This window comes from Vicinamibacteria bacterium (assembly GCA_035570235.1).
Classification (GTDB): Bacteria; Acidobacteriota; Vicinamibacteria; order Fen-336; family Fen-336; genus DATMML01.
In genome coordinates this window covers 1-57,540 of sequence record DATMML010000036.1, presented here as the reverse complement: position 1 = coordinate 57,540, position 57,540 = coordinate 1, and the positions used below count along the sequence as shown (strand labels likewise).

49 protein-coding genes (1 of these 49 only partly in view) are annotated in these 57,540 nt (G+C 68.0%); 24 read left to right on the top strand and 25 right to left on the bottom strand.

The genetic code is table 11. The features are described from left to right. Both VN461_05520 and VN461_05515 read left to right on the top strand, forming a co-directional pair. Positions 1–1,177: the 3' portion of a multidrug efflux RND transporter permease subunit gene (locus tag VN461_05520; protein ID HXB54221.1), read on the top strand. The gene continues 1,934 nt to the left of window position 1, outside the view; 1,177 of the gene's 3,111 nt are visible here — the last part of the coding sequence; the start codon falls outside the window, past its left edge; its stop codon occupies positions 1,175–1,177. Positions 1,178–1,188: 11 nt separating this feature from the next. Further along, a complete protein-coding gene (locus VN461_05515; GenBank protein ID HXB54220.1) occupies positions 1,189–2,358 on the top strand; it encodes a lactonase family protein in 1,170 nt (389 codons plus the stop codon). 19 nt (positions 2,359–2,377) lie between these two features. On the opposite strand, the gene VN461_05510 is transcribed toward VN461_05515, so the two are convergent. The 3 genes from VN461_05510 to VN461_05500 all read right to left on the bottom strand — a co-directional run bounded on the left by VN461_05510 (position 2,378) and on the right by VN461_05500 (position 6,457). Further along, a complete protein-coding gene (locus VN461_05510) occupies positions 2,378–4,240 on the bottom strand; it encodes a glycoside hydrolase family 3 N-terminal domain-containing protein (GenBank protein ID HXB54219.1) in 1,863 nt (620 codons plus the stop codon). Between the two features lie 88 nt (positions 4,241–4,328). Next, on the bottom strand, positions 4,329–5,324 hold the full coding sequence (locus VN461_05505; GenBank protein ID HXB54218.1) for an ATP-grasp domain-containing protein: 996 nt from the start codon (positions 5,322–5,324) through the stop codon (positions 4,329–4,331). Positions 5,325–5,368: 44 nt separating this feature from the next. Then, positions 5,369–6,457, bottom strand: coding sequence for a putative zinc-binding metallopeptidase (locus tag VN461_05500; GenBank protein ID HXB54217.1), 1,089 nt, complete (start codon positions 6,455–6,457; stop codon positions 5,369–5,371). Positions 6,458–6,643: 186 nt separating this feature from the next. On the opposite strand from VN461_05500, the gene VN461_05495 reads away from it, so the two are divergent. The 3 genes from VN461_05495 to VN461_05485 all read left to right on the top strand — a co-directional run bounded on the left by VN461_05495 (position 6,644) and on the right by VN461_05485 (position 10,108). Next, entirely contained in the window at positions 6,644–7,297 is a 654-nt protein-coding gene (locus VN461_05495; protein ID HXB54216.1) for a DUF1080 domain-containing protein, read from the top strand. Positions 7,298–7,345: 48 nt separating this feature from the next. Next, positions 7,346–8,695 carry a Gfo/Idh/MocA family oxidoreductase gene (locus VN461_05490; GenBank protein ID HXB54215.1) on the top strand — a complete coding sequence of 450 codons (1,350 nt, stop codon included), beginning with the start codon at positions 7,346–7,348 and terminating at the stop codon, positions 8,693–8,695. A gap of 162 nt (positions 8,696–8,857) precedes the next feature. Then, complete coding sequence (locus VN461_05485) at positions 8,858–10,108, top strand: SGNH/GDSL hydrolase family protein (protein HXB54214.1); 1,251 nt, start codon at positions 8,858–8,860, stop codon at positions 10,106–10,108. Between the two features lie 38 nt (positions 10,109–10,146). Here VN461_05485 and VN461_05480 read toward each other — a convergent pair whose 3' ends face one another. From VN461_05480 to VN461_05470, 3 genes are all read right to left on the bottom strand, one after another. Next, positions 10,147–10,650: a BON domain-containing protein gene (locus tag VN461_05480; GenBank protein ID HXB54213.1), complete on the bottom strand. Its 504-nt coding sequence runs from the start codon at positions 10,648–10,650 to the stop codon at positions 10,147–10,149. A 170-nt stretch (positions 10,651–10,820) separates the two neighbouring features. After that, on the bottom strand, positions 10,821–12,041 hold the full coding sequence (locus VN461_05475; protein HXB54212.1) for a hypothetical protein: 1,221 nt from the start codon (positions 12,039–12,041) through the stop codon (positions 10,821–10,823). A gap of 66 nt (positions 12,042–12,107) precedes the next feature. Beyond that, complete coding sequence (locus tag VN461_05470; GenBank protein HXB54211.1) at positions 12,108–14,453, bottom strand: tetratricopeptide repeat protein; 2,346 nt, start codon at positions 14,451–14,453, stop codon at positions 12,108–12,110. 113 nt (positions 14,454–14,566) lie between these two features. Between VN461_05470 and VN461_05465 the strand changes: the two genes are divergently transcribed. Beyond that, the gene (locus tag VN461_05465) at positions 14,567–16,648 is read left to right on the top strand and encodes a prolyl oligopeptidase family serine peptidase (GenBank protein ID HXB54210.1); all 2,082 of its coding nucleotides are present in this window, start codon (positions 14,567–14,569) and stop codon (positions 16,646–16,648) included. A gap of 133 nt (positions 16,649–16,781) precedes the next feature. Here VN461_05465 and VN461_05460 read toward each other — a convergent pair whose 3' ends face one another. From VN461_05460 to VN461_05440, 5 genes are all read right to left on the bottom strand, one after another. After that, positions 16,782–17,060 (bottom strand): SEC-C metal-binding domain-containing protein, encoded by a 279-nt coding sequence (locus tag VN461_05460; protein ID HXB54209.1) that lies wholly within the window; start codon positions 17,058–17,060, stop codon positions 16,782–16,784. A 193-nt stretch (positions 17,061–17,253) separates the two neighbouring features. Continuing rightward, positions 17,254–18,381: an NAD(P)/FAD-dependent oxidoreductase gene (locus VN461_05455; protein ID HXB54208.1), complete on the bottom strand. Its 1,128-nt coding sequence runs from the start codon at positions 18,379–18,381 to the stop codon at positions 17,254–17,256. 7 nt (positions 18,382–18,388) lie between these two features. After that, positions 18,389–19,651: a cyclopropane-fatty-acyl-phospholipid synthase family protein gene (locus VN461_05450; GenBank protein ID HXB54207.1), complete on the bottom strand. Its 1,263-nt coding sequence runs from the start codon at positions 19,649–19,651 to the stop codon at positions 18,389–18,391. Positions 19,652–19,669: 18 nt separating this feature from the next. Further along, on the bottom strand, positions 19,670–19,885 hold the full coding sequence (locus tag VN461_05445) for a DUF2934 domain-containing protein (GenBank protein ID HXB54206.1): 216 nt from the start codon (positions 19,883–19,885) through the stop codon (positions 19,670–19,672). 405 nt (positions 19,886–20,290) lie between these two features. Further along, positions 20,291–21,688, bottom strand: a complete 1,398-nt coding sequence (locus VN461_05440) for a PLP-dependent aminotransferase family protein (GenBank protein ID HXB54205.1) — start codon at positions 21,686–21,688, stop codon at positions 20,291–20,293. 106 nt (positions 21,689–21,794) lie between these two features. Between VN461_05440 and pdxS the strand changes: the two genes are divergently transcribed. The 3 genes from pdxS to VN461_05425 are packed head-to-tail and all read left to right on the top strand — an operon-like array spanning position 21,795 to position 24,413. After that, complete coding sequence (gene pdxS, locus VN461_05435; GenBank protein ID HXB54204.1) at positions 21,795–22,685, top strand: pyridoxal 5'-phosphate synthase lyase subunit PdxS; 891 nt, start codon at positions 21,795–21,797, stop codon at positions 22,683–22,685. A gap of 1 nt (position 22,686) precedes the next feature. After that, positions 22,687–23,292, top strand: a complete 606-nt coding sequence (gene pdxT / locus VN461_05430; GenBank protein ID HXB54203.1) for a pyridoxal 5'-phosphate synthase glutaminase subunit PdxT — start codon at positions 22,687–22,689, stop codon at positions 23,290–23,292. Continuing rightward, a complete protein-coding gene (locus tag VN461_05425) occupies positions 23,289–24,413 on the top strand; it encodes an aminotransferase class I/II-fold pyridoxal phosphate-dependent enzyme (GenBank protein ID HXB54202.1) in 1,125 nt (374 codons plus the stop codon). Before pdxT ends, VN461_05425 begins: the two co-directional genes overlap by 4 nt. 133 nt (positions 24,414–24,546) lie before the next feature. Here VN461_05425 and VN461_05420 read toward each other — a convergent pair whose 3' ends face one another. Beyond that, entirely contained in the window at positions 24,547–25,872 is a 1,326-nt protein-coding gene (locus VN461_05420) for an aminotransferase class I/II-fold pyridoxal phosphate-dependent enzyme (protein ID HXB54201.1), read from the bottom strand. Between the two features lie 122 nt (positions 25,873–25,994). Between VN461_05420 and VN461_05415 the strand changes: the two genes are divergently transcribed. Together VN461_05415 and VN461_05410 are read left to right on the top strand one after the other, a co-directional pair. Beyond that, positions 25,995–26,918, top strand: a complete 924-nt coding sequence (locus VN461_05415; protein ID HXB54200.1) for an MBL fold metallo-hydrolase — start codon at positions 25,995–25,997, stop codon at positions 26,916–26,918. 5 nt (positions 26,919–26,923) lie between these two features. Further along, the gene (locus tag VN461_05410; GenBank protein ID HXB54199.1) at positions 26,924–28,093 is read left to right on the top strand and encodes a methionine aminotransferase; all 1,170 of its coding nucleotides are present in this window, start codon (positions 26,924–26,926) and stop codon (positions 28,091–28,093) included. Here the strand turns inward: VN461_05410 and truA are convergent. Further along, positions 28,068–28,856: a tRNA pseudouridine(38-40) synthase TruA gene (gene truA, locus VN461_05405; protein HXB54198.1), complete on the bottom strand. Its 789-nt coding sequence runs from the start codon at positions 28,854–28,856 to the stop codon at positions 28,068–28,070. The genes VN461_05410 and truA overlap by 26 nt on opposite strands. 102 nt (positions 28,857–28,958) lie before the next feature. Here truA and VN461_05400 point away from each other — a divergent pair, with 102 nt between their 5' ends. Then, entirely contained in the window at positions 28,959–29,705 is a 747-nt protein-coding gene (locus VN461_05400) for an endonuclease/exonuclease/phosphatase family protein (protein ID HXB54197.1), read from the top strand. Positions 29,706–29,832: 127 nt separating this feature from the next. On the opposite strand, the gene VN461_05395 is transcribed toward VN461_05400, so the two are convergent. Beyond that, entirely contained in the window at positions 29,833–30,423 is a 591-nt protein-coding gene (locus tag VN461_05395) for a DUF1579 domain-containing protein (protein ID HXB54196.1), read from the bottom strand. A gap of 125 nt (positions 30,424–30,548) precedes the next feature. On the opposite strand from VN461_05395, the gene VN461_05390 reads away from it, so the two are divergent. The 7 genes from VN461_05390 to VN461_05360 all read left to right on the top strand — a co-directional run bounded on the left by VN461_05390 (position 30,549) and on the right by VN461_05360 (position 39,613). After that, entirely contained in the window at positions 30,549–32,222 is a 1,674-nt protein-coding gene (locus VN461_05390) for a trypsin-like peptidase domain-containing protein (GenBank protein ID HXB54195.1), read from the top strand. A gap of 4 nt (positions 32,223–32,226) precedes the next feature. Further along, a complete protein-coding gene (locus VN461_05385; GenBank protein HXB54194.1) occupies positions 32,227–32,961 on the top strand; it encodes an ATP-binding cassette domain-containing protein in 735 nt (244 codons plus the stop codon). Then, positions 32,958–34,487, top strand: a complete 1,530-nt coding sequence (locus tag VN461_05380) for an ABC transporter permease/substrate-binding protein (GenBank protein ID HXB54193.1) — start codon at positions 32,958–32,960, stop codon at positions 34,485–34,487. Before VN461_05385 ends, VN461_05380 begins: the two co-directional genes overlap by 4 nt. A 371-nt stretch (positions 34,488–34,858) precedes the next feature. Next, positions 34,859–35,644: a methyltransferase domain-containing protein gene (locus tag VN461_05375; protein HXB54192.1), complete on the top strand. Its 786-nt coding sequence runs from the start codon at positions 34,859–34,861 to the stop codon at positions 35,642–35,644. Positions 35,645–35,795: 151 nt separating this feature from the next. Beyond that, positions 35,796–36,713: a TRAP transporter TatT component family protein gene (locus VN461_05370; GenBank protein ID HXB54191.1), complete on the top strand. Its 918-nt coding sequence runs from the start codon at positions 35,796–35,798 to the stop codon at positions 36,711–36,713. Positions 36,714–36,722: 9 nt separating this feature from the next. Beyond that, entirely contained in the window at positions 36,723–37,787 is a 1,065-nt protein-coding gene (gene dctP / locus VN461_05365) for a TRAP transporter substrate-binding protein DctP (GenBank protein ID HXB54190.1), read from the top strand. Then, on the top strand, positions 37,784–39,613 hold the full coding sequence (locus tag VN461_05360; GenBank protein HXB54189.1) for a TRAP transporter large permease subunit: 1,830 nt from the start codon (positions 37,784–37,786) through the stop codon (positions 39,611–39,613). The genes dctP and VN461_05360 overlap by 4 nt, the downstream gene beginning before the upstream one ends. A 12-nt stretch (positions 39,614–39,625) precedes the next feature. Here VN461_05360 and VN461_05355 read toward each other — a convergent pair whose 3' ends face one another. Further along, complete coding sequence (locus VN461_05355) at positions 39,626–40,306, bottom strand: lipid-binding SYLF domain-containing protein (GenBank protein ID HXB54188.1); 681 nt, start codon at positions 40,304–40,306, stop codon at positions 39,626–39,628. Positions 40,307–40,401: 95 nt separating this feature from the next. Between VN461_05355 and VN461_05350 the strand changes: the two genes are divergently transcribed. From VN461_05350 to VN461_05340, 3 genes are all read left to right on the top strand, one after another. Continuing rightward, entirely contained in the window at positions 40,402–41,271 is an 870-nt protein-coding gene (locus VN461_05350) for a nitrilase-related carbon-nitrogen hydrolase (protein HXB54187.1), read from the top strand. Next, a complete protein-coding gene (locus VN461_05345; GenBank protein ID HXB54186.1) occupies positions 41,268–42,773 on the top strand; it encodes an aldehyde dehydrogenase family protein in 1,506 nt (501 codons plus the stop codon). Before VN461_05350 ends, VN461_05345 begins: the two co-directional genes overlap by 4 nt. A 117-nt stretch (positions 42,774–42,890) precedes the next feature. Then, positions 42,891–44,183, top strand: a complete 1,293-nt coding sequence (locus VN461_05340; GenBank protein ID HXB54185.1) for an aspartate aminotransferase family protein — start codon at positions 42,891–42,893, stop codon at positions 44,181–44,183. A 213-nt stretch (positions 44,184–44,396) separates the two neighbouring features. Here VN461_05340 and VN461_05335 read toward each other — a convergent pair whose 3' ends face one another. The 7 genes from VN461_05335 to VN461_05305 all read right to left on the bottom strand — a co-directional run bounded on the left by VN461_05335 (position 44,397) and on the right by VN461_05305 (position 52,876). Then, positions 44,397–44,780: a hypothetical protein gene (locus VN461_05335; protein ID HXB54184.1), complete on the bottom strand. Its 384-nt coding sequence runs from the start codon at positions 44,778–44,780 to the stop codon at positions 44,397–44,399. A 112-nt stretch (positions 44,781–44,892) separates the two neighbouring features. Beyond that, the gene (locus VN461_05330) at positions 44,893–46,578 is read right to left on the bottom strand and encodes a hypothetical protein (protein ID HXB54183.1); all 1,686 of its coding nucleotides are present in this window, start codon (positions 46,576–46,578) and stop codon (positions 44,893–44,895) included. Positions 46,579–46,658: 80 nt separating this feature from the next. Next, the gene (locus VN461_05325; GenBank protein ID HXB54182.1) at positions 46,659–47,522 is read right to left on the bottom strand and encodes a xanthine dehydrogenase family protein subunit M; all 864 of its coding nucleotides are present in this window, start codon (positions 47,520–47,522) and stop codon (positions 46,659–46,661) included. Continuing rightward, complete coding sequence (locus VN461_05320) at positions 47,519–47,995, bottom strand: (2Fe-2S)-binding protein (GenBank protein HXB54181.1); 477 nt, start codon at positions 47,993–47,995, stop codon at positions 47,519–47,521. Before VN461_05320 ends, VN461_05325 begins: the two co-directional genes overlap by 4 nt. Further along, entirely contained in the window at positions 47,970–50,213 is a 2,244-nt protein-coding gene (locus VN461_05315) for a xanthine dehydrogenase family protein molybdopterin-binding subunit (protein HXB54180.1), read from the bottom strand. Before VN461_05315 ends, VN461_05320 begins: the two co-directional genes overlap by 26 nt. 20 nt (positions 50,214–50,233) lie before the next feature. Beyond that, entirely contained in the window at positions 50,234–51,520 is a 1,287-nt protein-coding gene (preA, locus tag VN461_05310) for an NAD-dependent dihydropyrimidine dehydrogenase subunit PreA (protein ID HXB54179.1), read from the bottom strand. 9 nt (positions 51,521–51,529) lie between these two features. Next, positions 51,530–52,876 (bottom strand): NAD(P)-dependent oxidoreductase, encoded by a 1,347-nt coding sequence (locus VN461_05305; protein ID HXB54178.1) that lies wholly within the window; start codon positions 52,874–52,876, stop codon positions 51,530–51,532. A 177-nt stretch (positions 52,877–53,053) separates the two neighbouring features. On the opposite strand from VN461_05305, the gene hydA reads away from it, so the two are divergent. Continuing rightward, a complete protein-coding gene (gene hydA, locus VN461_05300) occupies positions 53,054–54,454 on the top strand; it encodes a dihydropyrimidinase (protein ID HXB54177.1) in 1,401 nt (466 codons plus the stop codon). 8 nt (positions 54,455–54,462) lie between these two features. Here the strand turns inward: hydA and VN461_05295 are convergent, their stop codons facing one another. Beyond that, positions 54,463–54,951 (bottom strand): hypothetical protein, encoded by a 489-nt coding sequence (locus tag VN461_05295; GenBank protein ID HXB54176.1) that lies wholly within the window; start codon positions 54,949–54,951, stop codon positions 54,463–54,465. Beyond that, a complete protein-coding gene (locus VN461_05290; GenBank protein HXB54175.1) occupies positions 54,938–55,126 on the bottom strand; it encodes a hypothetical protein in 189 nt (62 codons plus the stop codon). The genes VN461_05295 and VN461_05290 overlap by 14 nt, the downstream gene beginning before the upstream one ends. A 214-nt stretch (positions 55,127–55,340) precedes the next feature. Here VN461_05290 and VN461_05285 point away from each other — a divergent pair, with 214 nt between their 5' ends. Beyond that, positions 55,341–56,846: an NCS1 family nucleobase:cation symporter-1 gene (locus tag VN461_05285; protein ID HXB54174.1), complete on the top strand. Its 1,506-nt coding sequence runs from the start codon at positions 55,341–55,343 to the stop codon at positions 56,844–56,846. Between the two features lie 41 nt (positions 56,847–56,887). Here the strand turns inward: VN461_05285 and VN461_05280 are convergent, their stop codons facing one another. Further along, positions 56,888–57,145 carry a hypothetical protein gene (locus tag VN461_05280; GenBank protein HXB54173.1) on the bottom strand — a complete coding sequence of 86 codons (258 nt, stop codon included), beginning with the start codon at positions 57,143–57,145 and terminating at the stop codon, positions 56,888–56,890. Between the last annotated feature and the right edge of the window lie 395 nt (positions 57,146–57,540).

The window sequence follows — 57,540 nt, the reverse complement described above, 5'->3', positions numbered from 1 at the left end:
GCTGCGGGGACCCTTCGGCGCGATCTCGGGGGCGATCGTCATTCCGTTCCTACCCCCGGCCGTGCAAGGCCTCGGGAACTTCGGGGGCTTTCAGTACGTGGTGCAAGACCAGGGCGGGCACCCCCTCGGCGAGCTGGCCAAGGTCACCCAGGACGTGGTGCGGCAAGGCAATGTGACCAAGGAGCTGGGTGGACTCTTCACGAGCTACACCGCCTCAGATCCGCAGTTCGTCCTGACCATCGACCGGGAGAAGGCCAAGGCGGTCCACGTTCCCCTGCAGCAGATCACAGACGCCTTGCAGGTCTACATGGGCTCGGCCTATGTGAACGACTTCGACTTCAACAACCGCTCCTACCGAGTCTTCGTGCAGGCGGACCGGCAGTTCCGCTCCGAGCCGCGGGACATGCGGCAGTTCTACGTGCGCTCCGACAAGGACATGATGATTCCGCTCGACAATCTGGTGCGGCTCACGGAGGACTCGACGCCGCAGGTGATCACCCACTACAACCTCTTTCGCTCGGCGGAGATCGACGGCTCGGCGGCGGCGGGCCACAGCTCCGGAGAGGCCATCGCGGCCATGGAGGCGCTGAGCGGTAAGGTGCTTCCCCAGGGCTTCAGCTATGAGTGGACGGGCCTGTCCCTGGAGGAGCTTGAAGCCTCGGGCACGGCCGCCGTCTTGTTCGGCCTGGGCACGCTGGTTGTCTATCTGACTCTCTCCGCTCAGTACGAGAGCTTCGTCCTCCCGTTCATTGTGCTGCTGGCCGTGCCCATGGCCCTGCTAGGTGCGGTGGGAGGGCAATGGATCCGGGGCCTCCAGAACGACGTCTATTGCCAGATTGGTCTGGTCATGCTGGTGGGCCTGGCCAGCAAGAACGCGATCTTGATCGTGGAGTTCGCGGAGCAACTGCGGGCGCGAGGACTCTCCATCATGGAGGCAGCGGTCGAGGCGGCCCGGATCCGGCTGCGTCCCATCCTCATGACTTCGCTTGCCTTCATCCTGGGCGTGCTGCCCCTGGTGGCGGCGCGCGGAGCCGGCCAAGCGGGCCGGCGCTCGGTGGGCACAACCGTGTTCGGGGGAATGATCGCCTCAACCCTCCTCAACCTGTTCTTCATTCCCGTGCTCTACCTGGTGATCGAAGGAGCCCGGGAGAGACGGCGAGCGCGGGTGGACCAGTGAGCATTCGGGGCGTGATCCGAACCCGGGCCGCCCTTGTCGCGGTCTCGATCGCCCCCTTCCCCCCCGCCGCGGTCGTGGCCGCCCCCAGCCCGAAGGCGGGCGCGGTCAGGGTCTACGTGGGCACCTACACGTCGGGGGAGAGCAAGGGGATCTACCGCCTCCGACTGGACCTGGCCACGGGCACCCTCTCCCTGGCCGGCGAGCCGACCGCAGCCAGAAATCCCTCGTTCCTCGTCCTCCACCCCACGGGAAGGTTCCTCTATGCGGTCAACGAGATTGGAGAATCCCGAGAGGACAAAGGCGGTGCGGTCAGCGCCTTCGCGGTCGATTCCCGGACGGGGAGCTTGACCTTCCTTAACGAGCAGCCCTCGGGAGGGGCGTCGCCCTGTCACGTCTCCCTCGACAAGCCAGGGCGTCACCTTCTGGTCGCCAACTATTGGGGCGGGAGCGTCGCCGTCCTTCCCCTGGGACCGGACGGACGCCTCGGCCCCGCCAGCGCGCTGGTGCAGCACGAGGCCGCGAGCGGGGCCGCCCCTTCGCGGGGGGGCCCGCACGCTCACTCCATCGACCTGGACGCCGCCGACCGCTTCGCGGTGGTTGCGGATCTGGGCCTCGATGAGCTACTCGTGTACCGCTTCGACCCCGCGCAAGGGACGCTGGCTCCCAATCAGCCACCGGCCATACGGCTCGCCCCCGGAGCGGGGCCGCGCCACTTCGCGTTCCACCCCGGTGGAACCCACGGCTACGTGATCAACGAGCTGAACTCGACGATCACCGCCTTGGCCTATGACGCGGGGGCGGGCATTCTGACCGAACTGCAGACCCTCTCCACCCTGCCCGTCGGCTTCGCTGCCCGCAACTCCACCGCGGAGCTGGTCATCCGTCCCGACGGAAGGTTCGTGTATGGCTCGAACCGCGGCCACGACTCCATCGCCATCTTCTCCGTCGACGCGGGTACGGGGAGGCTCACCCCCCTCGGTCATGAATCGACCCGGGGCCGGACCCCCCGCAACTTCGCGATCGATCCTACAGGGGCGTACCTTCTGGCCGCCAACCAGGACTCGGATTCCATCGCCGTCTTTCGAATCGATGCCGAGAGCGGACGGCTGACCCCCATGGGCAGCCCCTTCCGTGTCCCTCGGCCGGTCTGCCTGCGCATGGTCCTAGCGCCCCCGGAATGACCCGAATTGCCGGCGGTCTTCAGTAGCTGAGACCGAAGCCGCGGGCGAAGAGAGGGTCGGAGGCTTGGCCCGTGCGATTGAACGGGAGCTGGCCCTCGGAGCGCGGCCACGAGAACGAGAGCTTTCCGGTCGGCTTGTAGTCCCCAAAGAGGACATCCGCGACGCCTTGCCCCTCGGTGCCGGGGAGCCACGCCGCCACCAAAGCATCCGCCATGGTCAGGGCATCACCGAGAACCAGGGGGCGCCCCGAGATCAGGACCACGATGACGGGAATGCCCGCCCTCTTGAGGTTGGCAATCGCCTCCCGGTCCTCCTTGACCAGGGTCAAGTCCTCCCGGTCGCCGAAGAATTCGGCGTAAGGCGTCTCCCCCACCACCACCACGCCCACCTCCGCCCCCGCGGCCCCCGTGCCGTCTTTGGCGTAGGTGACCTCCGTCCCCTTCCCCACCGCACTCCGCAGCGCCTTCAGCACGGTGGTGCCGGTGGTGGGAGCGCCGCTGCCCCCTTGCCAGCTGATGGTCCACCCGCCGCACTGGTTGCCGAGGTCGTCGGCGTTCTTCCCCGCCACGTGGATTCTCCTTGCTGCCTTCGAAATGGGGAGCGCCCCCTTATCGTTCTTCAAGAGGACGAGTGACTCGCGGACGGCGCGGCGGGCGAGGTCCCGGTGCTCGGGGGAGCCAAAGCTACGGTGGAGGCTCCGGTCGGCGAGGCAGGAACGCCCCGGCTCGAGGAGGCCGAGGGCGAACTTGCTTCGCAGGATGCGCGTGACCGCGTCATCGATCCGCGATAGGGGCACTTCTCCCCCCGCTACCAGGCTCTTCAGGGTCGTGAAGAACTCCTTGTAGCGGCCGGGAACCATCACCATGTCCATGCCGGCATTGATCGACTGGCGGATCTGGCTCCGGTAGTCCCCGGGCAGGGCGTCGAGGGCGTTGTAGTCGGAGATCAGGAACCCCTCGAAACCCAGCTCCTCCTTCAGGATCTCGGTGAGCAGCCGTTTGCTGCCGGAGCACTTCTCCCCGTTCCAGCTGCTGAACGACGGCATGATGGAACCCACCCCCGCCTCGATGGCTCTTGAGTAGCCCGCCAGGTGGATCCGCCGGAGTTCGGCCTCGCTCAGGCGGACGTCCCCCTGGTCGAGGGGGAAGCGCCGGCCGGGAGAGGCGTCGTCTACCCTTCCCGTGCCCCAGGCCGTGCCCCCGTCGCCCACGTAATGCTTGGCGCAGGCCAGGACACGGAGCGGATCCTTGAGATCCGTGCCCTGGAAGCCACGAACAGCGGCCGCCCCCAGCTCGCCGACCAGTTCAGGATCCTCGGAAAAGCTCTCGTAGGTCCGCCCCCATCTCTCGTCCTGCACCACCGCCAGGCAAGGAGCGAAGGTCCACTGGATGCCGGTGGCCCTCACCTCCTGGGCGGTGATGCGGGCGATGTCCTCGACCAATTTCGGGTCGCGGGTGGCGCCGAGGCCGATGTTGTGCGGGAATACGACGGCGCCCAGGACCTTGCTGTGGCCGTGCACGGCGTCCACCCCGTAAAGGATGGGGATGCGCAGACGGGTCTTGAGGGCATGGGCCTGGTAGCGGTCGTACATGTCCGTCCAGTCCTGGAGGCTGTTGGTCTTCGGATCGGAGTTCCCACCGGAGAGCAGCGATCCCAGGAAGAGGGTCTCGATGTCAGTCTCATTCGCGAGCTTGTCCTGCTCGGCCTGGGTCATCTGGCCGATCTTCTCCTCGAGCGTCATGCGGGCCAGAAGCGCTCGGGCCTCCCCGTCGTAGGAGGAGAGGCGCCTCCTTCCACCCGGGCCGGCCGGCGAACTGGACGACGCGACCCCCACGGCGAGGATCGCGGCGAGCACGACTACGATGGGTAGACAAGTCTTCATCCAGCCTCCTCAATCGTCCCCAACCCTACTCGCCTGTCGCCGGGTGCACAAGCTGTGGGCTTCGGGCGCTCGCCGGCCAGTGAGAGCGCTATCCCAGGCGCGTGGGCTCCCAGCGCAGACCCAGGTTCAGGATGCGCTGGATCAACTCGGGGTAATCGATGCCCGCTTTACGGGCCGACTGGGCAAAGTCCTCGTCGTGGGCCAGCTGCGGGTTGGGGTTGGCCTCGACCACGTAGGCCTGACCCGCTTCGGTCATGCGGAGGTCGATGCGGGCGCAGCCGCTGAGCATGAGGTTGCGGTAGACGCGCTTGCAGACGTCGCGGATCCGGTCCTCTAGCCCGGAGGGCAGGTCCTTGGCCTCGCCGCTGTCGATCCCGTGCTTTTTCTGGTAGCTGAGGCTCCACTTCAGCCGTTCGGTGGCGATCTTGCGCACCTCTTCCGGAAGGTTCTTGAAATAGAGCTCCCAGATGGGTAGCACCTGTAGCCTCTCGTTGCCCAGAACGCCCACGTAGAGCTCCCGTCCCTCGATGTAGCGCTCCACCAGGGCGTCCGTGCCGATGCTCTCGTGGACGAAACTAACGCGCTCCTCCAGCTTCGCGTCGTCCTCCACCACCGAAGCCTGGGAGATGCCGATGGACGCATCCAGGGTCAGGGACTTCACAAAGAGTGGAAAAGCGAGGCGTTTGGGTCGTCGGAAGCGTCGCCCTCGCGGGGCCACCACGAAATCGGCCACCGGTATGCGGTGATAGGAGAGAAGCTTCTTGGCGATGGCCTTGTCCCGACCCAAGAGCAACCCCCGTGAATTGCAGCCGGTGTAAGGCACCTTCAACAGCTCGAGATAGGCCACCACATTCTGGTCCCAGGTGGCTACATCGTCGAAGCCTTCGAGCAGGTTGAAAGTGATATGGGGCTTGAAGTCGGCGACGGCGTTGCGGATATCGGACAGGTTTCCGCCCACGCCCAGGGGCTGCACTTCGTGGCCGAGCCCGCGCAGGGTGGAGACCACGTCGTACTCCATCTTCCACTCCGCCCCCGTCAAGTCCACGCCCTTGACGTCGTCCGGGGGGACCAGGCTTTCCTGCATGAGGGCCAGGACGCGCAGCTTCCTCCTGGGCCCCGACCGCTTCTTCACAAGGGCACCCGGTGGCGACCGCTATGTAGGTATTTCATGGTTTGCACGGTGAGGAGCACCGCGAAGTCGACCTTGGCTTCGTCCTCCGGTCCCGAGAGATGGAGCTTCAACTCCCGGCAGCGGGCGATCATGTCCCCCAGGACCTGGTCGATCGTGTAGGAGTACTCCCCCGTCCAGCGTCGCACCCGCCGCCGCAAGTCCCGGCGATGGCGGGCCAGGAATGAGGCGGCGGTGGGCTTGCCCGCGTGTTCAGGAGCGCCGGAGAAGAGGCGGCGCAGGTCGCGCTCGTAGAAGTCTGGGTGGTCGACGCCGTAGTGCTGGCGCTTCTGCTGGTAGTGCTCGTGCAGGGTCTTGCCCAAGGTGGATAGCAGCTCGGGGCGCTGCCGGGAGCGGAGGAGGGGCAGCTTGGGTCCGATCTCCCGCATCAGCTCGTCCACGTATTCCAGCTTGCGCATGGCCGGCCAGCCCGCGTAGCGCGCGCGCCAGTCGGAGCCCGGTGTGAGCCACACCGCGAAGGTCTCGGCAAGGTCCTCGTCGGGGTGGCTTTGCGCGTACCAGGACTCGAGATGGATCACGTGGCTCTTGCTGTAGGGTCGGGGCGCGTAATGGTCAGGGTATGGCTGCGAGGTCTTGCCGAAGAGCTCCTGCCGGCGGCGGCGCAGGCGCAAGCGGTAGGCGTTCTCGAGGGCATGGCCAGTCTCATGGCGGAGGATGCGCAGGCACCACTCGGGGGTGCCCCCCTCCACCTCCAGCATCTGGTTCTGCTCCAGGCGGGCCAGGCGGGGGTGGGCCAGGTAGAAGGGGATGGCGATGCCGGGGACCCCGTCGGGGGTGAACCACTCATCGGAGAGCCAGGCGTGGGGTCGGAAGCGGAGCCCATGCTCGGCCAAGTCCCGGTACAGCTCCGCCATGCGCTCCTCGAGGCCGCTCCCCTCAACCTGCAGGTCGAGGTCGCACATGCGCAGGCCCAGCAGCCTCTCGTCGTCCCAGCCTTCCCAGACGGCCGGGAGAAGGGCCCGCCGGGAACGGCCGCGGGCGGGACGGCGTTCCCTCGCGGGGACCGCATTGGACAAGGGGGCGTTCACGCGGTCAGGCTACGATGGCCCGCCAGGACCGTCAACCGGCCTGCCCGCCCTCCTGCTCCCGCCTCCTGTCCCGTCCCCCGCGCATGCAGGCGATTGGGAGTTGTGTTATCGTGCCGGGTCTTTCCGGCACCCCTCTCGTGGAGAGATCTTTGTCTCGGGTGAATTCCTTCGGTCCGAGGTAAAGCCATGCGGAATCTACTTCTTCTTCTCCTGGCTGCCCTCCCCGCCCTTTCGCTGCCCGCTCAGCCCGATCCCTGGAGACAACTCTTCAACGGCAAGGACCTGACCGGCTGGAAGCATGTCGGCCCCGGCGGGATGACGGTAGAGGAAGGCCTCCTCCGGACCCACGGCGGCATGGGCCTCCTCTACTGGACAGGCGGCAAGCTGGGCAATTGCGTCATCCGCGTCGTTTACCGCATGCGCGACCACAATGACAACTCCGGGGTCTTCGTCCGCATCCCCCTCGAGCCCCGAGAGGCGTGGATGCCCGTGCACTATGGCTACGAAGTCCAGATTGACAACGAGCCCGAGAACTCAAACGAAGATGATTACCACGTCACGGGAGCCCTCTACTCCCTGACCAAGCCCTTGGCCCGGCCCGGCAAGCCCGGGCCGGAGTGGAATACGATGGAAATCACGCTGGAGGGACCCCACACCTTGGTGGTCCTGAACGGGGTGACGGTAACCGACTACACCGAGGGCCAAGCGGTGCCGCCGCGCAAGTTCGACTTCGAGCCACATCGCGGGCCACGCCCTCCCGAGGGCTATATCGGACTGCAGAATCATAGCGACAACGACGTCGTCTTCTTCAAGGAAGTCGCGATCAGATCACTGAAGTAAGAGTCCCCGCGCCGCGCGTGGCCGGCGGGACAAACCAGGAGCGCGCCCATGAAGACTGGCTCTTCTCGCCGTGAGTTCCTGCAAACAAGCACGGGGGTGGCGGGCGTCGTGCTGGCCTCCCGACGGATCCTTCTCGAGCCGGAGCCCGCTCCGGGGGCCCCCACACCCGTGCCCGCGAGCGACCGCCTCCGCTTCGGGATGATAGGCGTCGGCATGCAGGGATCCGGGTTGCTGGCGAAGGCACTCACGTTGCCGGGGGTGGCTTGCGCGCGAGCCTGCGATCTCTATGATGGCCGCCATACCCTAGCCAAGGAGATCGCGGGCCCCGGGCTGCCCACCACGCGCCGATACCAGGAGCTGCTCGCGGACAAGGAGATCGACTGCATCGTCTCCGCCGTTCCCGACCACTGGCATAAGCAGATCGTCATCGACGCCCTGAGCGCGGGCAAGGACATCTACTGCGAGAAACCGATGTCCCACTCGGCCGCCGACGGCTTCGAGATGGTAGCCGCGGGTCAGCGCAGCGGGCGGATCGTCCAGGTCGGCTCTCAACGCACGAGCTCCGTGGTCTGCGCCAAAGCCCGGGAGCTGGTCGCCAAGGGGGTCCTGGGAGACCTGTGCATGGTGGAAGGCTCGCTGGGTCGCAATGACCCCGGCGGAGCCTGGGAGTATCCGCCCCCCCCCGATCTGTCTCCCTCCAACCTGGATTGGGACACCTGGCAAGGTGCCGCACCCCGACGACCCTTCGATCCCAACCTCTTCGCACGCTGGCGCTGCTGGAAGGAGTACGGCACCGGCGTCGCCGGCGACCTGATGGTGCACGTGATCAGCGGAATGCTCTACGCATGGGGGATCAACGAGCCACCGAAACGCGCCCTCGCTCTGGGCGGCATCCTGCGATGGAAGGACGGGCGGAACATGCCCGACGTTCACGCCTCCCTCTTCGAATACGGAAACGTGCCGGTGTACATCCGCTTGACCTTGGGCACGGAGACGCCCGAGGTCGTGCGCTTCCTGGGCTCCAAGGGCATCCTCGAGCTTACCGAGCGCGGCGTCACCTACTTTCCGCAGTCGGGCGAAGCCACCGGGCCCAGCTACTATGCTTCCGCCTTCCCCCGGGCCATGCGGGAGGAGTACTTCGAGAAGTGGCACCAAGACCACGATCCCCAGCCGGGCAGCGAGCAGGCGCTGGAAGGCGTCAGTTACCAAGGGCCCTCCTACAACGACGTGCGGCCCCATCTCTGGAGGTTCTTCCAGGCCGTCAAAACGCGCCAGGGCGTGGTCCAAGACGCGGTCTTCGGTCATCACGCCGCCCTCGCCTGCCACATGGCGAATGAGTCCTATTTCCGTAAGGGTGCGGTCTACCTGGACTCGGGGACCAAGAGCATCAAGAGCTAACCCGCCCCGAGGGGCGCGGCTCGCGGCTTCTCCCGGCCCTGGCCCCCTCCGAGACTCGGCAAGGGTACGGGTGTCCAGGACCGGCGCCGGCTCCGCACCGCGTCAAACCCGGGATAGAATCGCCCGCAGTCGCCGTAGAGCTGCCCTGGAAAGAGAGGACTCATGACCGCGACCCGCGTGGCGTTGCTGAGCCTGCTCCTGGCCCCTTCCCTCGCCCACGGGCAAGGCTTTGCCCTAAAGGACGGCGACCACGTTGTCTTCTACGGCGACGACATCACCGAAGACGGCCAGTACGCCCGCGCGGTGGAGGAGTACGTGGCCACCCGCTTCCCGGCCTGGAACGTTGACTTCTTTTACGCGGGGGTCAGCGGGGACAGGGTTGGCGGTGGCGATGCGGGCTCCATAGACCTCCGCCTGGACCGGGACGTGATCGCCGCTCACGCCAACGTGGTCACGATCATGCTGGGGATGAACGACGCGGGCTACCGCCCATTCGACCAGGGCCTCCTTGACGTCTACGGGCAGGGCTACCGGAAGATTCTGGGTCGGCTGGCGGAGGCCCTTCCCGGAGCCCGGCTGACTCCCCTGGGGCCGTCGCCCTTCGACGATGTCACGCGTCCGCCCGCCTTCGCGGACGGCTACGGCGCGGTCTTGCGGCGTTACGGGAAGTTGATAGAGGAAGTTGCGAAGGAGCGGGGGGTCACCTTCGTGGACCTCGGCGCGCCCCTGCAGACCGGTCTCGAGAAGGTGAACAAGGTGTCCCCCACCCTGGCCCGAATGATCATCCCCGACCGCATGCACCCGGGTCCGACGGGCCACCTGGTCATGGCCGGCGCCCTGCTCCGAGCTTGGAACGCACCCCCCTTGGTCACCCTCGTGGAGATCGACGCCACCGCGGCCACGGCACACCTCGTCCGGGCGGAGAACACGGAAGTGACGGGGCTCCTGGCCAAGGAGCTCACGTGGACTCAGACGGACAGGGCGCTGCCCCTGCCCGTCCGGTTCGGAGACGCCGACGTCGATCTGGCGGAGACGGCGGGGGCCGGTCTGGAGGCGCTCGACCAACAGGTCCTGAAGATTACCGGGCTCTCCAAGGGGAGCTACGAGCTCCTGATCGACGGGGTTTCTCTGGGACGCTTCTCGGAGACGGAAATGGCCCTGGGCGTGAACCTGGCCACTAGAGAGACCCCGATGCTGAAGCAGGCGATGGGGGTCCGGTCGGCGGTCCGCGGTCGCCCCCCGGTGCAATTCGTCCGGCGGCGCCTCCTGGTAACCGCGGACAAAGACTCCAAGTTCGCTGAAACCGCCACTGCCTTGGAGGGCCTCGACGCTCGGCTCCACCAAGACCAGCGGGCCCGGGCCATCCCCACCCCGCGCCGCTACGAGGTGCGACGGTCGTACGCCCTCCGCTAAGCGTTGCCTCCTACGCCCGCCGCGGTCGGCCGGTCCCGCTACCTCGTCGCAATCGTGAGAAGGTTGCGGACCCGGTAGCCTTCGGCGTTTTCCCGGGCGACTTTCTCCGCTGCTGCTCTCTGGCCCCCGGTCGGCACCGTGCCGCGGAGGGTCACGGTCCTGGCCCCGGCGTCCGTGTCCACCTCGATGTGGGAAGTGTCGATGTTCCTGGCCGCCACGAGGTGGGCCTTCACGTCCACGGTTTGCTTCACCGACGCCGCCTCGGAGGCCACCTCCTTGGCACCCGACTTGACCTTCTCCCCCACATCCTTGGCGCCCTCGGCAACCTTCCCCCCGACCTCTTTTGCGGCCTCGCTGATCTTGGCCCCCGTCTCCTTGGCATCCGCGCTAATCTTGCGGGCGATCTCCTTGGCCTCCTGCTGGGCCTTCTCCGCATTCTGCCGCGAGTCCTCCTTGACGCCTTGGGCCGTGTTCCGGCAGGCGGGCGCGAAGGCCAGGGCCGTCGCGGCCAGTGTTCCTAACAGTGCCCGATAAACCTTCATGACTCTGACCTCCTTCGCTCCGGAGCTCCCGGTCCCACCCTCTACCCTAACCCTAAATCCTGCCGGGCAATGGCGCTGTGATCATGAACACGAGAGCGGCGGTCGCGGGTGGGCGACGCCCCCGCCCCTGGCTGATCGATCAGGGAAGGACCGCGCGTTCAGGGCGCCCTTCATTTCGTGCCCGGACGATCCGGTGGTGGTTCCGGGAGCGCCGAGCTTAGAGGCACGCCCCGCGGCCGGCGCCGGTAGAGAGCCGCTTGGGCGCCGAGCCAGAAGAGAGCCATCGCCGCCACCACCACGAGATTGGTGGGCTGGTACATGCTCATCCCGATCTCAGCGAACCGCTGCTGGGAGAAGAACAGCCCCTGCAGGACCACCGCCCCGGCGAGGAGGGGCACGGTCGGGAGGCGCGCCTCCGCCACGAGGTCACCCAGGTTGCGCAGCGCGGCGGGGAGGACCACGGGCAGCGTGTAGGCAAGCTCCCGCTCGGTGTTGTTGGCGAGGAGGAGCAAGGCATAGAAGAAGGCCACTACCGCGACCTGGTCGTAGTGCCGACGGGCCACCTGGAGGAGCCGGCCCGGGAAGAGGAACAGCATAGGAAAGAGCACCCCCAGGGAGCCCACCGTGAGCAGGTAAGGCTGGTTGTCGCTCAGGTGCCGGAGCCGGAAGGCCGTCGTCTCCGCGATGTCAGCCAGGAAATTGTCGGGCTGGTTGGGCACGATGAGGATCCGCAGGCCCACGAAGATGGCGAGAGGCAGCGCGCCCAGCGCCAACACCCGCGCCCCCGCCCGCGTGGGCGATGCCCCGCGCTTGAGTAGGTGGAGGAAATAGTACGGATAGACCGCGACATAATTCTCGCGCACGAAGGCGGCGATCACGCTTGGCACGTAGAGGGCACGGGAGCGTCCCTGCCGGATCCAAAGGAAGGCGAGGGCCATCAGGAAGAGGCAGGCGGCATCGGTCATCCAGTACTGGTACTCGTACCACCGGACAGCGCCTTGGGTGAGGCCCACCAGGCTCAGGCCCGCCAGCCGGTAAGGGAGAGAGAACCCCAGCGCGCCCAAGTAGGCCCAGAGCGCGAGGAGGAAGCCGAAGAGCGACGCATTGGTGATCAGGAAAAACGCGAGGTTGAGGTCGAGCCCGGCGCGGTTTAGGAGCCGGGCCAGCTCGGGAACGAGGATCCGCCAGCAATACGTCGACTCATGGGCCAGCTGGGGTCGCCCCTCTGGACCGCGCGCCATCTCGATATAGCGGAGGTGGTCTAGCTCCTTGACCTGCTTAGGCTTATGGAGAAAGCCCAGTCTTGACGAGACCGAGAGTACGTTAACCGCGAGGATGAGCAGACACAGCAGGACGCCGACGCAGACCCTGTAGGATCGGGTGAGGGTCACGGGCGCCAATCATGACCGATTGGCGGCGCCGGGGGCAACTTCGATGCCGGCGTGCTCCCCGCCACGTTAGCGGCGCTCGGATTCCAGCTGCGCGAGAAGCCGGCGAAGCCGGGGGTCCTGAGGGGACAGCCCCGCGAGCTCCTTCGCGTAGCCGATCGCTTCCGAGATCGAGCCCCGATCGCGGCTCATGGTGACGAGAGCCAGCAAGACCTCGGAGTCGCGGGGGTGAACTCGGTGTATCTTCCGCAGTACTTCCAGGGCGCGATCAACCTGACCGGCGGACTGGAGGGCCACGGCATAGACGTAGCCGAAGTGAGGTTGATCGGGACCCAGCTCCGCCGCGCGCGCCAGGAACACGAGGGCCTCGGGGAGGCGCTTCTGCCTGACGAACCAGAGCCCGAGCGCCTGGTGGAGGCCGGGGTCGGTGGGCGCCGCCGCCAGTCCTCTGCGGAGCGATCGCTCCCCCTCCAGGTCTCGACCCTGGCGTCGGTAGAGGTCGGCGAGGTTGGCGTAGATCGGCGGGAACCGCGGATTGAGGCGCAGCGCGGTCAGGTACTCCTGTTCCGCCTGCGCGAGCTCCCCCATCTCGAGGTCCAAGGTGCCCAGGTTGAGGTGGGCCTCCGCCCGGTCGGCGGTGGCAAGCTGGGCGGCGCGGTACTCGGCGAGCGCCGCCTCAAGCGCCTTGCCCTGTTGGGGGCTCAAGCCCTCGCGCGGCACCAAAACGAGCTGCCGAGCAGCGTCGATGCGCACGGTCCGGAGGGGGTCATTGAGGAGGGGAGCCACGGTGCGCAAACGGACGTCGGGCGGAAGGCCGTCCGCCGGCCCCAGCGCAGCCATGCGCACCAGGGGATCGGGGTCGCGGAGGGCCTGCTCATCGGCCCCCTCGGTGGCCGCCCCCGGGTATCCCTCCAGGAGGGCGACGGCGGTGGCGCGGGCGATCCCCGGTTGCCCCGCGTCCCCGGCAAGACCAGCCAGGAGCCGCTCCGCCCCCGGCAGACCCGCCCGTCCCGCGTGGAGGGCTTCGCCGTAGTGGGGCGGGCTGGGTGACCCGCGCCGCCACCATCGAGCCGCGACCTGCGCCGCCCAGGCGGACGAGCGGTCCTGGTGGCACTGGTTGCACGCGTTGGGAGTCCCGATGCGCAGCGAGAGGTCGGGCCGGGGGACGCGAAAGCTGTGGTCACGTCGGGGGTCGACGACCATGTACCTCCGGGGAGCCATGTGGCACGCGACGCAGCTGGCCCCCCCTGAGCCCGGTCGATGAAAGTGATGCGAGGGGGTGTTGAATGTCTCCTCCCGGTGGCAGCGGGCGCAGACCGCGTCGGGGGAGACGGGTATCTTAAGGCTATGCGGGTCGTGGCAGTCACTGCAAGTGACACCCGCGCGAAACATCTTGCTCTGCAGGAAGGATCCGTACTCGTAGACCTCGTCCTTGATCTGGCCGTCCGCGTGGTACAGGGCGTCCTCGAGAAGGGCCGGGCGGTGTGTGTCGAGAAGGGGCTGGCCAAATACGTACTCCGCGCTCACCACCGAGCGGCGGGAGTGGCAGCGGGCGCATGTCTCGACCTCGGTGTGCGACACCCGCGGCCGGCTGCGCTTCGCGATACCGCGCGAGAGGTCGAACTCCCAGGTGGCGGGAACCGGTTCCTTCAGCCTCACGACCAGGCCATTGCGGGGGTCGTCCTTCTTCCTTCGGCCGGCCCTGACCGCCTCAGCCCAGTCGAGGTGAGCGGAGCCGGGTCCATGGCAGGCTTCGCACGACACGTTGATCTCGGACCACGTCGTCTGGTACGTGTCCGTTGCCAGCTGGTAGCCCTTCCTCACGTTGGTCGAGTGACACTCGGCGCACATGAAGTTCCAGTTCTGGTAGGGGCCCGTCCAATGAAGAATATCGCTGGGCAGGATCTCTTCTTCTGGGTGGAGGTGGAACCAGCGCTGTCCGCCCTCCTTGAGCGGCCTCGTGTCCCAGCAGATGGTCAGGGCCTGGTAGCGGCCGCCGGGGAAGGCGATCAAATACTGCTGCAGGGGGTAAACCCCGAAAGTGTAGGCAATCTCGTACTCGTGCAGCGCACCGTCGGGTCCGTCGGTCCGGACCAGAAACCTGTCGTTCTTCCGGTAGAACGTGGAGGTCACGCCGTGGTACGTGAATCGACGGCCCCCAAAGTCACCGAGCACGGTTGTCGCGTCTGCCACCTGCATAGCAAGCTCGTGGTGCGACCCGCGCCACCGAGCTTCCTCCTGGGGGTGGCATTTTGCGCAGGCGGGGCCGCCCACGAAGCGGGCGGGCTCCGCCGGGGGCAACTCCCCGCCCGATACTCCGGGGTAGGGGGCGGCCGCGTGCGCTATCCACCAGGCCACGAGCCCAATCGCCGCCGCCCCTCCCGCGACGGCCGCACCGAGGGCCTTCTTGCTCATCGGCGCCATCATAGCGGCACGCGTGTCCCGGCGTAGAATCGAGGGGTCACGCCCTGTCCGAGGAGGCGTCATTGATGCAAAGTTCTTCTCGCCGCGCTGGAATCGCTCTCTTTATGGGCCTGGTCGTCTCGGTCCTGGCGCTCGCAGGGGCGGGAGGGCTCAGGTACCCCGCAGCGCGGAAGGCCGATGTGGTGGACGACTACCACGGCACCAAGGTGGCAGATCCCTACCGGTGGCTGGAGAGAGCGGACGACCCGGAGACCGCGCGCTGGGTGGAGGCCGAGAACGACCTCACCCGCTCCCTTCTTGAGGGCCCCCCCCGGGAGGCGATCAAGAAGCGGCTCCAAGAGCTCTACGACTACCCGCGCGTCGGCCTGCCCGAAGCGCTGAACGGCCGATATTTCTACACCCGCAACTCGGGGCTACAAAACCAGTCGGTTCTCTTCGTGCGCGAGGGCATCGCGGGGCCCGAGCGCGTTCTCCTCGACCCCAATACCCTCAGCCCGGACGGAACGGTGGCCCTGACCATGACTTCCGTCACCCGGGACGGCAGCCTCATGGCCTACACCCTATCCCGGAGCGGCAGCGACCGACAGGAGATCTTCGTGCGCGAGGTCCTAACCGGGCGGGACCGCCCCGATCACCTCCTCTGGGCCAAGTTCACGAGCCTCGCCTGGACACCGAACAACGACGGCTTCTACTACACCCGCTACCCCGTTCCGGGAACGGTCCCGTCGGGGGACGAGAACTACTATGCCAGGGTGTACTACCACCGGATGGGCGACTCCCAGGAGAAGGACGCCCTCGCTTTCGAGAGGACGGAAGCCAAGGACATCGGGCTGGGCGCGGATGTCACCCGGGACGGACGCTTCCTGATCCTGACCTCCTACAAGGGCTCGAGCGGCAACAGCGAGATCCACATCCTCGACCGCCGGATGCCGGGAGCGAGGCCCTTCCTTCTCTTATCGGGGTTCGAGCATCGGCGGGTCTACACTGCGGAACTGGAGGGCCGCCTGTACTTCCAGACCAACGAGGGGGCGCCCTTGGGTCGCGTGGTCTCGGTGGACCTGGGCAAAGGGGAGAGGGAGGCCCGCGAGGTCCTCCCGGAGGGCGCCGATTCCCTTTCCGAGGTGGCCCTGGTCAGCCGGCGGCTCGTGGTCGTGCGCCTCCACAACGCGAGCCATCGCGTGCTCTTGCATGCCCTCGACGGGAAGCTCGAGCGAGCGATCGAGCTGCCGGATCTGGGCTCGGTGAGCGGCCTCAGCGGCGAGCCCGAGGACCGCGAGCTCTTCCTGGGCTTCAGCTCCTACGCCCAACCCGCGACGCCCTATCGCTTCGACTTCACGCGAGAGCGGTTGACCGAGTTCGAGCCCGTGCACGGGAAGGCGGACGGCGGGGCCTACGAGACGACCCAGGTCTTCTTTCCCTCCAAGGACGGGACCCGGGTCTCCATGTTCCTGGTTCACCGGAAAGGCCTGGCCAAGGACGGCCATCGACCCACCCTGCTCTACGGCTACGGTGGCTTCAACATTAGCCAGACTCCCGTCTACAGCCCGTCGCGCTTCGTTTGGCTCGAGCGAGGGGCCGTGCTCGCCGTCGCCAACCTGCGCGGGGGCGGGGAGTACGGCGAGGCCTGGCATCAGGCGGGAATGCAGGAGCGCAAGCAGAACGTCTTCGACGACTTCATCGCTGCCGCCGAGTGGTTGATTGCGAACGGCTACACGCGGCCGACGAATCTGGCCATCCAGGGCGGCAGCAATGGCGGTCTCCTCGTGGGGGCGGCCATGGTGCAGCGGCCGGAGCTGTTCGGGGCAGTGGTCTGCCAGGTGCCGGTGGCGGACATGCTGCGCTACCACCTCTTCACGGTGGGGCGCTTCTGGATCCCGGAGTACGGCTCTTCAGAGGATCCCCGTCAGTTCGCCTTTCTCTACCGTTACTCGCCGTACCATAACGTCAAGGATGGCGTGGCGTACCCCGCTACCCTCGTGACCACCGCGGACACCGACGACCGTGTGGCTCCTGGCCTGGCGAAGAAGTTCGCGGCCCGGTTGCAGTCCGCGGCCGGGGGTCAGCGGCCCATCCTGATCCGCATTGAAACCAAGGCGGGCCACGGTGCGGGCAAGCCCGTCTCCAAGCAGATCGAGGAGCAGGCAGACGTTTACCGCTTTCTGTTCTGGCAGGTCGGCGAGAGCTGACGATCAAGGGTGCAGCCGCGGCAGAGTCGACCGCTCTGTGGATTCCGATCGTGACCCGCTACGGGGAAATGAGCTCAGCCCACCAACGCTCGATCCTGGAGAGGCGGGGACGCTCCGACGGCCGACGTTGTTCTTAGCCCCCGCCCACCTTGCGAGTAGCGTTCACCCGTTGGAAGCCGCGAGTGTTGGCGGACCCTCTCTTCCAGGGTTGCGTCGTGGTGTGTCTGGAGGGCGCGGTCGGCGCGGGGGCGGCCGTCCCCGCCTCCGGGGCGGGCGCTGCCTCCGCAGCCTTGGCCCGGGCCAGGCGCTCTGCGGCCTCGTCCTTGCCCAGACAGCACTGCTTGTACTTGCGCCCCGAGCCGCAGTGGCAGGGATCGTTGCGGCCAAGGGAGCGCGCGGTTGCGGGTTCCAAGGAAGCCTCCTTCACTTCCCCACTCTACTACGGGTGGGAGGCCCCGTGCCATCCTGCGCAGACCGCCGGGCTCACGGCAGCCCCGATCGTGGCAATGATTCGGGGGAGCTTGAAGGGAAGGTCGGGACGCCCGCGAGAGGTGCGTCGAAGGAGTCGCGAGTCGCCTACCCGCGCGCGTAAGGCCAGAGGCCGCTTAGGCCCCCGCGCTTGCCGCCAGGGCTGGCCGCCCGGTCTGCAAGAACCAACGGTCGAGCAGGACATGCCGCGTCAACCAGCGTGTCGATAGCAGCCGGTCCAACATCACGGCCACAAGTCCGGGAGGGAGGGTCGCGGCCAAGCTACGGACCGGCCCGCGGCGGCCGAAGCGCGCTTCGATGGCCGACCGATAGGGCTGCAGATCCTGGCGCCGATAGCGGCCCCCCGCCCCCAGCACCGCCCGCGCCCCCAGCAAACCGGACTCGACGGCGGGCCGGATACCTTCGCCACTTAGGGTGTGAGCAAGCCCGGCCGCATCGCCCAGGAGCAGGACGCCATCATCGATGAGCGGGCGGGGAGCGGTGGGATACAGCAGGTACGCATGCCCCCGCCACCGGTCCGGGAGGTCGGCCACCCGGCCCTGGGCGGTCAGGTCGCGGACGAACCCGCTCACTTGGGCGGCCAGGCGCCGGCGATCCAGCCGACCAAAGCCAACGTTGAGAAATTCCCCTTTCCGGAAACACCACCCGTAGCCCTTGCCGTCCGGGCAAAAGTAAAGCTCGGGCACCTCGGCCTGCACCCGGCAGCGCGACAGCTGCCCCGAATCCATGAGGAACTCGACCTCTTGAGCCACGACTACGGGCTCGGCCTCGGGGCCGCTCCCCAACATCCGCGCCACGGGACAGAAATGGCCCCCCGCCCCCACCAGCAAGGGCGCGCGGACCTCGTCGTTCACCTCCCACACGCCCGAGGCGTGTCTCAGGCTGGTCACCGCGAATCCGCTCATCACCGTCGCCCCGGAGCGTTGGAGCAGGTAGTGATCGAACTCGCACCGCCGGATGCCGAAGCTCACCGGCCTCTCGTAGCGAGTCTCTAGAGGGGCACGGCCGATCCGGCCCGTTCGGAGCCCGGTGATGGGCTGGAACACGCGCCCTTTCCGGTATTCCTCCGTGTCCAGGCTCAGGTCGTCCAGGACCGCGGGCGTGATCCAGCCCCCGCAGGGTTTGTCCCTGGGCAGGGTCGCGCGCTCGAGCACGACCACCTCCAGGCCGGCCTCCCGGAGCTTCCACGCACAGGTGGAGCCGGCAGGTCCCCCGCCGACGATCACAGCGTCGTAGGCGCGCATGGGTCGCTCAGGGGATGAGGTCGGTATAAAGGTGGGCGCGGGTCCAAGGGATCTCGTTCGTCACCCCGCGGGCGAAGCCGATCTGGAAGAGCTGCATCGAGCCGCTCCGGAACGCAGCCTCCGAGCCTGCGAGGTACAACCGCCAAGCGCGCAAGAAAGGGACGCCGAAGTGAGCGGCTACGGTCTCCGCGGCTGTGTCCAGGCGATGACGCCAGTGTTCGATCGTCCGCGCGTAGTGCAGACGCAGGTTCTCGACGTCGAGGACCGAGAAGTCGAAGGGAGCGAGCACGCCGTCCACCACCTCGGTCAGAGAGGGGGGGTAGGCACCGGGAAAAATGCGCCGCTCTATCCAGGCGTTCAGGGGCGCGGGACGATTGCGGCCGATGAAGTGTAGGAGTCCCCGGCCCCTCTGCGGCTCCAGGGAGCGATCGATGACCTCCCCGAGCGTCCGGTAGTTCTCGAGGCCGACGTGCTCGACCATGCCGACAGAAACGAAAGCGTCGAATCGCCCGCGGATGGCCCGGTAGTCGTCCTCGCGGAACTCCACGCGGTCGGCCAGGCCATCCTCCGCGGCGCGCCGCCGGGCGTGCTGTATCTGCTCCCGGGAGATGTTGAAGGCGGTCACGGTGGCGCCGTAGGCGCGGGCCATGTGCAGAGCCAGGGCGCCCCACCCGCATCCTGCCTCCACCACCCGGTCCCCCGGCTTCAGGCCCAGCTTGCGACAGACGTGGTCCATTTTGGCCCGTTGCGCCACTTCCAGGCTGTCGTCGGGTCGAGGGAAGTAGGCGCAGGTGTAGAGCATCTCCTCGTCCAGCCAGAGCCGGTAGAAGTCGTTCCCGAGGTTGTAGTGATGGTGCACGTTCTCGCGCGCCGCACCCAGGCCGTGGTTCCGCGGACGCGGGCGACGCCGCCCTCCCCGGCGCGGCGCGTCCACAACCCGGTCGATGCCGACCAGGGCCGATACGAGGTCTCCTTCCACCGCGAGGTTCCCGGAGGCGTAGGCTTCGCCGAACGCGAACTCCGGGTCCCTCAGAACCGCGAAGAGGGCCCGGCGGTTGCGAAAGCGCACGCGGGCGACTGGCGCCTCGGGGGCCGCGAGGCGTTCCGTCCCATCCCAGAGCGCGAGGCGGATGGGCACGCCCTCTAGCGCTTTGGCCAGCCGGGCGAGCAGCCAACGATCGAGGGCGCCCGCCCGCCCCTCCGCCTCCCAGCCCTTCTCTTGGCCCGCCCCGCGCAGGCCGGGTAGGCCCTCTCCGAGCGCGGCGGTCATGATGCCCACCTCATGCGCTCAACCTCCACTCTGCCCCCGCGCGCGCCCGGTCTTCTTCGCGGAGGCAGCCTGCTCTCGGAGCTCCCTCTCCGCGCGGAGCCAATCCTCCCGCTCGTGGCCAGGCTCGCCACCGCGTGCGAGGTATATCTCGTACGCTCGGCGAGCGACCTCGTCCGCGGACGGGGGCCCGGTCGGCGGGGGCGGCGAGACTTTCTTCCGAGGATTCTCCTTCATCGCCGGCCTCCCTCATTCTATCTGCCCTCGGTCTGCGTGGTGGAAGTCCCAACCGAGGCCTGGCTAAGACGCTCAAACGCGACCCCAGGCAACGCGGAGCGCCTCCCCGTCCTCGGGGCCTGGAAGGATACCTCCCTTCCGGAAAGCCGTCCTCAAGATTCTGCAGGGCCAGGCTTCGACTTGGTCGGCCCTCGGGGCTGGTCCCCTCCTAGCGGGAACGCCACCCCGCAAGTCCAGCGAAACCGAGGGCATCCGACCGATGGGGGCGAGTCTCACTACAGGGGCCGTTCATCGTTGATCGCTTAGCGCGGCACAATCCACCGTGCGGCTCCATTATGCCGCGACGCTGGCGGCGACACCCGTCCCGCGCCGACCCGTAGGCCGGAGCGGACCGGATGGCGCGGCTCAGACGATCGGCGACCCCGCGTCGGGGGAGCCCTCGAGGGTCGCCACCACCAGGCGCAGGCCCTTCTCCAACTCGGCTCGGTCGCGGGCTGCACCCAGGCAGAGACGGACCGCGTGGGGAACGCTGCTGCGCCCCACCACGAAGGCCTCCGCGGGCGTGACGGCCACCCCTCGGATGCGGGCCTGGGCCACGAAACTATCGCTCCGCCAGGGCTCCGGAAGAGACAGCCAGAGGTGGTATGCGTAGGGGTGGGCCCGGTACTCACTCCCCCCCAGGATCGCGCGGGCCAGGGCCTGCCGGGCCGCGGCCTCCCGCCTTCGGGACTCCAGGATCGTGTCCGCCGTACCCTCCCGGATCCAGGCAGAGCAGATCGCGGCCATCAGGGGTGCGGACGCCCAGGTGGTGGCGCGCAGGTTTACGGCCAGCCGACCCACCATCGCGGAGGGCGCGAGCACGTAGCCAATGCGCAAACCAGGGGCCAGGGTCTTGGACATGCTCGTGACGTAGTAGCTGATCTCCGGGGCCAGAGCGGCGAGGGGGAGCGGACGCTCCCGCGGCAGCAGGGCGTGCAGGTCGTCCTCCACGATGGCCACGCGGTGGGCCTCCGCGATGGAGGCGATCTCCCGACGCCGCTCCGCCGGCATCACCGCCCCTGTGGGATTCTGAATAGTGGGCACGCAATAGAGAGCCTTCGCCCCCGTGCTTTGGCAAGCGGCCGCGAAAGCGTCGGCGCGCAGACCGTGGTCGTCGAGGGCCAGGCCCTGCAGGCGGAGGTGCAGCAGGTTGGCGGCCGCCTTTAGCCCCGGGAAGGTCAGGGCCTCCGTGAGGACAAGGTCTCCCGGCTTGAGCAGCGTGGCCAGGACCGTGGTCAGACCGTGCTGGCCCCCCCCACAGACCAGCACTTGCTCCGGCCGTGCGGGAAGGCCGGTGCGGGCGATCCAGGCCGCGCCCGCCTCACGGTCCGGGGCGTTGCCCGCTTCGGCCGGATAGTCGAGCAGGGCCGCGAGATCCGCCCGGTTCGCGAGGGAGCGAAGCGTGTCCTGCAGGCTCCGCAGGTGGGGCTCGTCCATGGCCGGCGGCGGGAGGTTCTGGCTCAGGTCCACGGCTTTGGGCCGCCCGAGGTCCCCGCGGGCGGGCGGAGTGACCTCGGTCCCGCGATAGCGGACGAACGTGCCCCGGCCGACCTCGCCCGAGAGCAGGCCCCGGCGCGCGGCCTCGACGTAACCGCGGCTCACTGTCCCCACCGTGACACCTAGCCGGTCAGCCAGATCACGGTGGGTGGGCAGCCGGCTGCCCGGCTTGAGCTGGCCGGAGGCCACGTCGTCCGCGATCGCGTCCGCGATCGCGAGGTACCGGGGCCCCCGACGCTTGTCGAGGTGCGGTGACCAAATTGTCATGGTGACAATCTAGCTATTGACACCCACTAAAGTCAAGGCTAGATTGGAATTGTCGACAGCGAAGTTAGATCTAACGTTATTGTATCGATACAATGGAGCACTGAGCATGGAGGAGAAGAAGACGGGAACACCGACCCTAAAGACCGGGCTGGCGGAGATGCTGAAGGGTGGCGTGATCATGGACGTCACCAACGACGTCCAAGCCCGGATCGCTGAAGATGCAGGGGCGGTGGCAGTCATGGCCCTGGAGCGGGTCCCCGCCGACATTCGTCGGGACGGGGGCGTGGCCCGAATGGCCGACCCCGCGATCATCGCGCGGATCATGGAAGCGGTCACGATCCCCGTCATGGCCAAATGCCGGATCGGACACTTCGCGGAGGCCCGGGTCCTGGAAGCACTCGGCGTGGACTTCATCGATGAGAGCGAGGTACTGACCCCCGCCGACGAGGCGCACCATGTGGACAAGTTCGCATTCAAGGTTCCCTTCGTCTGCGGTTGCCGGGACCTGGGCGAAGCCCTGCGGCGGATCGGGGAAGGGGCAGCCCTCGTCCGCACCAAGGGCGAGGCGGGTACCGGGAACGTAGTGGAGGCGGTGCGTCACATGCGCGCGGTGAGATCGGGCATCCGGCGCCTCACGGTCCTGGGGCCCGAAGAGCTGATGGCTGAGGCCAAGGCCCTGGGCGCGCCCTACGAGCTTGTGCGTTTGTTGGCGGCCGAGGGCCGGCTGCCGGTCCCTAATTTTGCGGCCGGAGGCATCGCCACACCAGCCGACGCTGCCCTCATGATGGCGCTCGGCGCGGAGTCAGTTTTCGTCGGCTCCGGCATCTTCAAGTCCTCGGACCCCGCTAAGCGCGCACGGGCTATCGTGCGTGCCACCACCCACTATCAGGACCCGGCGGTGGTGGCCGAGGTGTCTCGGGGCCTCGGCGAGGCCATGCCCGGCCTGGAGACTGCGGGCCTTCCCGAATCCGAACGGCTGCAGACCCGAGGCTGGTGAAGTGGCGGTCTTTGGCGTGCTAGCCCTGCAAGGGGACTTCGCTGCCCACGCGGCGGCCTTGCGTGAGATAGGGGCACCCGTGCGTGAGGTGCGGCGGGCGGGGGATGTGGCCGGCCTCGCCGGCCTGGCCCTGCCCGGGGGCGAGAGCTCGACACTGCTGAACCTCATGCAAGACGAGCCCTGGTTCTCGGCGCTCGAGCGACTCCATGAAGAGGGGGGGGCGTTCTTGGGCACCTGCGCCGGGGCCATCCTCCTCGCGCGCGAGGTCCATCCGCCCCAGGCCAGCTTGGGCTTTCTCGACGCCGGCGTTGTCCGCAACGCCTACGGACGACAAGTGGACTCCTTCCAGGCCCGGATCGATGCCGCTGCCCTCGGGGAGCCCTTGGAAGCGGTCTTCATCCGCGCTCCCCGCTTCCGGGCCCTGGGGCCGGCGGTGGAAGTGCTGGCCCGGCTGGGAGAGGAGCCGGTGCTCGTTCGGCAGGGCCGCGTCCTGGCCGCCACCTTCCACCCCGAGCTGACGCGATCCCGGGGCCTGCACCGCCTCTTCGTGGAGATGGCAACGGCCCCTGGCGCCCGCACCCCCGAGCTCTCGGCCCTCCGGCAATGACCCTGCGCTTCGAGACCCTCGCCGTGCACGCCGGCCCGGGGCCGGACGGGGCGACCGGGGCCGTGGCTCCGCCCATCCACTTGGCCACCAACTTCGCCCGCGATCCCTCCGGGACGCCCCTCGGAGGCCACACCTACATCCGCGAGTCGAACCCCACCCAGGCCCACCTCGAGGAGGCGCTGGCGCCCCTGGAGGGAGGGGCGGCGGCACTCGTCTTCGCCTCGGGCACGGCCGCCGCGGTGGCCCTCTTGCAGACGCTGGAGCCCGGATCCCACGTCGTCTTCCCGGACGACGCCTACTACGGCTACGGAGTGGCGGCCCGCGAGTTCCTGCCCCGCTGGGGCATCCGCGCCTCAATCGTAGACATGAGCCGGCTCTCGGACCTGGAAAAGGCCCTGCGGGCGGAGACGCGCCTCGTGCTCCTTGAGACCCCGTCTAACCCGCTGATGAAAGTGGTGGACCTCGCGGAGGCGATCCGCCTCGTCCGCTCCCGGGGGGCGCAGATCCTGGTGGACAACACTTTCGCCACTCCCGCCCTCCAGCAGCCCCTTGGGCTCGGGGCGGATGTCGTGCTGCACTCCACGACCAAGTACTTCGGGGGCCACAGCGACGTCCAGGGAGGCGCCCTCGTTTTCGCCCGGCGCGATGCCACCCTCGAGGCGGTCGCTCACGTGCGCCATATCCTGGGGGCGGTGGCCTCGCCCTTTAACTCCTGGCTCGTCCTGCGCGGGCTGCGCACGTTGGCCTGCCGCATGGCCACCCAGAGCGCTAGCGCCCTTCTCGTGGCCCAGGCCCTTAGCCACCATCCCGCCCTATCCGCGGTTCACTATCCTGGTCTGGAGTCGGACCCTGGTCACGCCCTGGCCCGGCGGCAGATGAAGGCTTTCGGGGCCATGCTCTCCCTGCGGCTCAAGGGCGGGCTCGAAGCCGCCCTGCGCGTGGTGGCTCGCGCTCAGCTGTTCGTGCGCGCCACCTCCCTGGGGGGGACGGAGAGCCTGATCGAGCAGCGGGCCTCCAGCGAGGGCCCGGGCTCGACGGCCCCGCCGGAGCTGGTTCGGCTCTCCATTGGCCTCGAACACCCGGAAGACCTCATCGCCGATCTCCGCCAAGCTCTCGACTGAGCGGGTTCCTCCGGGGGCGGCCGAACCGGGTAGCACCCCTACCCCCCCGGAGGGCGCCGGCCCCGACTCGGTTGGGGACCGAGAGCGCGAAGCCAGTGCCGGAGTCCTCGCGCTCGAACCGCGCGAGCGAGGGTCAGGCGAGCGAGCGGAGGGCCTTGGCCAGGCGGGGCAGCGCCGCCTCAATGTCGGGCTCTCCGACCGCGCCCACGCTCAGGCGGAACCAGCCATCCTCGTCGGGAGCGCCGAAGGCCTGGAAGGGAACGAGGCCTATGCCCGCGGCCTGTAGCACGAAGCGCCGCACGTCCTCGTTGGTCTGCAATACCCCGCCCGCAGGGGTTCGCCGTCCGAAAGGGTAGAGGCGGGCGGTGAGGTAGATGGCGCCCATGGGGGGGACGCTCTCCACCGGCAAGCCCGCGGCCTTGAGGGCCTGGAGACCGTCGTGCAGCCGGGCGAGCCGGGCCTGAACGTTCTGCTTGAAGGTGGCGTGGAACGCGCGGATTCCGGAAACGTCGTCGAGAAGCCCCACGGTGGCGACTTGTTCGGCGCGCGGGGCCCAGGCACCCACGTGGCCGAGCACCGCCGACATCCGGTCAATGACGTCCGCCGGGCCCACCGCCCATCCCACCCGCAAGCCGGTGGCGGCGAAGGCCTTGCTGATCCCGTCCACGAAGACAGTGTAGCGAGCCATCTCCGCCCGGAGCTGCGGGGGGGTCACGTGGACGGTTCCGCCGAAGCAGAGCATCCAGTAGATGTGGTCGTACATCAGGTAGAGTGGCCGCTCCCCCCTCCGGCCGCGGGTCTCGTTCTCCGCTATCACCACCTCGCAAATGCCGTCGAGGGCTTCGGCGGTGAAGGCGGTCCCGGCGGGATTCAGGGGCGAGTTCAGGCACAAGAGGCGGGCCCCGCGGAGGGAGCTCGCCAGATTCTCCCGCGTGGGCAGGAAGCGCTCTTGGGGCCGGCAGGGCACCGGGACCCCGACCGCCCCTGCCAGGTGTGCGTAGTGGTTGTTGTTCCAGCTCGGAACCGGGTAGACCACGCGGTCCCCCGGATCGCAGACCGTCCGGTAGAGACAGTAGATCAGGGGTCGCGCTCCGCCCGCGATCAGTACTGCCTCTTGGGGGTAGAGCAGGCCCAGCTCCCGTGCATAGAAGCGCCCCACCGCTCGCCGAAGCTCAGCCACTCCGTTCGCGGGAGGGTAGTTGGTCTCGCCGTTTTTCAGAGCATCGCAAATGTCGGTGGAGAGCCGCTCGGGGATCGGGAAGTGCCGGGAGCTGAAGTCCCCCACCGTGAGGTCGCAGACGGGGTGGCCCCCGGCGACGAGGGCGCGAATCTCTCCAGAGATACGGAGGATCTCTGAGCCCACCAGACCGGTGGCCATCTTGGAGATGCGGCCCCCGGGGTTGGGCCCGGGGTCGCGGGCGAAGTCGCCGAGATCGTTAGGGAGAGGCGGATCGGTCATCGCTGCACTATGCCACACTCCTTCGGGGGCTCGATCTCCGCATCGGAGACGCCCGGCCCACTCCACGTGGCCTTGTCGGTTTGGGTTATGATGCCGGCCGTTCCTTCGAAAGGGAGATCCCAATGCCTGAGCTCCGACGCCTCGCCTTCACCCTCCTCGCTCTCGGCGTCGGGGGAGGGACCCTCGCCCAAGAGCCAGACTTCGACAAGGTCGAGGTCACCACGACCAAGGTGGCGGAGGGCGTTTACATGCTCGTAGGGGCCGGGGGGAACATCGGCGTCTCCGCAGGCGGGGACGGCGTGTTCCTCATCGACGACCAATACGCTCCCTTGACCCCCAAGATCAAGGCGGCGGTGGCCGCCATCAGCGACAAGCCCATCCGTTTCGTCCTCAACACCCATTGGCACGGCGACCACACCGGCGGCAACAAGGACCTGGGCGAGGCCGGAGTCCTGATCGTGGCCCACGACAACGTGCGCGTGCGCATGAGCACTGAGCAGTTCCTCGAGGCCTTCAAGCGTAAGATCCCCGCCTCCCCCGAGAAGGCATTGCCCGTGGTCACCTATGACAGCTCCGTGACCTTCCATCTGAACGGGGACGAGATCCAGGCGAGCCATGTTTCCCCTGCCCACACCGACGGCGACTCCGTGATCCATTTCAGAAAGGCCAACGTCATCCACGCCGGCGATCTCTTCTTCAATGGCTTCTATCCTTTCATCGACCTCGGCAGCGGCGGCTCTTTCACGGGCGTGATCGCGGCCGCAGATCGGATGTTGGGAATGGCCGATGAGAAGACCCGCATCATTCCCGGCCACGGCCCCCTCGGTGACCGCGTCGCGCTCAAGGAGTACCGGGAGATGTTGGGGTCGGTGCGGGACAAGATCGAGCCGCTGGTTCGCGCCGGGAAGACCCTAGCCGAGGTGCAGGCGGCCAAGCCTACCGCGGCCTGGGATGCCAAGTGGGGCAAGGGCTTCCTGAAGCCGGACACGTTCACGGAGATCGTCTATACCAGCCTGTCCCGGGAGGCCAAGCCGGGCAAGAAATAAACGCCATGAGCGCTCGGCCCTACCTGAGCTCCCGGCTACGGAAGGTTGGGACCTCCATCTTCGCGGAGATGACGCAGCTCGCCGTTCAGCACCAGGCGGTGAACCTTGGCCAGGGCTATCCGGACTTTGATGGCCCCGACTTCGTAAAGGAGGCGGCGGTAGCGGCCATCCGCTCCGGCCACAACCAGTACTGCCGAACGAGCGGACTGCCCGAGCTGGTCCGCGCCATCGCAGCTCACCAGCGGCGCTTCTATGGCCTCGAGTACGACCCCGAGACCGAGGTGACGGTGTACGCGGGAGCCACGGAGGGGATCTGCGCCACTCTCCAGGGCCTGCTGGAGGCGGGAGACGAGGTCATACTGTTCGAGCCCTTCTACGATGCCTACCCCGCGGCCTTGGCCATGGCGGGGGCGGTGCCCCGGGTGGTGACCCTAGGGGGGGCCGGGTTCCGCTATGACCCCGCGGCCCTGGAGGCCGCGGTCAGCCCCCGCACCCGGGCCCTGCTCCTGAACAGCCCCAACAACCCCGCGGGGAAGGTCTTCACCCGCGACGAGCTCACGCACATCGCCGAGGTCTGTCGGCGCCATGACATCCTGGCCATCACCGATGAAGTCTACGAGCACATCGTGTTTGAGGGCGAGCACATCCCCCTGGCCAGCCTGCCCGGGATGCGTGAGCGCGTAGTCAGTATCTCCTCCACCGGCAAGAGCTTCAGCCTCACGGGCTGGAAGATCGGTTACTCCTGCGCCTCCCCCGCTATCAGCGCGGCCCTCCGCACCGCCCATCAGTTCATCACCTTCTGCAGCGCGACGCCCTTCCAGCACGCGCTGGTGGCGGCTCTGGAGACGGGGGATGCGTACTACCAGGCCCTAGGCGCTGACTACCGCGCGCGGCGTGACCGCCTGTGTGGGGGGCTAACCGAGGCCGGTTTCCGCGTCCTCACGCCGGCGGGGACGTACTTCGCGCAGGCCGACATCCGGCCCTTGGGCTTCGAGGACGGCGTGGACTTCTGCCGGGAGCTTCCCGCCCGGGTGGGGGTGGCCGCCATTCCCACGAGCGCCTTCTACCGGAACCGTGCCGAGGCTCGCCACCTCGTGCGGTTCGCCTTCTGCAAGACCGATGCGACCCTGGACGAGGCTATCCGGCGGCTCAAGGGCCTTCGGCCAGGTTCGTGACCGCCTGTAGGGGTTGGTCCCTCTCGTCCCCCGGGTAGAAGACCCGCTCCAGGAACAACCCCGAGGGGGGGGCGGTGAGCCGCGCGGGCGCCCCCGAGCGCTCGCGGAGGAATCGAACCACGTCCTCTTCCCGTAGAGCCCCGCGGCCCACCTCCGCCAGCACCCCCACCACTCGGCGGACCATCTTCCAGATGAAGTGGGAGCCCTGCATGCGGATGAGGACGAGGGCGCCGTCCTCTTTAAGGTCAACCCGATCGACGAGCACGCGGGTAGATGTCTCGTCCGCGTCCTGGTCCGAGAAGGACCGGAAGTCTTTCATGCCCACAAAGAGACCCGCGGCCTGACGCATGCGGTCCACGTCCAGGGGATCCTTGATCCACCATACGAAGGGCTGGGCGAGGGCAGTACGCCGGCGCGAGATCTGATAGAGGTAGCTGCGGGCCACCGCCCCGTGGCGGGCGTGGAAGCGGCGCGACACCTTCTCCACGGAGAGGATATGGATGTCCGGGGGCAGCTCGTCGTTTAGAGCGCGGCGGAGGGGGTGGGGAGGGGTGGCCGTTTCGAGGTCCAGATGGGCGACCTGCCGAAGGGCGTGAACGCCGGCATCGGTCCGCCCCGAACCGTAGAGCTCGAAATCGGTGCGCCCGGACACGGCCCTCACCGCGCGCTGGACCTCGCCCTGGACGGTGCGCGCGTTCTTCTGGACCTGCCAGCCTCGATAGCGCGTCCCCGCGTATTCGAGGCAGAGCTTGAAGCGGGCCATGGAGAGCCCGAAAGCTAACGCCCCCGGCCCGGCGCGTCAAGACGACCAGCCCTTTGCTAAACTCGTCTCGCGGGAGGCTTTGCCCGCGAGGTCGCCGGGGCCATGAGGCTGCGCGTGCTCAGCTACAACATCCATCGAGCCATCGGTGTGGATCGCCGCTTTCGACCGGAGCGGATCGCACGCATCCTCGAGGCCCACGATCCCGACGTCGTCCTCCTCCAGGAGGTGGACGAAGGGGTGCCGCGCTCCCGGGAGATGAACCTGGCCCGCGAGCTGGCCGCGTGGCTGGACTATCGCCACCTGGCCATCGGCCACAACGTCACCTTGCGCAAGGGCCGCTACGGGAACGCCACCTTGAGCCGCCACCCGATCCAGCGCGAGCGCAACATCGACCTCACGGTGGGCCCCCACAAGCGGCGGGGGTGCCAGCACACCCGCATTGCCCTCCCCGGCCCTTTTGGCGGGCGTCATCCGCTGGAGGTCTTTAACCTGCACCTCGGCCTCTCCGCCCGCGAGCGGCAGAACCAGGTTGGCATGCTCACGCGCTCGCGGGAGTTCGCCGCTCTCTCCCCGGATGTGGCCTGTCTGGTGGGGGGCGACTTCAATGATTGGCGCTCACAGCTGGAGCCGATCTTCCTGGATCGGCTCGCCTTTCGCTCCGCCACCGGCGGCGATCGCCGGCGCGAGCGGGCGGTCCCAACCTTCCCTTCTTTCTTCCCCCAGGGCAGCCTGGACCGGATCTACTACCGGGGCCCCCTGCGCCTCCTCGCGGGGCGTCGCTGCCGACTCAGCCTGTCCCGCGTGGCCAGCGACCACTTACCGATCGTGGTCGATTTCGACTTCGCGTGACCGCGGAGGCCCCTCGCCGCAGGTTCGGGGCGGGGCGTCACGTGACCGGAGACGAGGGCGGCTCGGGGCGCCCGCTTTTCACGGCCGCCCTCGCTTCCAGTCGTCGACCTCCTAGAGGGTCGACCCGTTACTTGCGCCGCTTGTAGGTGATGCGCATCCCGGGGGCCTCCTTGCCGTCGGGGCCCGGGAAGTACATGGTGAAGACGCGGGTGTCGGGGTCCTTATACTCGGTCACCGCCTTGATCTTCGCCGTCTTGCCGGTCATGTCTGGTCCTTCGATCCAGCCCGTCATGGTCTTCTTACTGGCATCGTAGATGCTCTCCGAGATCTGGAGCCCGCTCGACATGCTGTCCACCCACGTGCCCACGTACTTCTTCTTGGCGGGGTCGTAGCCGGTCACGCCGTGCCCCTGGAAAGGTTGGTTCATCATCTCGCTTTTGAAATCGGTCACCAGCCAGAGGCCCCCGAGCATGGTGTCCGTCTCCACCCCCTTGGAAACATTGGGGGGGCCGCCCAACATCTCCACCGTTGCGTCCCAGACGCCGACGTCGTTCTTTAGGAACTCATGCTCGGGCCCGGGCTTCGGCAGCGGGGGCATGGCCGGAGCAGCCTTCTTGGTCTCCTCGGACTTCTTGGCCTCCTGGGCCCCCCCCATGTTCGCCCCCAGGCCCAGCAGGCCCAGGGTCAGCAAGCCACACGCCCACCTCGCGGTCTTCATTTTGTTGAACTCCTTGATTTGTCTGCTCCAGGGCAGCGCCCTGATTACCCCAGATCGCGGGCCCGGCGTCAAGGGCGTCAGGGCGGTTTTGACACTCCGGAGAGCTCCCCGCTAGGATTCGCTTCGTGAAAACGGCTGGTCTCTCTGTCCTGTTGCTCGCCCTCACCCGCACGGCCGCAGCCGGCGTCGCCGCTGCTCCCGAGGAGGCTACGGTCTTTATCCGCGTCATCGGCGAGGTCCGCGAAGAGTACGATCAGGGCTGGAAGCAGTCTCGAGAGAGGTCTAATGTCGAGATCGGGACGGGCAGTGGCTTCCTGATCTCGGCTTTCGGGCACCTGCTCACCAACCAGCACGTGGTGAGCGGCTCCGAGCTGACCCTGAACCGCCGCGGCACCCCCGTCCGGGTAAAGCTTGAGGTGAGGAGGATCGAGGTGGTCTTGCCCACGGATGGCCGACGGTTCGAGGCCGCTGTGGACGCTGCCGACGCCGACCTCGATCTGGCCGTCCTCTCTGTCACCGGCGCCGGCCTGCCCTTCATCCCCCTCGGGGACTCGGACGCTCTGGAGCCGGGCCAGCCGGTGAGGGTGCTGGGATTTCCCTTCGGCGGCGCGGTCGAGGTGGGCAGGGCGGGGATGCAGGACGCACCAGCCCAGGCGAGCGTCAGCCGGGGAGTGGTGGCTGCCCTCCGTGCCAGCGACGAGGGGGAGCCGCGCTACATCCAGACCGACGCCTCCGTGAGCCCGGGCAGCAGCGGGGGCCCCATGCTCGACGAGGAGGGCTACGTGGTGGGCGTGATCCGCATGCGCCTGGGGCGGGGCCCCGGCGTCGGCTTCGCCATCCCCATCAACCGGGCCAAGGACTTCCTGGAGGTGAGTGGTCTGGAGCGGGTGTTCCCGGCCCATCGCCGGCAGCTCGGACCCCTCTCGTCCCCCGAGGGGAAGGGGGTGCGGCTTCGGCTGCCCGATGGCCTGGAGGACACGGCCCCCAGCCGGCTTCGCCTCTATGCCGCCGACCCTTCCGGCGATGTCGCCCTCCATGTCGACCGCCTGGCCACCGCCCGCAGCCTCTCCGACCTGGAGGCGCTCCTCCTCTCCGGGCAGGGCTCTGACGGATTCGTCGCCTCGGGCGGCCCCCGCGGCCTGACGGCCCGGATCGGGGGATGGCCAGCGCGGGTCGGGGTGGCGGCCGGCATCCCCTCCGCGGGCCCCCGGACGGCGGAGTTGCTGATGGAGTACGCGCTTATCGACCTGGGCAAGGAGAAGGTGCTCGCGCGCTGGGTCGGCCCCGCGTGGCAGGTTGCTTTCAACCGCTCGATCCTTCGAGGCTCGCTCGCGAGCCTGGAGGTGGACCCCCTGCTCACCGCCGAGCTCACGGCCGCGGCGCCCACGGCGCTGGAGCCGGCCAGCCTCCCCAACCCGGGCGCGCCGGCCCTGCCCTTCCCACCGAGCTGGGTCCGGGAGCCGACCGCTCCCCACGCCTGCCCCCGGCTCCCGCCGCCCGATTCCGTCCTCTCCGCGTCACCGGCGGGCGACTTCACGGTCTCCCTACGCGCGGCCTGGTGGCGCGCTCCCGGTTTCACTCCCGAGGGGGCGAGCGCGGCCTGCGCCGGGCCGACGGGATCGCTGGGAGCCGGCTCCTACAGCTTGCGCCGCGAACAATGGGGTACGGTGCAGACCCTGCGCGGGGCCTTCCGGCGCCGCGGCGATGGCGTCGTGCAAATCGAGCTGGCGGCACCGCCGCCCAAGGCCCCATTCCTGGACGAACTCTTCCGGGCCTGGCTCGCCGCCCTCTCTCGGTAGCACCATGCACGCGGTCGAGCTCGTCGACGTTCGCAAGCGCTACCCCTCGGGCGTAGACGCTCTGGACGGCGTGTCCTTCGCGGTGGACCAGGGGCGGGTCCTGGTCCTGCTCGGGACCAGTGGCTCCGGCAAGACGACCGCCCTCAAGACGATCAACGCCCTCGTGCGACCCGATTCTGGACGGATCTCGGTGCTGGGCGAAGACGTGGCCCGCTGGGACCCCATCGCCTTGCGGCGTCGGACCGGTTACGTCATCCAGGAAACGGGCCTGCTTCCCCACCTGACCGTCGCCGAGAACGTGGCCCTCGTCCCCCGCTTGCTCGGCTGGCCCCGGGAACGGCAGGAGGAACGCACGCGCGAGCTGCTGACCCTCGTGGGCCTGGACGCGGCTCGCTTCCCGCCGCTCCGGCCGGCCCAGCTCTCGGGCGGTGAACGCCAGCGGGTGGGCCTGGCCCGAGCCCTCGCCGCCGACCCTCCCCTCCTCCTGATGGACGAGCCGTTCGGAGCCCTCGATCCCCTCACGCGCCGGCGCATCCAAGACGAGTTCCGCGAGCTACAGTCGCGCCTCGGGAAGACGGTGGTCCTCGTCACCCACGACGTGCCGGAGGCACTGCGGCTGGCGGACGAAGTGGGGGTCATGGACGGCGGCCGTGTTCTGCAGCGCGGGAGCCCGCGCGAGATCCGCGAAGAGCCACGACCCGGCTTCGTCCGCGACTTCGTCGGGGCGGCCCTGCCATGACCGAATTTCTCGCCTTCCTCGTGGAGCGAAGGGTCGAACTCTTCGCGCTCACGGGCCAGCACGTGATCCTCGTGCTCGTCTCCACCGTCCTGGCCGTCGTCTTGGGCTTGCCCTTGGGCGTCGCCATGACGCGCTCTCCGCGCCTGGCCCGCCCGCTCCTGGGCTTCGCCAGCCTGGCCCAGACCATTCCCAGCCTGGCCCTCTTCGGTTTCCTGATCCCCATCCCCTTCATCGGCGGCATCGGGACCCGCACCGCCGTGGTGGCCCTCGTGCTCTACGCCCTCCTGCCCATAATGCGGAACACCTACACCGGCATCCGCCAGGTGGACCCGGCCGCGGTCGAAGCCGCCACCGGCCTGGGCATGACCACGGGCCAGCGGCTGCGGATGGTCGAGCTCCCGCTCGCCCTGCCCGTGATCCTGTCCGGCGTGCGCATCGCGGCCGTGGTCTCGGTGGGCAGCGCTACCATCGCGGCTGCGATCGGGGCGGGCGGCCTGGGAACGTACGTCTTTCGTGGCCTCGCCACCGTGGACACCCGGCTCATCCTGGCCGGGGCCATCCCCGCCGCGCTCCTGGCGCTCCTGGCCGACGGCCTGCTGGGCGCAGTGGAGGGGAGTCGACGGCCGGCCTACGCGGCCGCCGGTCTCGCCTTGGCCTTGACCGCGGCCCTCGGCTTGGCCCTGGCCAGCGGCGCCCGCCCCGCGTCTCGAGCGGTGGTGGTGGGCTCAAAGAACTTCACGGAACAGGTCATCCTGGGGCAGGTGATCTCCACCCTCCTGGAGGCGCGCGGCTTCCCCGTCGACCGTCGGCTCAATCTCGGGGGTACTATCCTTTGTCATGAGGCGGTGAGGTCCGGTCAGCTTGACGTCTATGTCGAATACACGGGCACCGCCCTCACCGACATCCTGAAGCGCCCGGCCACCGCGGACTCCGCGCGCGTGCTCGCCACTGTCCGCGAGGCGTATAGAGGAATGGGCCTCAACGTGGGACCACCCCTCGGTTTCAACAACACCTTCGCCCTCGTCATGCGCCGCCCCTTTGCCCGCGCTCACGGCATCTCCCGCATCTCCGATCTCGCTCCCCACGCCGCTACGTTGCGCGTCGGTCTCTTCGGTGAGTTCTTGGAGCGTCCGGACGGCCTGTCCGGACTATCGCAGACCTACGGCTTTCGCCTCGGACTGCGTCCCCGCGAGATGGATCTGGGGCTGCTCTATCAAGCCCTCGCCCAGAACCAAGTCGACCTCGTGGTGGGCAGCGCCACCGACGGGCTTATTGACGCCCTCGATCTCGTGGTGCTCGACGATGATCGGCGGTACTTCCCCCCCTATGACGCGGTGCCGGTGGCGAACACGGCCCGCCTCGCCCTACATCCCGGCCTGGAGGCCGCGCTCGCTTCCTTGGCCGGACTCATTCCGGAGTCGGCCATGCGCCGCATGAACCAAGAAGTCGACGGCGGGCACCGCGCGCCGGCCGACGTGGCCGTGGAATTCTTGCGGGCGGAGGGCCTGATTCGAGGCTCGAACTAGGTATCTTGGGGTTGGGAGACGTCACCTCGGCGTGGTCCCCTCACCCTTTCCGAGCGCACAAAGGCGGCCCGCGGCCAAATCCGCGCCGGACCAGACCGTCCGCGATGGCGCGCAGACGAGCCACATCCTAGAAGTATTCGGTCGCGCCGGTGTGGGTTGGGGACAGGCCCGGACCCGCCGGACAAGCTGTGCAGCCCGAGAGAACGCGGTCAGGAACTCCTTGGCTCGTCGGTCCATGGACCCTCCTTCCGTTCTAGAGATGCCGCAACCGTCGTTCCATCGGGACCCCTCCCGCGATGCGATTCGCGGAGCGGTCGGCGGAAGAAAGGGACTTGGGTTAGCCTAGGCCTTTCGGGGCGGGAGGCCTCTTAATGGCGGAGGACGCGTGGGACCCTAGGCAGTACAACCGCTTCCACGAGGAGCGCAGCCAGCCCTTTTTCGACCTCTTGAACCTGGTGCGGCCCCAGCCCGGGATGCGGGTGGTGGACCTGGGCTGCGGCACCGGCGAGCTGACCCGCAGACTTCACCGGCATCTTGGGGCCCGCGAGACGCTCGGGATCGACAGCTCCGCGGCCATGCTGGCCGAGAGCCGGGCCCACGCGGCAGATGGCCTGCGCTTCGAGAAGAACGAGATCCTCCAGTTTGCCGCCGCGCGGACCGGGGAGGCACCTTGGGACCTGATCTTCTCGAACGCCGCCCTCCACTGGGTGCCGGAGCACGACCACCTCCTGCGCTCCCTAGCGAGCCTGCTCGCACCTGGCGGACAACTCGCCATCCAGGTGCCCGCGAACCACGACCATCTCTCGCAGACGGTAGCCGCCCAAGTAGCGGGGGAGGCCCCCTTTCGAGAAGCACTCGGGGGATACGTTCGGCGTTCGCCCGTCCTGCCGCCCGAGGAGTATGCGCTCAGCCTGGATCGGCTGGCCTATCAAGAGCAGCAGGTTCGGCTCCAGGTCTACGGACATCGGCTGAAGTCGCGCGAGGAGGTCGTGGAGTGGACGAAGGGAACGCTCCTCACCGACTATCAGCAGCGCCTCTCCCCCGATCTTTTTTCGCTCTTCCAAGAGCGCTATCGGGAGCGGCTCCTCCCCGCCCTGGCGGACAGTCGTCCCTACTTCCTTCCCTACAAGCGGATCCTCCTCTGGGCCAAGCGATGACGGCCGGCCGGGGGCCGGGGCGCCCTCCGCACCACCCCTCCGCCGAGGCCGGGCCCGAGCGCGGTCATGGTGGACCGGGTCCTTCGGGCCCGCCAGGCGGCGGCGGGAGCGCGCGCGGACGGATGCTACAATCGGAAGCGCAAGGAGGAGGATGAAGCGGGACAACCCGACCCTGCTCGCCGTCGCGTTCACCGTGTCCGCCCTCGCCCTTCCCGGTTGCTCTCTCCGATCGATCGCCGTGAATTCGCTGGGGAACGCACTCGCCAAAGGAGGCTCGAACTTCGCCTCCGACGAGGACCCGGAGCTGGTTCGGGACGCTATACCCTTTGGTCTCAAGACCATGGAGGGCCTCCTCTTGGAGTCGCCCCGCCACAAGGGGCTCCTCTACGCGACGGCCAGCGGCTTCACGCAGTACGCCTATGCCTTCGTCCAGGAAGAGGGGGACTTCATCGAGGCCCAGGACCTCGCCCGGGCCACGGCCTTGCGCACGCGGGCCCGGAAGCTGTACCTGCGGGCCCTCGAGTATGGCCTCCGGGGGTTGGAGGTGGATTTCCCTGGCTTTCGTGACCGGCTGCGCGCCGACCCGTCCGCGGCGCTGCAGAGCACCCGTAAGCAGCACGTACCCCTGCTCTACTGGACGGCCAACGCCTGGGGCGCGGCGATCTCCATCTCCATCAACGACTCCGAGCTCTCCGCCGACCAGCGCCTGGCCGAGGCCCTGATGAAGCGGTCGCTCGAGCTGGACGAGGGGTACGATCTGGGCTCCGCGCACGACTTCTTCATCGCTTACGAGGCCGGCCGGGCCTCGGTCGGAGGCTCCCTGGAGCGAGCCCGCCAGCACCTGGAGCGGTCCCTCGAGCTCTCCAAGGGACAGCGGGCCTGGCCCTATGTGACCTACGCTGAGAGCGCTGCGGTTTCACGGCAGGACCGGAAGGAGTTCGTGGCCCTCCTGCAGAAGGCCCTGGCGGTGGACGCGAACAAGGCGACCAACCAGCGGCTGGCCAACCTGCTCGCCCAGAGGCGGGCGCGCTGGCTCCTGTCCCGCGTCGACGAGCTCTTCATCGAGTAGGGAGATTTCATGCATCGACTCTTTCCCAGAACGAGGTTGGCACGCGCGGCGGCACTGGCCGCGGCGGGCGCGCTCGCGGGGGCCACCCTCGCGGTCCGCGCCATGCCCGGGGCCGCCGCCCAGGCTCCCCTGATCGTGCGCATGGCGACGCTCGTGCCCGAGGGGTCGTCTTGGCACCTGGTCCTCAAGGAGACGCTGGAGAAGTGGAAGACGATCTCCGGGGGGCGGGTGGTGGTCCGTCTCTTCCCGGGGGGCGTGGCCGGCGACGACCCCGACGTGGTCCGCAAGATGCGGCTGGAGACGCTGAACGCGGGCGTGCTCACCGAAGTGGGGGTGGCTGAGATCGACAAGTCCGTCTACGCCCTCGGGGTCCCCCTGATGTACGACTCCTACGAGGAGGTCTATTACGTTCTGGAGAAGATGCAACCTCGGCTGGAGGCGAGCCTCGAGGCGAAGGGCTTCATCGTCCTGAACTGGGCGGACGGCGGCTGGGTCCACTTCTTCACCCAGAAACCGGTGGCGGTTCCCGACGACCTGCGCGCCCTCAAGCTCTTCTCCTGGGCGGGGGACACCCAGGCGGTGGAGGTGTGGCGCTCGGCGGGCTTCAATCCCGTGCCCCTCCCCTCCACGGAGATTTCCACCGCCCTCCAAACCGGTCTCGTGAACGCGCTCGGCTCCCCGCCTCAGGTGGCGGTGATCTCCCAGTTCTTCAACTACGCGCGAAACATGACCGACCTGCGCTGGCAGCTCCTGTTGGGCGCGACCCTGATCACCAAGTCCACCTGGGAGAAAATCCCCGCCGACCTCAGGCCCGCCATGATGGAGGCCACGCGCGAAGCCGGCCGGCGGTTGCAGCAGGAGGTCCGGCAGAGCGAGGCCAAGGACGTGGAGGCGATGAAGAAGCGGGGGGTCACTGTGGTTCCCGTGAGCCCCAAACAGAGGGCCGAGTGGTACAAGCTGACTGAGGCAATGTACCCGAAGATCCGTGGGCAGATCGTGCCCGCGGAAGCCTTCGACGCGGCTTTGCGCTATCGGGACGAGTACCGCAAGCGCGGCGGCGCGGCCAGCCGTTGACTCTCCCGGCCGCGCTCCGCCGGTTGGAGGAGTGGACGCTGATCGCGGCCTTGGCCCTGGCCGCGTTGCTGCCCCTGGTGAACATGCTGGGACGCCCCCTGGGCGGCTTCCATGTTCCGGGGGGCGCCGCCTATCTGCAGCAGCTCACCCTGTGGCTGGCCTTCCTGGGCGGCCTCCTCGCCACCCGCGAGGGGAGGCACTTGACCCTTTCTACGGCCGAGTTATTCGGGGAGGGACGGGTTCGCCGCGTGGGCCGCGTCATGGCCGCCGCAATCTCCGCGGCGACGGTGGCCGTCCTGACCTACGCATCCCTGGGCCTGATCGGCGCCAATCGGCAGCAAGGAAACGTCCTACCCAACGGGATCCCGGAGTGGGTCAGCGAGCTTGTGATGCCGGTCGCTCTGGGCCTCATGGCCCTGCGCTTCGCCTGGCGGGCCTCGACCGGATGGAGAGGACGGCTCCTCGCCCTCCTGGCCATCCCCGCCATCTTCGCCCTCGGCCTCGCCCCCGAGGCCGCGAACTCGCTCACGGGCGTGGTGGTGGTCTTGATCCTGGCCGCCCTAGTTCTGGGCACGCCCGTCTTCGTGGCCATGGGCGCTCTCTCCCTCTTTTTCTTCTTCCGGGAGGGCATCCCCGTCGCCGCGGTCTCCGCCGAGATTTACCGCCTCATCGCGTCCCCCACCCTGCCCGCGATCCCGTTGCTGACCGCCTGCGGCTACCTCCTCGCCGAGAGCGGAGCGTCCGCACGCTTGCTGCGCTTCTTCCGGTCCCTGCTCGGTTGGATGCCGGGGGGGCTGGCTGTCATCGTGACCGCGGTCCTGGCCCTCTTCACCACGTTCACGGGGGGCTCGGGGGTCACCATCATAGCCGTGGGGGGCCTCTTGTACCCCATGCTGAAGGACGACGGGTACCCGGAGGGTTTCTCCCTCGGCCTAGTGACCGCTGCCGGAAGCCTGGGCCTCCTCTTCCCCCCCAGCCTGCCCGTGATCCTCTACAGCGTGGTGGCCGGCACCCGGGAGCAGAGCGTGCCCGCCGACTCTCTGTATCTGGCGGGGCTGCTCCCCGGCATCCTCATGATCGTCCTCGTCGCGGCCTACGGAATCTACGTGGGGCGCGGCCTGAAGACCTCCCGCCAACCCTTCGCCGGCCGCGAGGTCCTGGCCGCGACCTGGAGGGCCAAATGGGAGCTGCTCCTGCCTTTCTTCGTGGTGGGGCTCTTCGCGAGCGGGCGGGCCTCCATGGTGGAGACCGCGGCCGCCGCTCTGGTCTACGCGGTGGTCGTGGAGTGCTTCATCATCCGTGATCTGCACCCGCTGCGGACCCTGCCGGGGGCGCTCATCAAGTCTTCCGTTCTCACGGGCGCGGTCTTGATCCTGCTGAGCGCGGCCATGGGCATCACCAGCTACATCGTGGACGCCCAGATCCCGGACCTGCTGGTGACCGCGGTCAAGGCCCACATCCACTCCCAGTTCCTCTTCCTCCTGACCCTAAATGCCCTCCTCCTGTTCGTGGGGTCATTGGTCGAGATCTACGCGGCCATCGTGGCCATAGCGCCCCTCATCGTGCCCCTGGGAGCCGCCTTCGGGGTGGAGCCGCTCCATCTGGGGGTGATTTTCCTGGCCAACCTGGAGCTGGGCTTCCTCACCCCTCCCTTCGGCCTGAACCTCTTCCTCTCTTCCTCCCGCTTCAACAAACCCCTGACCGAGGTCACCAAGAACGCCTTCCCCTTCCTGCTGATCATGGCCTTGGCCGTTCTTCTCATCACCTACGTGCCGAGCATGTCGGAGGGTCTCGTGAGACTCCTCGGCTCCCACCGCCCTCTTTAGACGACGACGGGGCTAGGGGCCGGTCTTCTCCGGGGAGATCCCGCGGAGGGCATCTACTAGGGCCTTCCCCGCGGGGGGGATGGCCTGGCCGGGGGTGAAAAGGAGAGCTTTCGGGCTCACCGCGTCGCCGTAGACGCGCTCGTTGCCGTCTTTGTCTTGCTTGATGACGGCACCATCGATCGCGATCCCCGCGAAAAGCCCCCGGCTGCGGGAGTAGGTGAGTATCTCTGCGTACATTTGGATGTCCGTGGCGGCCTCCGCGTTCCGGCCCTTGGGCCCCGCGGCCACGGAAGCGTCCGCCCCGAGCGTGAACTGGCTCTGCAGGAGGTGCTCCATCCCCTTGCGGTTCATGACCAAGAAGACGAGGTCCACGGCCTCCCCCCCGATCTGGAGTCCGAAGTTCCCCCCCCCGATGCTGACCATGAGGGGGGGACCCCACGGACCGCGGCCACCCGTCCGGCATACGGCCGCTCCCTTGCCGAAGCGCCCCCCGAAACCGAGGGCAAACTTCTTGGCGCTGGGGATCACGATCACGCACTCCGCCTTGGCCAGGAGGTCGCGGGGGATGCCCTCGGGCATGTCCAAGACCTCCTGCAACACCTCGCGGCAGGCGTCGAGCCGGTTCGTCTCTTTGACCTGGGCGGCCAGGGGCTGGGCGACGAGCAGGGCGAGCGCCATCATCTTTTTCTTCATGTCGCCAGTTTAGACCCAAAAGCGGCGCTCCCCGCTGGGAGAAGTCCCACCACCCGTGGCATACTGTCGCCCGCCCAGAGGATAAGGAGATTCCCATGCCCCGGATCGTCCGTTGCGGCCTCATCCAGGCCAGGAACGTGAAAGGTCCCGAGGCCGGCCTGCCGGCCATCAAGAAGGCCATGGTCGAGAAGCACCTGAAGCTCATTGACCAGGCCGTCCGCCAGAAGGTCAAGATCCTCTGCCTCCAGGAGCTCTTCTACGGCCCCTACTTCTGTGCGGAGCAGGAGACCCGTTGGTACGACCTGACGGAGCGGGTGCCCGAAGGGCCCACCGTGGCCCTCATGCGAAAAGTGGCCCGCAAGCATCGCATGGTGTTGGTCGTGCCCGTCTACGAGGAGGAGGCGGCGGGTATTTACTACAACACCGCGGCCGTGATCGATGCAGATGGAAAGTACCTGGGCAAGTATCGCAAGACCCACATCCCCCACTGCAAGCCCGGGTTCTGGGAAAAGTTTTACTTCCGACCAGGCAACCTGGGCTACCCGGTCTTCGAGACCGCCTACGCCAAGGTCGGCGTCTACATCTGCTACGACCGCCACTTTCCGGAGGGGGCGCGCGCGCTGGGCTTGAACGGGGCGGAGATTGTCCTCAACCCGTCGGCCACGGTGGCCGGTCTCTCGGAGTATCTGTGGGAGCTGGAGCAGCCCGCCCACGCCGTGGCCAACGGTTACTTCGTGGGGGCCATCAACCGCGTGGGTCTCGAGGCCCCCTGGAAGATGGGGGAGTTCTACGGCAAGAGCTATTTCTGCGATCCCCGGGGGAAGATCCTGGCCCAGGGGCCGCGGGACAAGGACGCGGTGGTGGTGGCAGACTTGAATCTGGACATGATCGACGAGGTGCGCGCGGTGTGGCAGTTCTTCCGCGACCGGCGGCCGGACGCCTACGGGCCGCTGGTGGCTCCGTGAGCGCCGCCGCCAATGCCGTCGCGGTCCGGCCCTACCGCAACTTCATCGGCGGGCAGTGGGTGGAGTCCGCCTCCGGCAAGACCACCCTCAACCGGAACCCCGCCGACACCCGTGACGTCTTGGGGCTCCTGCCCATGTCCACCGCGGAGGAGGCGCGGGGCGCGGTGGCCGCGGCTCGCGCCGCCTTCCCGGCCTGGCGGGACACCCCCGCCCCTGTCCGCGGCGGCATCCTTTACCGGGCTTGGGCCCTCATGGAGAAGGAGAAGGAGGACCTGGCGCGCCGGCTCACCCGCGAGGAGGGTAAGACGGTCAAGGAATCGCTGGGGGAGATCCAGCGCACGATCAACATACTGGAGTTCATCGCCGCCGAGGGACGCCGCCCGGGTGGCCACACCCTCCCTTCGGAGCTGCCCAAGAACTTCTGCTACACCGTTCGCCAACCCCTGGGGGTGGTGGCCTGCATCACGCCCTGGAACTTTCCGGTCGCAATCCCCTGCTGGAAGATCGCGCCCGCCCTCGTGGCCGGCAATACTGTCGTCTTCAAACCGGCCAGCCTGACCCCTGACACCGCGGGCGCGGTAGTCTCGATTTTCGAGCGTGCGGGCGTCCCCCCGGGTGTCCTGAACATGGTCTTGGGCTCGGGAGGCACGGTGGGTAACGCGCTCCTGGACCACGAGGATGTACGCGCGGTCTCGTTCACGGGGAGCAACGAGGTGGGGGCCGAGATCTACGCCCGCGGGGCCAAACGCATGATTCGCGTCCAGTGCGAGATGGGTGGGAAGAACCCGGTGGTGGTCCTGGAGGACGCCGACCTTGACCTGGCCGTGGAGTCAACCGCCCAAGGGGCATTCGCCTCCACCGGCCAGCGATGCACCGCCACCTCGCGCGTGATCGTGGAGGAGAAGATCGCGGATGCTTTCGTGGAGCGCCTTGCCGCACGGGCGGGCAAGGTCCGCATCGGCAACGGGGCCCACGAAGGCATCGACATGGGCCCGGCTGTGGACCAGGCTCAATTGGACACCGACCTCCGCTACATCGATGTGGGAAGGGGGGAGGGCGCGACCCTGGTCTGCGGGGGCCGCCGCCTCTCCAGCGGTGCCCACGAGCATGGATATTTCCTGGAGCCCGCCGTTTTCGATCATGTGAAGGCCACCATGCGCGTTGCCCAGGAGGAGATCTTCGGCCCCGTGATAAGCGTGATGCGCGTCCGTTCCTTCGAGGAAGCCCTCGAGGCGGCCAACGCCGTGCGCTACGGGCTCTCCGCCGCCATCTTCACCCAGGATGCGGGCCGGATCTTCCGCTTCGTGGACGGAATCGAGGCCGGTATCGTGCACGTCAACAGCGGCACCCCCGGTGGGGAGGCCCAGCTTCCCTTCGGGGGCATGAAGGCCACGGGCGTGGGACCACGGGAGCAGGGGACGACGGCCCTCGAGTTCTTCACCGAGGTCAAGACCGTCTACGTGGACTACACGGGGCAGGCGCGCAAGGGCAGCCTTTACTAGGAGCAGGTCTCCGCGAACCACTGCCGAGGCCGCGAGGACGGACGTGACTCTCTCTGAACGAGCGGAGGGGCGCGGCGAGTTCCGGCCCCGGCCCCTCGATAGCCTAGGGAGCGACAAATGGACAGCAAAGAGATCATTGAGAAATACCGAAAGCTCCTCTACGGCCTCGGCACCTACTACAAGGAACCGCTTCCCTTCGTAAGGGGGGAGGGGAAGTGGCTCTGGGACGCGGAGGGAAAGAAGTACCTGGACTTCTTCGGGGGGATCGTCACCGTGAGCCTGGGCCACTGCGAGCCCCGGGTGGTGGCCGCGATCGAAAAACAGATCCGGACTCTGCAGCACGTCTCCACCCTCTTTCCCACCGTGCCCATCGTGGAGCTGGCGGAGACCCTGGTCGATCTCTTCCCCGGACACAAGCCGGCCAAGGTCTTCTTCACCAACAGCGGGACGGAGGCCATCGAGACCGCTATTCTGACCGCCCGTGTCCACACCCAGCGCACCGAGATCATCGGCCTGCGCCACGGCTACCACGGGCGGTCGATGCTCTCGATGTCCCTCACCGCCCACGCCGGCTGGCGGTTGGGGGGCGTCCACGACCCCTCCATCCGCCACGCGGTCGCCCCCTACTGCTATCGCTGCCCGCTCAAGCTCAGCTACCCGGAGTGCGGGGTTGCCTGTGCGGAGGATGTGGCCGACGTCATCCGCACCACGACCTCGGGGCGCCCCGCCGCCTTCATCGCGGAGCCCATCCTGGGGGTGGGTGGCTTCATCACCCCTCCCAAGGAGTACCCGGGTATCGTGGCGGAGATCGTGCGCAAGCACGAGGGCCTCTACATTGCGGACGAGGTCCAGACCGGGTGGGGGCGGACGGGCGGCAAGTGGTTCGGGATCGAGCAATACGGCGTGAAGCCGGACATCATTGTGGCCGCCAAGAGTCTGGCCAACGGTCACCCCATCGGGGCCACCGTGGCCCGGGCGGAGGTAGCGGACTCCTTCAAGGGCTTGACCATCGCCACGTTCGGGGGTAACCCCGTGACCATGGTCGCGGCTAAGGCGGTGGTGGACGCCATCGCCAGCGATCGCCTCCTGGACAACGCAACCGCGGTCGGGGCCCACCTCCGGTCGCGCCTGGAGAAGCTCCAGGAAAAGCACGCGTTGGTGGGCGAGGTGCGGGGCATGGGCCTGATGCAGGGAGTGGAACTGGTCAAGGACCGGAAGAGCAAGGAGCCGGCCGCCCAGGCCACGGCGGCGGTGATGGAGGCGGCCAAGGACCGCGGGCTCATCATCGGCAAGGGCGGGCTCTACGGCAACGTCCTCCGCATCTCCCCCGCCCTCAACGTGAGCGCGGCCGACGCCGACCAGGCCGCCGACATCCTGGACCAGGCCCTGGCGGGAGCGGCCACGGTCTAGCCGGACGAGCGCGGTCACTAGGTCCCCGTCCGGACAAACGCCGCAAGGACGCGCCGGCCCTCCGGGAGGACGCCTAGCCCCAGAGGAGCTCTGGAGGGTGCGACAGTGCTCCCTCGCTATTCACCCCGGCCTGGACCTTCCGGTGGTGCAGGAGCTCGCGCCCTTCGGGACCCCTGGTAAGAACCGGCCCTCGATGGTCGTAGTCTCTCCCGGCTAGAACTTCAACTCGATCCGCAGGACATGGCCTTCCACTTGCCCCACGTTCTCGACGGCGTGAGTGACGGCCTCACTCCACTGGTAGGTTCCCGCCTTGCGATGGTGGACTTCACTGGGGCCGCCGTCGGGCGTCACTCTCGCGTCCCAATCCGTGAAGTAGACGGTCATCCCGTGGGGATGTCGGTGCCGTGGCTCCACCTTTCCGGGCGGGATGTGGACGTCCAGAACCCGCACGAACTTGTTCTCGAGCGCCAGCTTGTGCGTGTCGCCGGCGGCGCGAAGGGGATCCAGAGGATCCTCTTGCGCCTGCGAGAACGCCATCGCGGCCAACGCCGCGACCGCCACCACGATGCCCACGCCCACCAACACCTTCCTCCACATGTCCCACCTCCTCATCTCCGCCTTCGCGGGGTCCCCCAAATCGGATCCCGGGGGCACAGATTACAGAAGATCCCGGGGAGGGGGTAGCTGGGCGGGACGGTGCACAACCTCCTCAGGCCCGCTCTCGGCCCTCGGCAAGAGCCCGCACCGCCCGCCGCAATCGGCGGTGCCGGTCGAAGCGAGCGACGAACTCGCTCTCACGCCGCCCGCCCTTCGCCCGCACCACCTCCACGAGCGCCCGCTTCTCGGCCGGACGCCAGGCCTCGAGGCCGGGCATGACGGCCAGCAGCGGACCCCACCGCTCCCAGGCCAGACGCTCTCCCGCCGAAAAACTGGCCCGCGAGCGAACGCCGAGGCGTTCCGCCGCCTCCTCGGCACACACCCGCGCTGCCTCTTCGCGGTCGGAGCCGAAGCGTCGCGCCAAGTAGCGGGTGATCCGGAGGCCTACGTCGGCCAGGGGGAGCAGACCGAGGACGTCCCGCCGTATCGGACCGACCGCCAGGTACACGTTCTCCGTGGACAACTTCTCCAGGGTGGTCCGGGGCGAGCGGTGCGCGGGATCCCTCCCCATGCGTCGTAGTTCCTGACGCATGAGGCGCAGGGTGGCCCCGTGCCGCGGCCGAAAGCCAAGCTTCTGATAAAACCACCAGGCTCCCGAGCGCAGCGCCTCATCGTTCTCGTGCCCGAGCTGGAAGGGGACGATCGTGAACGAGTCCGCACCGAAGAGGCGCCCCAACATGGCCAGCACACGCCCGTAGACGAGGCTCGCCTCCTGACCGCGATAGGTGTCGAAGACGTTGTAGGCCACCTCCGCGGAGCCATAGAGAGCGCTCGCCAGCACATAGCCGATAGGCACTCCATTCTTCAGGGTGAGGAAGCCGTAGACCGCCTCCAGGAGCAGCCTCCGCTCGGGTATGGCTCCGAACCCGGCAAATTGGAGGCCCTGGCCGCAGTCCACGAGGCAGACGTCGTTCCGGTCGGCATAGGAGAACACATCCAGGTCCCGGCTGCGCGTGACCATGGCGGCCCGGGCCAGGTCGATGAGCTCCTGGCCCGCGCGCGGGGACAGGGGCCGGATGGCCACGGGCGGCCGCCGGACCTCCTCCTCCAAGGACGGACGCGCCCGGGAGAGGGGCCGGGTCTGGAACGTCAACCGGGCCCGGCGGTATTTCTCCCTGCCCCGGGCCGGCGTGTCGGGGCCGGGAGCCAGGACAAGCGGCGGATCAAGGTCGTCGTAGAGTCTCTCGCGCACGAAGGGGCCCACCGGCAAGGCGTCGAAGCGCCGAATCAGGAAAGCGGCGTCCGTCTCCCTCTGCCCCTTCATTCGCTCGATCCACTCCCGGGCCGTGAAAGCAATCTCGTCCAACCCAGGAGTCTCAGCATAGAGGGCGAGCAGGGACAGGAACGCCTCCAGACGGTCCTGGTGCCGGAACCCCGGCCAGTCGATCGTGATCCGGTCCCCCCAAAGGCGCACCAGCCAGCTCGCGGTGGGCGCGAAGAACCGATAGCGGATGAACGTGCCCGCGATGCCCGTGTCGGCAAGGGCGCGGCGGTGGCGGCGGAGGTCAGGGCGCCTCTCGAAGCGGGCCAGCATCCGCTCCACTCGGGCCAGGACGGCCACGTCGTCCGGGTAGGCCCGCAGGAAGCAAAGGGTCTCGTGGAGACGCCAGACCTCGCGGGCCCGCGGGAGGGCAAGCCTCTCGAGGGCGGTCAGCAGCCCAAGCTTGGGCCGCGCCCGCCCCGGGCCGTACTCGCCAATCAGCCGCTGCAGGCGTCGGAGCAGGGAGGAGGCGCCCAATTGCGCGTCGCCCCCCTACCGCCGCCGGGCCTGACGGGCCCGGATCGACGGCGCGGCCCCCGGGGGGAGCGAGGTCCCGATCACTGTTTCTCCTCCAGGAAAGATCGCAACAGGTTCCGGGACGTGTGGAGGCGGTACTCCGCCGTGGAGCGGAAGTCGTCGATGGGCGCGACGTCCCGTTCCAGGAGCGCGCAGGCCTCCTCCACCGTCTCGGGGGTCATCCTCCGGCCGGCGATGAAGGCCTCCACCTGGGCCAGGCGGCAAACGGTAGGGGCCATGCTGCCCAGGGCGAATCGCAGCTCGCGCACGCGGTGGTCCCGTCCCCGCCAAAGGAGTCCGGCCGCGACCGTCTTGGATAGGGCCTGGGCGGCCCGGGTCCCCACCTTGCGAAAGAGATGGCGGGTGGGGCGCCGCTCGAGGAACGGAACCTCGACGGCTTCGATCAGCTCCCCCGGCCCCAGGCGCGTCTTCTTGACCCCCGCGAAGAACTCGCTTATGGGCAGGGTTCGCCGGCCATCCCTCGACACCACCCGCACGACCGCATCGTAGACGGCGAGGGGGGGGAAGGTGTCGCCCGCCGGGGAGGCGTTGGCGAGGTTGCCGCCCAGGGTGCCGCGGTTTTGGATCGCGACCCCGCCGATCACCGCGCAGGCCTGGACCAGGAGGGGTAGCCTCCACCTCGCGACGGGGTGTTCACCGATGGTGGCGTGGGTGGCCAGGGCACCGATCCACAGACGTCCGGGGAGCTCCCGGATCCTCTTCCACTCGTAGAGACCCGACAGATCGAGGACGGTTCGGTGGTTGAGGTGGCCGGCGTTCCAGGCCACCATGAGATCGGTGCCTCCGGCGAGAGGCACCGCGCGGGGGTGTTCGGCTTTCATCCTCACCGCCGCCTCCGCCGAGCGTGGCTGGAGCAGCTCCATGGAGCGGGGGTCGCCCCTCATCGGCTCCGCCCGCTCCGCCTCCGCGCCTTCACGGCCTGGACCACGGCGTTGACGATGTGCTGATAGCCCGTGCAGCGGCAGAGGTTCCCGGCCAGGAGGTTGCGGATGGCCGCCTCGTCGGCGCCGCCCCCGGCCCGGATCCAGGACCAGGCCGTCATCAGCATGCCCGGAGTGCAGATGCCGCACTGGGTCCCGCCCTCGGTGAGGAACGACTGCTGGAGCGGGCTCAGCCGTCCCCGTCTTCCCAATGACTCGACCGTCTCGACCCGGTGCCCCGCCACCTGGGCCACCGGAATCAAGCAGCTATTCGTGGGCCGCCCGTCCAGGAGTACGGTGCAGGCCCCGCACTCCCCCTCCCCGCAGCCCTCCTTGGTTCCGGTCAAACCGAAGTCCTCCCGCAGGACGTCGATCAGCCGCGTAAAGGGAGGGCCCGCGAAGGACCGTCCCTTACCGTTGACGCGGAACCGGACCATGAAGGTGGGCCTCGAGGATCCTCTCGGGCAAGATGGGAAGAACGTCGATCCAATGGCCGGTGGCCTGGCGGATGGCCGCCGCGACGGCCGGGGCGGGGACGTCCATGGGTAGCTCGCCCACGCCCTTGGCCCCCGAGGGGCCACGAGAGTAAGGCTTCTCCACGATCTCCACCTTCAAGGGGGGCGTGTCCAAGGCGGTGGGAATGATGTAGTTGGTGAGTTGGCTGTTGGTCATGAAGCCGTTCTCGTAGACCACGTTCTCGAGGAGGGCGTAGCCGAGGGCCTGGGCGGTGCCGCCCATGATCTGGCCCTCTGCGAGCCGGGGGTTGATGGCCTTCCCGATGTCGGAGACGGCGGTGACCTCTCTCACGCGCACCTCGAAGGTGAGCCGGTCCACCTCCAGGTCCACAGCCACCGCGCCGTAGCTGTAGACGCCATAGGCGTCGCCCCGGTAGGCGGCCTCGTCCCAGCGGATTTCCGGGGGGTTCTGGTATTCCGCCTCGAACCGCCGCGGAGGGCCCTTTCCACAAAGGAGGCGGCCCGCCCGGCGGAGCCCGGCGCGCGTGCGGGGGAAAGACCCGCACCTCTTGATGACCTCCTCCCGCAGCTGCCGCGCTGCGCGCTCCAAGAGCCCGCCCACGATCATGCACGTGCGGCTGGCCACGGTAGGGCCGCTGTTCGGGACCTTGCCGGTGTCGGGAGTCTCGACCTCCACCCACTCGCAGGGGATCCGCAGCGTGTCGGCCACGATCTGCGCGAGCATGGTGCCCGTCCCCTGTCCGATCTCGGTGGAGGCGGCGAGCACCCAAACCTCGCCCCCCCGCGAGAGAGAGACCGCGGCCTTGCTGTTCAGGTACGCCTCGCCGCTGCCCGTGAACCCCGCCCCGTGATGGCAGAGGGCGAGGCCGATTCCGCGCCAGGTGGGGCGGCGGGCGCGGTTCCAGCGTACGTGCGCGGCCCGCCTCCGGACGTAGCCGCTCTTCCGGGCGCAGCGCTCGAGCGCGGTGGACGCCCCCACGCTCTCCTCCAGCACCTGCCCGGTAGCCGTCACCGACCCCTCGCGGAAGACGTTGCGCCGGCGGAGGACGACGGGGTCGAGACCCAGCTTCTCCGCGACCTTCTCCATCTGCAGCTCGGCCGCGAACAGGACCTGGGGGGCTCCGAAGCCGCGGAAGGCCCCGTTGGGGGGGGTGGTGGTGGCCACCACCCGCGAGCGGATGCGCACATTCGGGCACGCGTAGGGGCCGCCGGCGTGCAGGGTCCCCCGGGACAGGACAACCGGGGACAGGGTCACGTAAGCCCCGCCATCCATCACCACCTCGATGTCCTGGGCCACGAGCGTCCCGTCGCGCATCACCCCCGTGCGGTGCTTGATCCAGGCGGGATGACGCTTGGTGGTGGCGGCCATGTCTTCCCCGCGGTCGTAGATCATCTTGACCGGTCGCCTCGCCTTCAAGGCCAGGAGGGCGGCGTGGCCGGCGATCATCGACGGATACTCCTCCTTGCCGCCGAACCCGCCCCCGGTGGTGGTTTGGACGACCCGGACCTTGTCGTCCGGAAGGTCGAAGATGTGCTTCAGGGCCTTGTGCACGTAATAGGGGCACTGCAGCGAGCCCAGGACCACCACCGTGCCGTCCTCCTCCACGTAGGCGGCCATCCCGTTGTTTTCGATGTAGGCCTGCTCCTGGTGGGGGACCCGATACTCGCCCGCCACCACCAAATCGGCCCCGGCCAGGCCGGCCGTCACGTCCCCCTTCTCGATGAGAAAGCTCTTGAAAACGTTGTCGGGGGGATGGAGCACGGTCTCGGCCCGGAGAGCGTCCCCCACGGTGAGCACGGGCGGCAGCTCCTCGTACTCCACGTGGATGTGGCGGAGGGCCTCGTAGGCCCGAGGCCGGAAACGATGGGCCACGAGGAGGATGGGCTCCATCACGTGGCGGACCCTCCCCTCCGCCAAGAGGGGCTGGTCTTCCTCGATGAGGGCCACGTGGTTGCCGCCGGGGACGTCGCGGGCGGTGGCGATCACGCATTCCTCCCAGGGGAAGCGGGGATCGAAAGAGATGTGCTGGATGCGACCGTGGGGTATGGAGGACCGGAGGGTGACGCCGTGCAAGCAGCCTGGGAAGTTGTGGTCGTCGATGTACCGGGCGCGGCCGCAGAGCTTCTCCGGTCCCTCCCGCCGAAGCGCGTTTACTCCCACGCCGGGCCTGGACGACATGCTGGTATCTTCGGAGTCTCTCAGTGGGGGGGCCGCTCGCCCGGCGGCTCGCAGACGATCCCCTTGCCCAAGGCTTCCTGGTACTGCCGCCAGGACGTGGCGGGTCGCCCGTGGGGGATCTCCTTCATGGTGATGCAGCCGGGGATGGGGCAGACCAGCATACAGAGGTTGCAGCCCACGCATTTCTCCTCGATGATCTCGGGCACTTTCCCCCCCGCGACCATCCGGATGGACTGGTGGGCTCCGTCCTCGCAAGCCACGTAGCAGAGGTGGCAGCCGATGCACTTCTCCCGGTGGATCTCGGCGATGACCTTGAAGTTGAGGTTCAACTCTCCCCATTCCGTCACGCGGGGCAGGCTCTTCCCGCGAACCTCGGCCAGGGTCCTGAACCCCCGCTCGTCCATCCAGTTCGAGAGGCCGTCCACCATGTCCTCCACGATACGGAACCCATAGTGCATGATGGCCGTGCAGACCTGGATGGAGCTCGCCCCCAGGAGCAGGAATTCCGCGGCGTCGCTCCAAGAAGCCACGCCCCCGATCCCTGAGATGGGGATTCCGATCTCTGGGTGCCGGGCCACCGCCGACACCATGTTGAGGGCTATCGGCTTGACCGCGGGGCCGCAGTAGCCGCCGTGGGACGACTTGCCGTCCACGATCGGGCGGGGGGCCAGGGTGTCGAGGTCGATGCCCATGATGCTGTTGATGGTATTGATGAGGGAGACCCCGTCCGCCCCCCCCTCCCGGGCGGCCACGCCGATGTAGGTGACGTCCGAGATGTTGGGGGTGAGCTTCACGAGCACGGGCGTGCGCGCCACCTCCTTGACCCAGGAGACGATGAGCCTCGTGTATTCGGGCACCTGGCCCACCGCGGAGCCCATCCCCCGCTCGCTCATGCCATGGGGGCAGCCGAAGTTGAGTTCGAGGCCGTCGGCTCCCGCTCCTTCCGCCCGCCGGACGATCTCGTGCCAAGCCTCTCGCTTGGACTCCACCATCAGGGACGCCACCACCGCGTTCTTGGGGTAGCGCTTCTTGACCTCTGCGATCTCGCGTAGATTGTCCTCGACGGGCCGGTCCGAGATCAGCTCGATGTTGTTGAAGCCCATCATGCGGACGTTGGCGAGGTCGACGCTTCCGTACCGCGAGGTGGTGTTGATGATGGGCTCGCCAATGGTCTTCCAGACGGCCCCCCCCCACCCGGCGTCGAAGGCCCGCATGACCTGGTAAGCGGTGTTGGCGGGCGGGCCCGAGGCCACCCAGAAGGGGTTGGGGCTCCGGATGCCCCCGCAGTCGGTGGTCAGGTCCGCCATGACGCCTCCCTACCCTCGCGGCCGACCCAGGTCCTGATCGATGGCACCTGCCGCCGCCTTGCCCTCTGCGACCGCGTTCACGACCTCCTTGCCCCCGTTGACGCAGTCGCCGCCCGCGTAGAGTCCGCTCAGGTTCGTACGGCCGCTGGCATCCACCTGCACCCTCCCGCCTTCCAGGGCGAGGCCGGGGAACATCCCGGTCAGCCACTCCACCGCCTTCTTCTGCCCCACCGCGGTGATGGCCATGTCGCAGGGGATGTGGAACTCAGAGCCGGGGATGGGCCGCACGGCGGGGCGTCCCCGGGCGTCCTCAACAATCTCCGTCCTTACGCACTCGACCGCGGTCAGGGCCCCGTCGCCCAGGAAGCGCACGGGCAGCGCGTAGAAGACGTAGGTCGCACCGTCCGACTTGGCCAGTTCGTACTCGTAGTCGTAGGCGGGGATATCCTCCGGCCCCCGGCGGTAGACCACAAGAACGTTCTCCGCCCCCAGTCGCTTGGCCTGGGTAGCGGCATCCACCGAGGTGTTGCCGGCGCCGAAAACCACGACCGTCCGGCCTACGTCGATCTGGCGGAAAGGCTCGTTTTTCACACGATCGATGAAACCGAGAGCATCCACCACCCCCGGTAGGGTCTCGCCGGGGATGCCGAGGGCCTCCGTCGTGCCCAGCCCGATGCCCAGGAAGAGCGAGTCGGCCTTTGCACGAAGTTCGGAGATGCTGAGATCCTTCCCCACCTCGACCTCACCCACGACCTCGACTCCCAGCGACCGCAACAGCTCCACCTCCCGCAAAGCCTCCGCCGCCCGCATCTTGTAGGCGGCAATGCCGTGGGTGTTCAGGCCGCCGGGGATCTTGCGCTTCTCGTAGATGCGGCAGGCGTAGCCCAGGCGGGCCAGCTCGGCCGCACAGCCGAAGCTCGCGGGCCCGGCTCCGATGAGGGCCACCCGGCGTGAGTTGGGAGACCCCGCCTCCAGGACCCGAATCCCGCGGTCCAGCACGAAGTCCGTGGCCAGGCGCTGAAGGGACCCAATCATGACCGGACGCTTGTGCTCCTGGTTGAGCACACAGGCCCCCTCGCAAAGCACCTCCACCGGGCAGACCCGGGCGCACGAGTGGCCGAGGATGTTGGCTTCGAAGATCGTGCGGGCTGAGCCCTTGAGGTTGCCGCTCGCGATCTTCTTGATGAAGGACGGGATGTCGATGGCGGTGGGGCAAGCCTTGATGCAGGGAGCGTCATAGCAGAAGAGGCAGCGCGCCGCCTCGGCCAGGGCCGCGGCTGCGCTGAGCCCGGGGTTTATGTCCGCAAAGTTACGCTCGTAGACGGCATCGTCAAGCTTTGCCGCGATGTTCTTCACGAGAAGGCACTCCCGCGTGGTGGGTGATGCGACTCTATCCCCGGCTTCCGAGGGTGTCAACGCAACCGCGGCTGCGTTGACACGTCGCAGAGACGTTGGGTAGCATGCCCCATCTCGCGCTGCCGGCCGCCATCCCCGCTCCTTCCCGCCCGCCGGGAGGGGGAAGCAGAGGCTCCCATGGCCACGACTCTGGTGAAGAACGGCACCGTCATCACGGCATCGGACCGCTACCAGGCGGACCTCTACATCGACCGGGGCGTGATCACCCTCATCGGGCAGGGGCTGAACCTTCCCGCCGACAGCGTGATCGACGCCTCCGGCAAGCTGGTCATGCCCGGAGGCATCGATGTCCACACCCACCTGGACATGCCCTTCGGGGGCACGAATTCCGCCGACGATTTCGAGACCGGCACTATCGCCGCCGCCCACGGCGGCACCACCACCCTCATCGACTTCGCCATCCAGGACTTCGGGGAGGGGCTCTACCCCGCCTTCGAGCGATGGATGAAGAAGGCGGAGGGAAAGTCCGTCATCGACTACGCTTTTCACATAATCGTGCGCGAGCTGACGGACGTGGTTTCCGGAGATATGGACAAGCTGATCCGCCACGAGGGAATCACGTCCTTCAAGCTCTTCATGGCCTACCCGGGCGTCTTCATGGTGGACGACGCCACCATCTTCAAGGCCCTCCTGAAGACCCGCGACAACGGCGGCCTCATCTGCATGCACGCCGAGAACGGTGGCGTCATCGATACCCTGGTCAAGGAGGCGTTGCGCAAGGGCCAGACCGCTCCGAAGTACCACGCCCTCACGCGGCCGACTCGGGCCGAGGGGGAGGCGACGGGGCGGGCCATCGCCCTCGCGGAGATGGCCGACGTCCCCATCTACATAGTCCACCTCTCTTGCTCGGACGCGCTGGAGAAGGTGAAGCAGGCACGCGATATGGGCTTGCCCGCCTATGCCGAGACCTGCCCCCAGTACCTGTTTCTCTCCTACGACGACTACGAGCGACCGGGCTTCGAGGGGGCCAAGTACGTGATGTCGCCTCCCCTGCGCGAGAAATGGAACCAGGACGCGCTTTGGAAGGGCTTGGCCAAGAACGACCTTCAGGTTGTCTCCACCGACCATTGTCCGTTCTGCATGAACGAGCCGCCCCAGAAGCAGCTCGGGAAGGAAGACTTCTCAAAGATCCCGAACGGCGCCCCCGGCATCGAGACGCGGCTCCTGCTCGTGTGGGACGGCGGGGTCCGGACGGGCAAGATCGATATGCACCGCTTCGTGGAGATCGTGTCCACAAACCCCGCCAAAATGTTCGGCCTCTGGCCCCGGAAGGGAACGATCGCCGTCGGCTCGGACGGCGATCTCGTCCTCTTCGACCCCGAGAAGGAGACCACCCTGTCCGCCCAGACCCACCACATGAGGGTGGACTACAACCCCTATGAGGGACGGATGGTCAAGGGCGGCCCGGCCGTCGTGCTCTCAAGAGGCGAGGTTCTGGTGGATCACGGGCAGCTCAAGGGCCGGCCTGGACGCGGGCAGTTCGTGAAGCGGCAGCCGGGACGACCGCTGGTGGGGTGATCTTTCCCTCACTTCTCCCCTCGGTCCCGCTCTTCCCGCAGCGCCTCGAGCTCTGCGATCGCTTCAAGATCCTTCGGCCGCCCGGCCGCCCGCTTCACGCGGATCAGCCCCTCTAACCCGAGGCACCGGCACTCAACCGCGAACACTCGGATGGAGATGGTTTCGGTCAACAGATCCTCGTAGGACCCGCCCCCGATCAGCTGTCCGAAGAGATCAAGGTCGCCGATTGCCGTGGTGAGGGTGAAATTGAGCCCCCGGCGGAGGGTTGCCTCATCCCACCGGAAGGGCAGGCCGGGAGGAGCACCCCGCGGATAGGGGGAATGGGGGGCGAGGGAGGAAGCAAGCCGCGCCAAGTTGTCGCTTGACCGAGAGTAAACGACGTCAACGTCTTGGGTCAGGCGGGCGGAGCCGTGGGCGGTGGCGGCGACGCCGCCAACGAGGATGAATTCGACGCTGCCCTGGGCCAACGCGCGTAGCAGGCGTTCAACGTCGGTCATCTCTGGCCTTACGCCCCGCCCGCACGAGCTCGCGAGCGAAGCGTTGCAGCTCGATAAGGTTGCGCAGCCGTTCCTCCACCGTCCGCGTCAGGTTTTGCCGGAGAAGGGTTCTGTCGATGTCCTTCTTGAAGGCCTCGATCACGGGATCCGGCTCAAGAGAGACAGTGGAGCCCAAGCGTGTGCTCACCACGGCCACTAATCTACCACTCTCGACCCAGGATTGGCCCCGACGGCGTGCCGGGCGGGGCCGGCTCTGGCGTGCGCTCGTCGGCTTCCTTAGGACCTCCGTGAACGGGGTACGCCGCGCGGTCGACAGTGCGGCGCCAACACTCTTGGCGCGGATTCGCCGTTGACACCATCCCACGCCGTCCGATAGCATCCCGCGATTCATGCTTCCCTCCCGGGAAACGTATCATGCCGACGGCCGGGTCGAGCTCAGCGACACCGCGCTCATCCAGGCCAGCCCCCTCTACAACCACGACCTGGCTCCCCTTCCCGCCTCCCTCCGCAACTGGACGACCTACAACTACGCGGCGCTGTGGATCAGCATGGCCCACTGCATCCCCACCTATATGCTCGCTTCGGGGCTCATGACCGCGGGCATGAACTGGTGGCAAGCGCTCATAACGATCCTGCTCGGCAACACCATCGTTCTCATCCCCATCCTGCTCAACTCCCATCCCGGCACGAAGTACGGAATTCCGTTTCCGGTCTTCGCTCGGGCCGCCTACGGGACGATCGGCTCCAACCTCCCCGCCCTCATGCGGGCCCTGGTGGCCTGCGGCTGGTTCGGCATTCAGTCCTGGATCGGGGGGGAGGCCCTCTATACCTTCCTCACGAGCCTGATCCCTTCCTGGCCCACGCTCCTCGGCCCCGGCTTCGGCGGTCACACCACGAGCGAGTGGCTCTCCTTCCTCCTTTTCTGGGGGACGAACGTGTTCATCATCTATCGCGGGATGGACCTCCTGCGGAAGGTGGAGAACTGGGCCGCTCCTTTCGTGCTCGTGATGACGGGAGTCCTGCTGGTGTGGGCGGTAAGGGAGGCTCACGGCCTCGGCCCCCTCTTGGAGCAGCCGGGCCGGCTCCACACCCTGGCCGACTTCCTTCCCGTCTTCATCCCCTCCCTGACCGCCATGATCGGCTACTGGGCCACCCTCTCCTTGAACATGCCCGACTTCACGCGCTTCGGGCGCAGCCAGCGCGATCAGATCGTGGGCCAGGTGGTGGCCCTGCCCACCACGATGTTCGTATTCGCGGCCATGGGCGTGCTCATCACCAGCGCCACCGTGATCATCTATGGCCAAGCCATCTGGGACCCCATCCAGCTCGTGGCCCGCTTCAAGACCCCGCTGGTGGTGGCGGTCTCGATGTTCACGGCGGTGGTCGCTACCTTGGCCGTGAACATTGCCGCCAACGTGGTTTCTCCCGCCAATGACTTCGCTAATGCCTTCCCGCGCCTCATCGCCTTCAAGACGGGGGGCCTGATCACGGGTGTCCTCGGGATCCTGATGCAGCCGTGGAAGCTGCTGGCCGATGCGTCGGGCTACATCTTCACCTGGCTCCTCGGCTATTCGGGAGGCTTGGGTTCGATTGCGGGCGTCCTCATCGCCGACTATTGGCTGATCCGGCGCCGGCAGCTCCGCCTGGAGGACCTCTACCTTCCCCAAGGCCAATACCGCTACCTGGGGGGGTGGAACTGGAGGGCGGTGGCGGCGACCCTTTCCGGCTGCGCCTTGGCCTGGGGAGGGCTGATCATCCCTGCCCTCAGGCCGCTTTACGATTACGCCTGGTTCGTGGGCTTCGTCGTGGCCTTTGTCCTCTACGCTGCGCTCATGCGGGGGATGCCCGGCTTGGCCGAACCCGTCGCGATGGCCCAGGGGGGGGAGGGCCGATAGCCCGGACCCTCACCGGATGGGGGGGCAGATGCCGGTCTGCCTCAGTGGAGCCACTTGGCCACGCCCGGGCTCGACCGCGCGAACTGCACCAGAGCGTACACCGCGGCCTCGATTTGGCGACTGTCGTATCGAGGGTCGACCGAGACCTCCCAACACCCGCTGCGGGCCGCCTGCTGGACCCCCGTGACCCCTTCTATGGCGAAGACCAGCCGCGTGAAGACCGCGTCCGACCACAGCTGGTATCCGCGTCCGTGGGACTCGAAGACGACCGGCGTTCTGAGCACGGTTTCCTGGGCCATGACCCTGATTCCTCGCCCCAAAGCTAAGGCCCGGCTGACCGCCCTGGCCACAGGGGGGCCCTGGAATTGGGGTAGGGGAAACCCCTAAATACGGCTCCTCCTCTCCCTGATCCCCCGGAGAGTGGAGTATCATCGTTGGAGTTGGCAGTGCTGGAGTTAACCGCAGGCTCCCTCTTCCAAGGGCGAGTTCTGTCCCCTGGCGGCATAGGTGTTTCTTGGGGGTGCCCGTCCGCCTCAGGTTGGCTACTGGGCGCGGCCAGAGGAGAACCACGATGAAGAGACCCGGCAACAAGAGGCTTGGCTTGGTCGGGGCGGCTCTTTTGTTCTTTGGCGTCTTGCCCGCCGCCTCTGCGGAAACCAGGGTCGGCGTCCTGCTCTGGAACCCCCAGCTGCGC

Excerpts from the sequence above, each read along its gene's own strand:
- VN461_05470 (HXB54211.1), bottom strand. The coding sequence starts at position 14,453 with ATGAGCAAGAAGGCCCTCGGTGCGGCCGTCGCGGGAGGGGCGGCGGCG.
- VN461_05505 (HXB54218.1), bottom strand. The coding sequence starts at position 5,324 with ATGCAGGAAAGCCTGGTCCCCCCGGACGACGTCAAGGGCGTGGACTTG.
- preA (HXB54179.1), bottom strand. The coding sequence starts at position 51,520 with ATGGCGGACCTGACCACCGACTGCGGGGGCATCCGGAGCCCCAACCCC.
- VN461_05335 (HXB54184.1), bottom strand. The coding sequence starts at position 44,780 with ATGTGGAGGAAGGTGTTGGTGGGCGTGGGCATCGTGGTGGCGGTCGCG.
- VN461_05425 (HXB54202.1), top strand. The coding sequence starts at position 23,289 with ATGACCCTGCGCTTCGAGACCCTCGCCGTGCACGCCGGCCCGGGGCCG.
- VN461_05400 (HXB54197.1), top strand. The coding sequence starts at position 28,959 with ATGAGGCTGCGCGTGCTCAGCTACAACATCCATCGAGCCATCGGTGTG.
- VN461_05455 (HXB54208.1), bottom strand. The coding sequence starts at position 18,381 with ATGCGCGCCTACGACGCTGTGATCGTCGGCGGGGGACCTGCCGGCTCC.
- VN461_05485 (HXB54214.1), top strand. The coding sequence starts at position 8,858 with ATGACCGCGACCCGCGTGGCGTTGCTGAGCCTGCTCCTGGCCCCTTCC.
- VN461_05370 (HXB54191.1), top strand. The coding sequence starts at position 35,796 with ATGAAGCGGGACAACCCGACCCTGCTCGCCGTCGCGTTCACCGTGTCC.
- VN461_05510 (HXB54219.1), bottom strand. The coding sequence starts at position 4,240 with ATGAAGACTTGTCTACCCATCGTAGTCGTGCTCGCCGCGATCCTCGCC.
- VN461_05315 (HXB54180.1), bottom strand. The coding sequence starts at position 50,213 with ATGTCGTCCAGGCCCGGCGTGGGAGTAAACGCGCTTCGGCGGGAGGGA.
- VN461_05395 (HXB54196.1), bottom strand. The coding sequence starts at position 30,423 with ATGAAGACCGCGAGGTGGGCGTGTGGCTTGCTGACCCTGGGCCTGCTG.
- VN461_05295 (HXB54176.1), bottom strand. The coding sequence starts at position 54,951 with ATGACCGACGTTGAACGCCTGCTACGCGCGTTGGCCCAGGGCAGCGTC.
- dctP (HXB54190.1), top strand. The coding sequence starts at position 36,723 with ATGCATCGACTCTTTCCCAGAACGAGGTTGGCACGCGCGGCGGCACTG.
- VN461_05465 (HXB54210.1), top strand. The coding sequence starts at position 14,567 with ATGGGCCTGGTCGTCTCGGTCCTGGCGCTCGCAGGGGCGGGAGGGCTC.
- VN461_05495 (HXB54216.1), top strand. The coding sequence starts at position 6,644 with ATGCGGAATCTACTTCTTCTTCTCCTGGCTGCCCTCCCCGCCCTTTCG.
- VN461_05385 (HXB54194.1), top strand. The coding sequence starts at position 32,227 with ATGCACGCGGTCGAGCTCGTCGACGTTCGCAAGCGCTACCCCTCGGGC.
- VN461_05445 (HXB54206.1), bottom strand. The coding sequence starts at position 19,885 with ATGAAGGAGAATCCTCGGAAGAAAGTCTCGCCGCCCCCGCCGACCGGG.
- VN461_05355 (HXB54188.1), bottom strand. The coding sequence starts at position 40,306 with ATGAAGAAAAAGATGATGGCGCTCGCCCTGCTCGTCGCCCAGCCCCTG.
- truA (HXB54198.1), bottom strand. The coding sequence starts at position 28,856 with ATGGCCCGCTTCAAGCTCTGCCTCGAATACGCGGGGACGCGCTATCGA.
- VN461_05325 (HXB54182.1), bottom strand. The coding sequence starts at position 47,522 with ATGAGGGGCGACCCCCGCTCCATGGAGCTGCTCCAGCCACGCTCGGCG.
- VN461_05350 (HXB54187.1), top strand. The coding sequence starts at position 40,402 with ATGCCCCGGATCGTCCGTTGCGGCCTCATCCAGGCCAGGAACGTGAAA.
- VN461_05420 (HXB54201.1), bottom strand. The coding sequence starts at position 25,872 with ATGACCGATCCGCCTCTCCCTAACGATCTCGGCGACTTCGCCCGCGAC.
- VN461_05490 (HXB54215.1), top strand. The coding sequence starts at position 7,346 with ATGAAGACTGGCTCTTCTCGCCGTGAGTTCCTGCAAACAAGCACGGGG.
- pdxS (HXB54204.1), top strand. The coding sequence starts at position 21,795 with ATGGAGGAGAAGAAGACGGGAACACCGACCCTAAAGACCGGGCTGGCG.
- VN461_05280 (HXB54173.1), bottom strand. The coding sequence starts at position 57,145 with ATGGCCCAGGAAACCGTGCTCAGAACGCCGGTCGTCTTCGAGTCCCAC.
- VN461_05320 (HXB54181.1), bottom strand. The coding sequence starts at position 47,995 with ATGGTCCGGTTCCGCGTCAACGGTAAGGGACGGTCCTTCGCGGGCCCT.
- VN461_05340 (HXB54185.1), top strand. The coding sequence starts at position 42,891 with ATGGACAGCAAAGAGATCATTGAGAAATACCGAAAGCTCCTCTACGGC.
- VN461_05380 (HXB54193.1), top strand. The coding sequence starts at position 32,958 with ATGACCGAATTTCTCGCCTTCCTCGTGGAGCGAAGGGTCGAACTCTTC.
- VN461_05480 (HXB54213.1), bottom strand. The coding sequence starts at position 10,650 with ATGAAGGTTTATCGGGCACTGTTAGGAACACTGGCCGCGACGGCCCTG.
- VN461_05410 (HXB54199.1), top strand. The coding sequence starts at position 26,924 with ATGAGCGCTCGGCCCTACCTGAGCTCCCGGCTACGGAAGGTTGGGACC.
- VN461_05415 (HXB54200.1), top strand. The coding sequence starts at position 25,995 with ATGCCTGAGCTCCGACGCCTCGCCTTCACCCTCCTCGCTCTCGGCGTC.
- VN461_05375 (HXB54192.1), top strand. The coding sequence starts at position 34,859 with ATGGCGGAGGACGCGTGGGACCCTAGGCAGTACAACCGCTTCCACGAG.
- VN461_05285 (HXB54174.1), top strand. The coding sequence starts at position 55,341 with ATGCTTCCCTCCCGGGAAACGTATCATGCCGACGGCCGGGTCGAGCTC.
- VN461_05450 (HXB54207.1), bottom strand. The coding sequence starts at position 19,651 with ATGACCGCCGCGCTCGGAGAGGGCCTACCCGGCCTGCGCGGGGCGGGC.
- hydA (HXB54177.1), top strand. The coding sequence starts at position 53,054 with ATGGCCACGACTCTGGTGAAGAACGGCACCGTCATCACGGCATCGGAC.
- VN461_05440 (HXB54205.1), bottom strand. The coding sequence starts at position 21,688 with ATGACAATTTGGTCACCGCACCTCGACAAGCGTCGGGGGCCCCGGTAC.